Origin of the sequence: Micromonospora sp. NPDC005237 (assembly GCF_040607775.1) — a bacterium.
In the GTDB taxonomy this organism is placed as follows: domain Bacteria; phylum Actinomycetota; class Actinomycetes; order Mycobacteriales; family Micromonosporaceae; genus Micromonospora.
This window is the reverse complement of sequence record NZ_JBEXHJ010000003.1, coordinates 343,471-400,146: the sequence shown is the minus strand read 5'-3', so window position 1 is coordinate 400,146 and position 56,676 is coordinate 343,471. Positions and strand designations below refer to the sequence as shown.

The following is a 56,676-nucleotide window of genomic DNA, read 5'->3' as shown; positions in this document are numbered from 1 at the left end:
CCGCCCGGTTCAGCCGTACCACAGGTGTGTCGTGCACGGTGAGCAGCACGTCGTACCAGGAGATCACCGCGTCCCAGGGCGTCTGGTCGTAGGACGGGGCGAGGGCGTGGCAGGCGGCGATGGCGGCCTGGACGACGTACCGGTCGGGATTGTCCGGGGTGCGGCGCAGCGCCTGACCGACCAGCGCGACGCCGGTGGTGATCGCGGCCCGGTCCCAGTGCGCGCGGTCCTGCTCGGCCAGGAGCAGCGGCCGGCCGTCGTCGTCGACCCGGGCCAGCCGCCGGGAGTCCTGTAACAGGAGCAGGGCCAGCAGGCCGAGCACGGTCGGCTCGTCCGGCATCAGCTCGACTAGCAGCCGCGCCAACCGGAGACCCTCGTCCGCCAGCCCGACCCGGATCAGGTCGTCGCCGGCACCGGCCGTGTAACCCTCGTTGAAGATCAGGTAGACGGTGGCGGCGACGCCGGCAAGCCGGCCCGGCAGTTCCTCGGCCGTCGGGACACGGTAGGGGATGCCCGCCCGGGTGATCTTCTGTTTTGCCCGGGTGAGCCGCTTGGCCATGGTTGCCTCGGGCACCACCAGGGCGCGGGCCACCTCGGCGGTGGCCAGCCCGCCGAGGGTGCGCAGCGCCAGGGCCACCTGCGCGTCCAGGGACAGCGCCGGATGGCAGCAGGTGAAGATCAGCCGGAGCAGGTCGTCCCGGACGGCCTCGGGCGAGTCCGGTGCGGGATCGAGCAGCGCCACGGCCTCGGCCTCCTTCCCGGCGCGGCGGGCCTCCCGGCGGATCACGTCGACCGCCCGCCGCCGTGCCACGACCAACAGCCAGCCGCGTGGGTTGTCCGGTACACCGTCTCGCGCCCACACCCGCAGGGCGCGGACGATCGCGTCCTGCGTGGCGTCCTCGGCGAGGTCGACGCTGCCGGTGACGCGGATCAGCGTGGCGAGGATCCGGGAACGCTCGGCCCGGATCACTCGCGCGGCCGCGTCGCCGGCTGTCGCCGCGTCGCCGGTCAGGGTCACAGCGGGATGACGGGGCGTACCTCGACCGCGCCGTTCCAGGCCGCGGGCATCTTCGCGACCGTCGCCACGGCCTCGTCCAGGTCCGCGCATTCGAGCAGGTAGAAGCCGGTCAGGGCTTCCTTGGTCTCGGCGTACGGGCCATCGGTGGTGAGCACGTCGCCGCCCTTGCCGCCGGGGACCCGTACGGTGGTCGCGGTGGCCGTCGGGTAGAGCGCGCTGCCGCCGCGGATCACCGCGCGTGCGGCCTCGCCGAACTCCCGGTACTCGGCCATCTCGGCGGCCTGCTCGGGGCTGCTCCAGTCGACGTCCGCGGTGTAGGTCAGCGCGATGTAGGTGGGCATGTCCGCTCCTCGCGTCCGGGCCGGGCGGTGGACGCCGGCCTCAGGTGTCGAGTCGGCGCTGGTCGCCGACTCCACCATAGGGACGATCGGTCGGACCCTCCACGGGACACCCGGTGCGGAATTTCTGGTCGACGGTCGGCCGCCGGCCGGAAGTTCAGACCTCGACGAGGGTGCCGAGTCGGCGCTCGACCACCGGGAGCACGTCGGCGACGCTGATCGGGCGGCCCAGTTCGGCGGTGAGCGAGGTGACGCCGGCGTCGCGGATGCCGCACGGGACGATCCGGTCGAAGTACGTCAGGTCGCAGTCGCAGTTGATCGAGAAGCCGTGCAGGGTGACGCCCCGGGCCACCCGGATGCCGATGGCGGCCACCTTGCGGGCCGGCCCCCGGTCGTCCTCGGGCACCCAGACTCCGCTGCGCCCCTCGACCCGACCGGCGGCCAGGCCGAACTCGCCGCACACGTCGATGAGCAGCTCCTCGGTGCGGCGGACGTAGGCGACCACGTCCACCGGGTCGGGCAGCCGCAGGATCGGGTAGCCGACGAGCTGCCCCGGGCCGTGCCAGGTGATCTTGCCGCCCCGGTCCACGTCGACGACCGGGGTGCCGTCCATGGGGCGGTCCCAGGGCTCGGTGCGCTTGCCCGCGGTGTAGACGCTCGGGTGCTCCAGCAGCAGCACGGTGTCGCCGCGCTCGCCCGCCACCACCGACTCGTGCAGGCGCCGCTGCTCGTCCCAGGCGGCCTGGTAGTCGAGCAGGCCGGCGCGGACGGCCGTCAGGCCGGAGGTCGTCGTCGTCACGGCGTCCAGCCTAGTCCCGTTCTCGGCGATCATCCCTGGTGAGCCGCCTCACCGGCCGCCCAGCGGTGCCCCCGGCTCAGGTGCTCGGCACGGGGTCGGCCGGGCGTTCACGGCGCAGGCGGCGGACGAGGAGGGCGATGGCGGCCAGCGTCGGCACGGCCAGCGCGAGGTAGAGCCAGAGCGGGGCGGCGAACGGCGACGGCCGGGGCTCCGGGCCGCCGAACGCGGCCCGAGCCAGCAGCTCGCCCGGCACCGCCAGATCGGTCGACCCGGGCGGTGCGGTGACCAGCACGTCCCGGCCGCCGCCGGGCGACACCGCGGCGAGAACGGCCCGCCGGTCGTCGCCGTCCGCCACGATTGACTGCTTCACCACCGGGTCGACCCCGCGCCAGCCGACGATCTCCGTGGTCGACGCGGCGACCGGCAGCGGTTGGCCGACGGCGTGGCCGGTGGCGGCGTCCAGGAACTCGATCCGCCAGGTACGTGCCGCCACCTGTTCGGAGGTGCAGCGGAGGCCGGCGCAGCCGTCGAAGGCGAGCAGCGCGATCCGCCGGCCGTCCGGGTGCCAGGCGGCCGGACCGGCCAGCATCCGCCGATCGCCCAGCTCGACCTGCCAGCGAACGCTGCCGTTGGTCGGGTCGACGACCACCAGCCGTTGTCGTTCGGCGATCGACGCGGGCACGTCGGCCGGGCCGGCCACCGCCACCAGATCGCCGCCCGGTGACCAGGCCGCCGCGGTGTGCGCGGCGAAGGTGCCGGCCGCGACCACCCGCTCGGTGCCGCGGTACGGGTCGAGGACGAGGAGGTCGTCGGGCTTCTCCGGGTCGTTGAGCTGCTGGTTGTCCGGCCCGTAGCTGATCACCGCGTCGTCGTTGCTGCGGGTGCTCAGGACCCGATGCCCGTCCGGCGACCAGGCCAGCGGTTGCATCCCGGTGTGGATCGGGCGGTGCTGCTGCCCAGTGGTGAGGTCCAACAACTCGCCGGACGGCCGCAGGTAGTGCCGCCCGTCCGGGGAGAGCAGCCCGTGGTCCTCGCCGACGTGTAGGGGGATCAGCCGGTAACCGCCGTCCCGGCCGACCAGCACGCCGGTCGACTCCAGGAATCGGGTGCGGCTGGTGAAGAAGACCAACGCGGCCGGCCCGGCCGGGCGCTGCTCGACGGTGGCCTGCCACAGCCACGGCTGGTGCACCTTCGATGGCACCGTGCTGCCGGTGGCTGTGCTGCCGGTGGCTGTGGCTGCTGGCACGCTGAGCGCCACCAGCGCGAGCGCGACACCGACCGTGACCCCGCGCCGCAGTCGTCTGCCCGTCGTTCTCATCGCCCCATTAGAAGCCACGAAGACCGATGACGAAGCCCCGTCCGTCGTGCCGTTCCTATTGGTCGGCCCGTGGGATGCGCCAGATCCAGACGTCGTCGACCCGTTGCGGCTCGCCGAACAGGGCGGTGGCGGTACGCCGGACCGCCGCCTCGTCGACTCCGAACTTCGCGCCGTGCACCTCGTCGGCGAGGACCACCGTCTCGATCCGCCAGTGCCGCAGGTCGGAGCTGACCTCCCGTTTCGTGCCGTCGGTGATGATCGGCATCAGCCCGGTGCGGCCGGCCTCGTCCATGAGCGCGCTCAGCGTGCGCGGCACCGGCCCGATCCGGCCCCGCCCGTCCGGACCGCCGGGGCCGAGGAAGAAGCCGCCGGGGATCGCGAACTCGCCCTGCCGGTGCGACAGCGCGTACGCCTGCCAGCGCTGGCCGTCCGGGTAGACGTCGACGGCCAGCGGCACCGGAGTCAAGGTGTTGCCGTCGGAGACGTACTGCCGCCAGGCGCCGGACGTGATGAAGTGCGGGATGGGCTCCCGCTCCCGGGTCAACAGCGGGGTGGGCAGCAGCGGCAGCAGGGCCACCGCGAACCCCAGCGCCCAGGCCAGCTCCGTCGAACGGTGCCGGGGCGGCGCGGCCCGCAGCTGGTCGAGGGTGTACGCCAGCAGCACCCCGATCACCGGTGCCACCACCAGGGCCAGCCGGGCGGGCAGCGCGGCATTCACCACCGGCAGCTGCCCGAGCACGTCGAACGGCATCGGCAGGTCGGTGCGGCGTCCGTCGATCTTCGCCACCGGCCCGAAGGACAGCACCGTGAAGATCACCGCGACGACGCCCAGCGCCCAGAGGACGGCCCGGCGGCCGGGGTCGGCGCGTCGCCAGAGCGCGACGAAGCAGACCACGGTGAGCACGAGCAGCGGAATCCCGAAGAACGAGTTCTCCTCGGTAGGGTTCGGGGCCAGCGAGGTGCCCAGCCCGACCTCCCCGGCCAGTGAGCGGCGCGGGAAGGCGGCGAAGGCGGCGATGTCCTCGGAGTGGATCACCGGGTCGAAGCCGGTGCCGTGGAACCGCTGCGGCCCGGCGAAGTGCAGCCACAGCGGGTACGACAGCAGCACCCCGGCGACCACCGCGGTCACGCCGAGCCCGCGGACGAAGGTGGGCAGGGCGGCTCGGGCCTCGGCGCGGTGGGCCGGGTGCAGCGCCCAGACGGCGACGAACACGCCGAGCGCGAGGGCGGCGAAGAACAGGCCCTCGGCGGCGATCGAGAAGGCCACCGCGACCACGACGCCGAGGATCACCCCATCGCGCAGCCAGTGCCCGGGGCGGCGCAGCGCGAACAGCCGCCAGATCAGCAGCGGCACGAGCCAGCCGGCGGTCCAGTTCAGGTGGGCGTTGGCGTGCGAGACCATGCCGGGGGAGTAGGCGATGAACAGGCCGCCGACACCGGCGGCGAGGCGGCTGCGCACCACGTGGCGCGAGAGCAGCCAGTACCAGGCCAGCGCGGTGGCGAGCAGGTTCAGCGTGAGGATCACCAGGAACGTCGCCGGTGGCCCGATGAGGTACGTGAGCGGGGCGAAGACCACCGCGTACACCGTGATCGAGGTGTTGACCGCGAGGTTCACGCCGTCCGGGACGTTGATCAGGTACGTGAAGAAGGGGTTCTCCCCGTGGGTGACCGCATGCCCGCCGAAGGCCAGCAGCCACTCGAACAGCGCCTGGTCGCTGGAGTTGACGGTGATTGCGCGCACGTTCGGGTCCCGCCACAGGCCGCTGGTCACCCAGACGGCGAGCGCGAGCGCCACCAGCACGACGATCAGGTCGGCCCGGCGGTCCCGGAGGGCGCGCGGCGGCGACGCGGGTGCGGGCCCGGTGGCCAGCGACGGGGAGGACGGCACGCAGCGGACGTTACCAACCGGACCTGGACGAGCCGGTCAGACCGGCGGTTGTTGTCGGCTCCGCTGCCTCCGCGGTGACCGTGGCTCGTCGTACACAACGGTTGCCGTGAATGTGTGAGTGTGCCCCATGTCATAGCGCCGACACATCGTCGTAACGTCTCGGCAACTCGACCGTGACCCAGTTCACAGTCTGCCCCTCTCAGGAGGCCGCCGTGCGCCGCTCCTCGTCCACCCTCAACCGGCTGCTCGGTGCGGTCGCCGGGCTCGTCCTCGCCGCAGCGGGCGCGATCACCCTCGCCACGCCCGCCCAGGCCGCCACCCTCACCCAGGTCACCGGCTTTGGCTCCAACCCGGGCAACCTCGCCATGTACGCCTACCGGCCGGACAACCTGCCGGCCAACTCCCCGGCCGTGGTGCTGCTGCACGGGTGCACACAGAACGCCTCCGGCTACTTCGCCGGCTCGGGCTGGCAGAAGTACGCCGACCAGTGGAAGTTCACGCTGATCGTCGCCCAGCAGCCGTCCGGCAACAACGCCAACTCCTGCTTCAACTTCTTCGAGAGCGGCGACACGACCCGGGGTCAGGGCGAGGCGCTGTCGATCAAGCAGATGGTCGACCACGCCAAGGCGAACTTCGCGGTCGACGGTTCCCGCGTCTACGTCAGCGGCCTCTCCGCGGGCGGGGCGATGAGCGCCGTCATGCTGGCGACCTACCCGGACGTGTTCGCCGCCGGATCGATCATCGCCGGCATCCCGTACCGCTGCGCCACGAGCATGGTCAACGCGTTCAGCTGCATGAACCCGGGCACTGACAAGACCCCGGCCGCCTGGGGCGACCTGGTCCGTGGCGCCTACTCCGGCTACACCGGCCCGCGCCCCCGGGTGGCCATCTGGCACGGCACGTCGGACACCACTGTCACCCCGCTCAACGGCACCGAGTCCCGCGACCAGTGGACCAACGTGCGGGGGATCTCGCAGACGCCGACCAGCACGTCGTCGCTGCCCGGCAACACCAGCCTGGAGGTGTACGGCAACGACGAGGTACGCCTCTACCGGGTCTCCGGCATGGGCCACGGCACCCCGGTCGACCCGGGCTCCGCCGCGGACCAGTGCGGCACCGCTGGCGCGTACTTCCTGGACACCATCTGCTCGACGTACCGCGACGCGCTCTTCTTCGGCCTGAACGGCGGCGGCAGCACCCCCACCCCGACCCCCACGGCCACCACCACGCCGACCCCCACGGCCAGCCCGACGCCGACGCCGACCCCGACCACGCCGGCGACCTGCGTGACGGCGAGCAACTACGCGCACGTCACGGCCGGCCGGGCCTACCAGTCCGGCGGCTACGCCTACGCGAACGGCTCCAACCAGCGCATGGGCCTCTACAACACCTTCTACACGAGCACCCTCAAGCAGACCGCCCCCAACTACTGGGTAATCGGCTGCTGACCCACCCCACCCCACCCCACCCCGGTGATCAAGAGGTTTGCGTCAGAATCCGCCCCCCGGATGACGCAAACCTCTTGATCAACTGGGAGTGGTCAGGCGGTCAGGGCCGCCTGGAGGGCTTGCGGGAGGGTGGGGTGGTGGTACGGGTAAGCGGCCTTTGTCAGGACGGCGGGGTGGACTCTCGTGCTGGTCAGGGCCTCGTGGGCGAAGCCGCCGAGCGCCACCTTCAGGGCCAGGGCGGGGATCGGGATGATCGCCGGCCGGTGCAGCTGCCGGGCCAGCTCCCGGGTGAACTCGGCGTTGGTCACCGGATGCGGCCCCACCACGTTGACCGGGCCGGCGATCTCGTCGTGGGCCAGCAGGAAGAGTGTCGCGTCCAGCCAGTCGGCCATCGAGATCCACGGCAGCCACTGCCGGCCACTGCCCAGTCGCCCGGCGATGCCCAGCTTGAACGGCAGCAACTGCGGCTTGAGCAGCCCGCCGTCGCGGTGCAGGGGCAGGCCGGTGCGCAGTCGCACCACGCGTACGCCGGCGTCCTCGGCCGGACGGGTCGCGGCCTCCCACACCCGGCAGACGTCGGCCAGGAAACCCTCGCCGGCGGGCGCGTCCTCCTCGACGACCCGGTCGCCCGTGTTGCCGTACCAGCCGACGGCCGACGAGTTGAGCAGAGCTCGGGGACGGTCGGCGGCCGGCAGCCCGGCGATCGTCGTCGCGAGCGTGCTGCTGCTGTCCACCCGGCTGGTGCGGATGAGCCGCCGGTAGTCGTCGTTCCAGCGCTTGTCGCCGACGCCCGCGCCGGCCAGGTTGATGACGGCGTCCGCACCGGCGACCGCAGCCGGGTCGAGATGGCCGGCCGCCGGGTCCCACTGCCGCTCCCGCGGGTCGCGCGCCGGTCGGCGCACGAGCCGGGTGACGTCGTGCCCGTCGGCGGCGAGCCGGTCGCCCAGCCGGGTGCCGAGAAAGCCGGACGCGCCGGCCAGAAGGATCCGCATGCCCTTATCTTCGTCGAAAACGCCACCCCCGGATGCGCCCTGGCCCCACTCCTCGCCGATCTTGCACTTGGTGTCGTCGTTATGTCGGGCGAGGCCCGATTCGTCGCCACAGAAAGTGCAAGATCGACGAGCTTGGGGGAGCGGGTCAGCCGTGGCGGAGGTCTTTGAGGAGGCCTTCTACCTCGGCGTACGCCTCCGGGGGGAGCGGGCCCAGGGTCAGGGTTGCCAGGTTTTCGTCGGCCTGGGCCACCGTGCGGAGGCCGGGGATCGGCACCGTGCGCGGGCTGCGGGCCAGCAGCCAGCCGAGCGCGCCCTGCGCGAGGGTCCGCCCGTCCGCGGTGAGCGCCGCGCGGACCTGCTCGACCCGTGCCGCCCACCGTGGCGTGGGCCGGCCGTCGGTGAACCACTGCAACCACTCGGGCGCGCGACCGCGCACGTCGTCCGCGCCGAGCGCCCGGGTCGACCCCGTGAGCAGGCCCATCGCCAGCGGCCCCCGGTTGAGGCTGGCCAGGTCGTGGCGGTCACAGACGGCGAGGACCGCCGCGTTGTCGCTCAGCACCGACTCGTCGTGCTGAATGGCGACGCAGCGCGCCCCGGCCGCCGCGAACGCCTCCGCCGAGGCCGGGTTGTCGGTGCTCCAGCCGTACGCCCGGATCTTGCCCTGGTCGACCAGGTCCTCCAGGGTGCCGACCAGGTCGAGCGCGGCGGGCACCGGCAGTTCGTTGATGTGCAGTTGGTAGAGGTCCACGTGGTCGGTGCCGAGCCGCCGCAGCGAGTCCTCCAGGCTGCGCACGGCGAACGCCGGGCTGGCGTCGGTGCCGAGCGCCCGCCGGGTGGCCTCGTCGCTGACGTTGCCGAACTTGGTGGCGATCACCGCCTCGGCCCGGCGACCCGCCAGGGCCCGACCGAGGACGCGCTCGCTGTGCCCGGCGCCGTAGTTGCTGGCCGTGTCGAACAGGGTCACCCCGAGATCGAGAGCGCGGTGGATGGTACGGATCGACTCGTCGTCGTCCACCTCTCCCCAACCGAACGGCTGGCGGTCGTCACCCCAGAGCGGGCCGCCGATCGCCCAGCACCCCATCCCGATCGCGCTCACCTCGATGCCGCTGCGTCCCAGCGTTCGTGTCGTCGTCATGCGGACCAGCCTCCAACCTGGAGTGCGCTCCAGGTCAAGGGGTGGCTACCATGCCGGGACATGACCGGTTACGCCCCCGCGGAGGCCGCCCGGCGCAGCGGCTTCAGCCTGGACACGCTGCGGTACTACGAGAAGATCGGCCTGTTGGCCGACGTGGGTCGCACGGCGGGCGGCCGGCGCGTCTTCACCGACGACGACCTGAGCTGGCTGGTGCTGTTCCGCTGCCTGCGCGACACCGGGATGCCGATCGCCCAGATGTGCCGGTACGCGGCCCTGGCCCGCGAGGGTGAGCACACCGTCGACGAGCGGCGCGAGCTGCTGCAACGACACGCGGCGCAGGTCGAGGAGCAGATGCGCCTGCTCCAGCGCCAGTACGACCACCTCCGGGAAAAGATCCGCTTCTACGAGCGCCTGCCCGGCCCGGGCGCATCCGGCGAGGACCAGGCCGTCACGCGGCCGGCGGGGTCAGGCCGAGGAGGTCCTCGGTCGTCCCGGGCCGACCGGTGAGCGCGTTGAGCGCGGTGACGAGCCGTTTCTCCTCGTACCGGAAGTGCGACTCCAGCAGCGCGGCCAGCCCGTCCAGCTCGGCGCGTACCTGGGCGGTCGGCAGCGGCCGATCGTCGCCCAGCACCTGCTCGATCCGCCCGAGGATCCCCGCCACCACCTCGTGGTCGGCGATCAGGTTGGCCAGGACCGGGCGCAGCTCGGAAACCTCGTCGGCCAGGATCCGGAACGCCCCGGCGTCCTCCCCGGTGTGGTGGCGGCCGAGCGCGGCGCAGAAGGTCAGACAGTGGGCCCGCAGGTCCCGCGACGGGCGGGCGTCGCCGGTGGGGGAGTCGCCGAGGTCGGCCCGCAGGCGGGCCAGCTCCGCGCCGAGCCAGAGATGGATCTCGATCATCTGATTGCCGACGGCGGCGAGCCGGTCGGCGGGTGAACTGGTCGGGTGCACGTTCGTCCCATGCTGTCCCCGCGCCTCCATGCCCACGGCGGCCTTCGTGCCGGGTGCACCGCGACGCTGACCGCAGTCTAGCGTTCCGGTGTGCCCGGCTCGTCGGGCTCCGGGGGGTCGTGCCAGCGAGCCCGCCAGGCGGCCTCGTTGGCCTCGTGCGTCGTCCGTTCCTCGAACACGGCGGCCCGCAGCGCGTGCCGGGAGCCCGACATCACCAGCACTTCCACGGCCACCAGTCCGACGCAGATCACGGTGGCGAGAGCGAGCGCGCCCAGGGCCGGCAGGTGCTGGCCGACCGGCAGGGCGACCGTCAGCACCACGATCACGCCGACGCGGGTCCACGTGGCGGTGTGCAGGGTGCGGAGCTGGAACAGCATGTTGACGGCGAAATAGAAGATCAACCCACCGAAGAGCATGGGTACGGCGGGTCCCTCGATCCGTTGAGCGGGCCCGCCGGCCGGGTCGGTGACCTGGTGCAGGATCTCCTCGCTGCCGATGGAGAAGAGGATCACGGCGGCGATCATCGGTAGGTACAGGTACGCGTACGCGTCGCGGGCCATCGCCACGCGCGGGCCGCCCTCCGCCGCGTGCAGGGCGATCCGGGCGGCCGGCCCGACGAAGTCGAAGTGCGCCCACCACAGCGCGGCGGTGAGCACGATGCCGAGCGCGGCGGCCGCCACCGCAGGCCAGGTGACCGGTTGGCCGAGCAGGTTGCCGCCCACGCCCACGGAGATCACCGACTCGCCCAGCGCGATGATCAGGATGAGGTCGTAGCGTTCGGTCCAGTGTTCGGCGCTGGTCACCCCCCAGCCCCAGGTGCCGACGATGAAGCCGGTGGCGAACTGGACCACCACCACGGTGATCCACAGGCCGTCGCGGACCAGCGCGGCCCGGCTGGGGTCGCCGATCAGGGGCGGGAGGAGCGCGGCCGCCAGCAGCAGGACGATGCTCGCCGCCAACTCCGGCGCGAACCGGCGAAGCTGCCGGCGCTCCTGCGGGGTGTCGCGCACCACGTGCTGATACAGGATCCAGTGGATGCCGCGGACCACGACGTAGCTGATGGCCACCAGCATCGGGCCGGCGGCGCCCGCCTTCGGGTCGCTGAACGCCTGCGGCAGCGCGAGCGCGAACGAGAACAGGGCCGCCATCGCGATGACCATCAGCACCGGGACGTAGCCCTCGCCGAGGCGGACGCGGGTGGCGACCAGGCTGTGCACCACCCAGCACCACCAGAGCACGGCGAGCACCAGGCTGGCGTGCAGCAGCTGCCGGCCGGAGACGTTCGCGGCGGTGGCCCGGGTGATGATGAAGAACGAGAAGACGAAGACCAGGTCGAAGAAGACCTCGAACTTGTCCACCCGGGCGCCGGGGGCGATCGGGACGGCTGGTCCCAGTTGTCCACCCCGCCGGTAGCCGCCCACGGTCCCACTCTGGCAGCGTCCGGCCTGCTCGGAGGACGGAACGGGTCAGCCCGCGTCGCGGGACCGCAGACCGTCCATCAGCAGGTCGAGCAGCCGGTTACCTCCGGTCCGGGACGGGAAGACGCCTGGACCGCGGCCTGAGGCAGCCGTTCGCGGTTGCGCAGCGCGTCCGCCCGCACCGGGCGGGGGGCTGGTTACCGGCGGGCCGACCGGCCCGCCCCACCCGGGACAAGGATGGATCATGACGACGAGCAACCCGATCACCACGTCGTTCGCCCATGACTCCACGGCCATGGACGTGATCCGGGGCGTGAACCTCGTCGGCCGGCGGGCGGTCGTCACCGGCGGATCGTCCGGCATCGGCGTGGAGACCGCCCGTGCCCTGGCCAGCGCCGGCGCGGAGGTCACCCTGGCCGTCCGCAACCCCGACGCCGGCCAGAAGGCCGCCGACGACATCACCGGCGCCACCGGCAACGACCGCGTCCAGATCGCCCCGCTCGACCTCGCCGACCAGGATTCGATCGCCGACTTCGTGGCCAACTGGGACGGCCCGCTGCACATCCTGGTCAACAACGCCGGCATCATGGCCGCGCCCCTGAGCCGCACCCCGCAGGGCTGGGAGATGCAGTTCGCCACCAACCACCTCGGGCACTTCGCGCTCGCCACCGGGCTGCGCCCGGCGCTCGCCGCTGCCGACGGGGCCCGGATCGTCTCGGTCAGCTCCGCCGCCCACCTGCGCTCGCCGGTGGTCTTCGACGACATCCAGTACGACCGCCGCGAGTACGAGCCGTGGCAGGCGTACGGGCAGTCGAAGACGGCGAACGTGCTCTTCGCCGTGGAGGCGACCCGCCGCTGGGCCGACGACGGCATCTTCACCAACTCGCTGATGCCCGGCGCGATCCGCACCAACCTCCAGCGCTACGTCAGCGAGGAGGAGCTGAACCGGTTGCGCGCGGGCAACGCGGCGGCGTGGAAGACCGTCGAACAGGGTGCCGCCACGTCGGTGCTGGTCGCCGCGTCGCCACTGCTCGACGGCGTGGGTGGGCGCTACTTCGAGGACTGCCAGCAGGCAGCCCCCGCCCGGCCCGGCGGGCGCACGGGCGTCGCGGAGTACGCGCTGGACACGGAGGCCGCCGAGCGGCTCTGGCAGGTCTCGACCGCGCTGCTCAAGAGTTGAGCGACGCGAACGAAAGGGCGCCCCGGTCGACGACCGGGGCGCCCTTTCGGCGTTGGCGTGGGATCAGGCCAGGCCCAGCTCCGACTCGAAGTTGCCGGCCTCCAGCCGCTCCTTGACCGCGGTCAGGAAGCGCGCCGCGTCGGCGCCGTCGATCAGCCGGTGGTCGTAGGACATGGCCAGGTAGACCATCGACCGGACCGCGACGACCTCGCCCAGCTCCGGGTCGTTGACCACGACCGGCCGCTTGACCACGGCACCCGTGCCGAGCATCGCCGACTGCGGCGACGGCACGATCGGGGTGTCGAAGAGCGCGCCCCGGCTGCCCGTGTTGGTCAGCGTGAAGGTCGCCCCGGCCAGCTCGTCCGGGCTGACCTTGTTGGTCCGGGTCCGCTCGGCCAGGTCCGCGACCCGCTTGGCGATGCCGCCCAGGTTGAGGTCGCCGGCGTTGTGGATGACCGGCGTCAGCAGGCCCCGCTCGGTGTCCACCGCGATGCCGAGGTGCTCCGCCTCCGGGTAGGTGATCGTGCCAGCCTCAAGGTCCATCCGAGCGTTGACGATCGGGTACGTCTGGAGCGCCTCGACGGCGGCGAGGGCGAAGAACGGCAGGAAGGACAGCTTCACGCCGTGCCGCTGCACGAAGGAGTCCTTCGCCTGTGCCCGCAGCTTGGCGACCCGGGTGACGTCCACCTCGACCACCGTGGTGAGCTGCGCCATCTCGTGCAGCGACTCGTGCAGCCGCTTGGCGATGGCCTTGCGGATCCGGGGGAGCTTCTCCGTGGTGCCCCGCTTGCCGCTCGGCTGCGGCTTCGCGGCCGGCTTGGTCGCGGCCGGCGCGGTGGCGGCCGGCTGTGCCGCCGGAGCCGGCGCGGCCTTGGCGGCCTTCGCCTTCTCGGCCGCGTCGAGGACGTCCTGCTTGCGGATCCGGCCACCCACGCCGGTGCCGTTGAGCGAGCCCAGGTCGACGCCGTGCTCGCTGGCCAGCTTGCGGACCAGCGGGGTGACGTACCCGGCGGTCTCCTCGCCGCCACCCGGCGCCGGGGCGGACGGGCGCTGCGGCGCGGCGGTCGGCCCGGACGGCTGAGCCGCCTGCTCGGCCTGCGCCGGCTGCGCCGAGGTCTCCGCCTCGGCGGCCGGCTCGTTGTACGACATGCCCGGGGTGGGCTCCTCGACCTTCGGCTCCGGCTTCGGCTCGGCCTTCGGCGCCGGCGCGGCCTCCGCCTTCGGCTCGGGCTTCGGCTCGGGCTTGGCCTGAGCGGGGGCCCCACCGGCGACGCCGATGATCGCCAGGTCGGCGCCGACGTCGGCGGTCTCGTCCTCGGCGACCTTGATCTCCAGCACCGTGCCGGCGACCGGCGACGGGATCTCCGTGTCCACCTTGTCGGTGGAGACCTCCAGCAGCGGCTCGTCCACCTCGATGGTGTCGCCGACCTGCTTGAGCCAGCGGGTGACCGTACCCTCGGTGACGCTCTCACCCAGGGCCGGCATCTTCACCGCGGTGCCCTCGCCCGACGGCGCGGCGGCCGGAGCCGGCGTCTCGGCCGGGGTCTGGTCCTGCGTCACCTCGTCGGCGGTGCCCTCGGCGGCGGCCGTCGGCTCGGCGGCCGGCTCCGCCGACTCGGCCGGGGCCTGCTCCTGACCGGCGGCCTCGCCGCCACCGGTCGACTCGCCCTCACCGGCGATGACGGCCAGCTCGCTACCGACCTCGGCGGTCTCGTCCTCGCCGACCACGATCCGGCTCAGCACGCCCGCCGCGGGCGACGGGATCTCGGTGTCGACCTTGTCGGTCGAGACCTCGAGCAGGGGCTCGTCGACCTCGACCGTGTCGCCCTCCTGCTTGAGCCAGCGCGTGACGGTGCCCTCGGTGACGCTCTCGCCGAGCCGGGGCATGGTGACCGATACCGGCATGTTCTCCAGACTCCTTCATTCCCCTTGGGGGATCTTCGCCCGTCGCCGGACGCCGCGGTTTGGGTGATCAGGCGTGCGCGTGCAGCGGCTTGCCGGCGAGAGCCAGGTGCGCCTCGCCCAGGGCCTCGTTCTGGGTCGGGTGGGCGTGCACGAGCTGGGCGACCTCGGCCGGGTAGGCCTCCCAGTTGTAGATGAGCTGCGCCTCACCGATCAGCTCACCCACCCGCGCGCCGACCATGTGGACGCCGACGACCGGGCCGTCCTCGACCCGGACCAGCTTCACGAAGCCGGTGGTCTTGAGGATCTGGCTCTTGCCGTTGCCGCCGAGCGAGTAGTTGTACGCCTGGACCTTGTCGGCCCCGTACTGCTCCTTGGCCTTCGCCTCGGTCAGGCCCACCGACGCCAGCTCCGGGTCGCAGTAGGTGACCCGCGGGATGCCGACCTCGTCGATGACGGCCGGGGTCTGCCCGGCGATCTCCTCGGCGACGAAGATGCCCTGCTGGAAGCCCCGGTGCGCGAGCTGGAGGCCCGGCACGATGTCGCCGACGGCGTAGACGTTCGGGACGCTGGTGCGCAGCCGCTCGTCGGTCAGCACGTAGCCGCGGTCCATCGTGACGCCCTGCTCCTCGTACCCGAGGTTGGCGGTGTTCGGGCCGCGACCGACGGCGACCAGCAGCAGCTCCGCCTCGACGGTCTCGCCGCCGGAGATGGTCAGCTTGACGCCGTTCTCGGTCTTCTCGACCTTCTCGAACGGCTTGCCGACCTTGAAGTTGATCTTCCGCTTGCGAAACGCCCGCTCCAAAGCCTTGGACGACTCCTCGTCCTCGGCGGCCACCAGCCGAGGCAGCGCCTCGACGATCGTCACGTCCGCACCGAAGGACTTCCACACACTGGCGAACTCGACGCCGATCACACCGCCGCCGAGGACGATCACCGACGAGGGGACCCGGTCGAGGGTCAGCGCGTGGTCGCTCGTGATGATCCGCTCGCCGTCGACCTCCAGGCCGGGCAGGCTCTTGGCGTACGAGCCGGAGGCCAGGACGATGTTGCGGCCGGTGTAGCGCTTGCCGTCCACCTCGACCACGTTCTTGCCGACCAGCTTGCCGGCGCCGGCCACGAAGGTGATGTTCTTCGAGCCGCCCACCAGGCCCTGCAGACCCTTGTACAGCCGGGAGATCACGCCGTCCTTGTACGAGTTGACGCCGGCCATGTCGACGCCGACCAGCTCGGCCTTCACACCGAACTGCTCCGACTCGCGGGTCTGGTCGGCGATCTCCGCCGCGTGCAGCAGCGCCTTGGTCGGGATGCAGCCGTTGTGCAGGCAGGTCCCGCCGAGCTTGCCCTTCTCGATCAGCGCGACGGACAGGTCCAGCTGGGCGGCGCGCAGCGCCGCCGCGTAGCCGCCGCTGCCACCTCCGAGGATGACGATGTCGAAGGTCGCTTCGTTCGGCTCGCTCACGTCCAACTCCCAGGTCGCGTCACTGCATCGGGGGTCACGGAGGGGTAACACGGACACACCCCACCTCGGTCATCTTGTCACCACCGGGCACAGGGTGCGTAGTGAGGTGCCCAACGACACGTCATCGACACGTACCCTTGGCACCGTTGTCGATGACGTGACGTGGGGGAGCGGTTCGGTGGGGTTGTTCCGGCGCCGGAAGCAGGCGCGTGTGCTGAGCCACGACCGCGCGGCCGATCCCGGCGATCTGGACCATCTCGCGAACTTCATCCGCAGCCGGCGCGGCGTCGAGGCGTTCATCGAGCCCCGGACGACTGTCACCCAGACCACAGTCATCCTGATCGCCGACGACGGGGAGTGGACGCGCCGCCGCATCGACGGCCCGGACGGCGCGCGGCGCTTTGCGTACCGGATGGGCATCCCGGTGTACGACGTCCGGCTGATGGGCTACCCGCAGCGGATGCGCGACTTCAACGAGCGCCGCAAGCGCCGACCCGACCAGTACTGAAATGCCGAGGGGCCCCGCAAGGGGCCCCTCGGCATTACGTCCGTCAGCCGTTGGCGGCGACGTCCTCGACCAGCTGGACGAGCGTGCGGACCGGCACGCCGGTGCCGCCCTTGGTCCAGTAGCCGGTCGGCTCGCCCGAGTGGTAGCCCGGCCCGGCGATGTCGATGTGCGCCCACGCCACGTCGTCGGCCACGAACTCGCGCAGGAACACGCCGCCCTGCAGCATGTGCCCGGCCCGGTCCATCCCGGCGTTGACCTGCGAGATGTCCGCCACGTCGGAGTCCATGCCCTTGCGCACGTCGTCCGGCAGCGGCATCGGCCAGGCCGGCTCGCCGACCGCGTCGCCGACCGTCCGGACCCGCTCGCACAGCTCGGGGGTGCCCATCACGCCGGCCACCCGCTTGCCCAGCGCGATCACCTGACCGCCGGTCAGGGTGGAGGTCTCGAACAGGTAGTCGGTGCCGTCGGCGCACGCGCGGGCGATGGCGTCGGCCAGGACCATGCGGCCCTCGGCGTCGGTGTTGAGCACCTCCACCTTCTTGCCGCTGAACATGCTGATCACGTCGCCCGGCCGGTAGCTGGTGCCCGACGGCATGTTCTCGGCCATCGGCAGGTACGCGCTGACCGCCACCGCCGGCTTCAGCGCCGCGATCGCCAGCATGGCCGCGCCCACCGCGGCGGCGCCCGCCATGTCGGACTTCATCTCCCACATGCCCTGCGCCGGCTTGATCGAGATGCCACCGGTGTCGAAGGTGATCCCCTTGCCGACCAGCGCGACCCGCTTGCCGTTGCCGCCGTCCTGCGGGGTGTAGGTGAGCTTCACCAGTCGCGGCGGGGCCTCCGAGCCCTGCCCGACCGCGATGATGCCGCCGTACCCGCCCGCGGCCAGCGCCGCCTCGTCCAGCACCTCGACGCCGAGGCCCGCGTCGCGGGCAGCGGTGGCCACGGCGTCGGCGAACGACGGGGGCCGCAGCTCGTTCGGGGCGGTGTTCACCCAGTCCCGGCTGAGCCGGACCGCGCCGGCGACTGCCTGCGCCCGGGTGATCTCCGCCTGGGCGGCCGGCTCAGCGGCGTCCGGAACGGCGATCAGCACGTCGGCCACCGGCTCCCGCCGGGTCGGCTGCGGACGGGTCTTGTAGCCGGCGAACCGGTACCCGCCGAGCAGCGCGCCCTCGGCGACCGCGCGCAGCGCGGCCGGCGCGTCCGCGTCGTCGGGCAGCGGCATGCTCAGCGCCACCTTCGGCGCACCCGCCAGGGCCCGGACCGCCGCGCCGGCGGCGCGGCGCAGCGTCTCCGGTGCCGGGGCGGCGCCCGTCGGCTCCGGGCCGAGCCCGACCGCGACGACCAGCGGGGCGGTGACGGTGCCCAGCGTGGCCAGCTTGATGACCTCACCCGCCCCACCGGTCGCGCCGAGCAGCGCGAGGGTCTCGGTCAGCTTGCCGTCGAAGGCGACGGCGATGCTCTCCGCGCCGCTGGCGAGCAGCAGGTTGCCGGCGAGGCCGCTGGTGGCGCCCTGCTCTCCGGTCTGGCTGTGCACGCCGATCACGATCGCGTCGACGGCGAGCTCGGCCGGGTCGGTGTCGACCAGGCTCAGGTTGGTGGTGCGGGGTGATGTCACTGAAGCTACTCCGGGCGGGCCGGGCCGGTCGCGGCGTCGCGTACCAGCGGTGAAGGTCTCCGGCGGAACCTACCCGCCGGACGTCAGGGCTGTCCCGTCGATCACACCAACGGGGTCCCGCCGATGCTAACCAGCGGCGTTACCCCCGGTAAGTTGCCACCCATGACCGACGTGACCTCCGACGCCGCCGCGACCCGGCTGCGTCGTTCCCCGCTGCACGAGCGGCACACCGCCGCCGGCGCCAAGTTCGCCCCCTTCGGGGGCTGGGAGATGCCGCTGGAGTACGCCGGCGGCGGGGTGCTCAAGGAGCACGCCGCGGTGCGTACGGCGGTGGGGGTCTTCGACGTGTCGCACCTGGGCAAGGTTCGGGTGGCCGGCCCCGGCGCGGCCGACTTCGTCAACTCCTGCCTCAGCAACGACCTGCGCCGCATCGGGCCCGGCCGAGCGCAGTACACGCTGTGCTGCGACGACGCCACCGGCGGCGTGGTGGACGACATCATCGCCTACCTGTACGCCGAGGACCACGTCTTCCTCATCCCGAACGCCGCGAACACCGCCGAGGTGGTGCGCCGGCTGCGCGCCGCCGCCCCGGAGCGGATCACCATCACCGACGAGCACGAGGCGTACGCGGTGCTGGCCGTGCAGGGCCCCCGCTCGGGCGAACTGCTCGCCGCTCTCGACCTGCCCACCGAGCACGGCTACATGAGCTTCGACGCCGCCAGCTTCACCGACAGCCTCGCCGAGGTGGAACTGACCGTCTGCCGTACCGGCTACACCGGCGAGCTGGGCTACGAGCTGGTCGTGCCGGCGGAGCACGCGGTGACCGTGTGGGACGCGCTGTTCGCCGCCGGCAAGGCGTTCGAGCTGCGCGCCTGCGGGCTGGCCGCCCGGGACACGCTGCGCACCGAGATGGGCTACCCGCTGCACGGTCAGGACCTCTCGCTGGACATCACCCCGGTGCAGGCCCGCTCGGGCTGGGCGGTCGGGTGGGACAAGCCGGCCTTCTGGGGTCGCGACGCGCTGCTCGCCGAGAAGGCCGCCGGCCCCCGACGTACGCTCCGCGGCCTGGTGGCCGTCGACCGCGCCATCCCGCGCCCCGGCATGACCCTGCACGTGGGCGACAAGCAGGTCGGCACGGTGACCAGCGGCACCTTCAGCCCGACCCGCAAGCAGGGCATCGCCCTGGCCCTGCTGGACACGGACGCCAACCTGGCCGACGGCGACGAGGTGCAGGTCGACATCCGAGGCCGCCAAGCCCCCCTGCGCCTCCAAAAACCCCCCTTCGTAACCCCCTCAACCCACTAACCCCACCCCACCCCTCCCCACCCCGCCGCCCCCGGGCCCCGACCTGGTTGATCATGAAGTTATTGCCACGACACGCCGATGCCGGTGGCAATAACTTCATGATCAACGCGGATGGGGCGGGAGCCGGAGGGGGTGGGGGAGCCGGAGGGGGTGGGGTTAGGGGGTTGGGGTGGTGGGGGGTTCGCCGGAGTCCAGGACTGCCTGGGTCCAGCCGCCTTCGATGACTCCGGTCGCGTTCAGGACGGCCCAGTCGACGACGTCGGTCGCCTCCACCACCACGGGGGTGCCGATGCGCACGCTCTCGTCGGTGTTGGCGTCGCTGGCGCTGACGCCGACGATCCGCTCCGGGGTCTCCCACGAGGTGACGCCCGCCCAGACGTACTCCGGGCCGTCGTCGCCCGGCAGGCCGTACTTGACGACCAGCTGCGACTCCGCCGGTAGCTGGCCGGCGACGAAGCGGGCCCGCGCGTCGCCCAGGGCGGCCCGGGCGGTGGCGACCGCGCGGCTCATCGCGTCACCGGAACGCGCGTAGCGTACGTCCGGCTGGATGCCGGAGAACAACGTCGCGCAGGCGGCTGCGTAGTAGCGCCCGTCCGGGCCGGGATGCCCGGCCGGCGGACGCAGGCTCAGGAACGAGTCGGCCTCCGGGTCGGTCGCCGGGTCCAGCTCCAGGCGCAGCAGCACCGGGGCCGTCGCGCCATGCTGCTCCGGGTTGCCGTACGCCACCGCGATGTCGTGCCCGGTCACCGTGGCCAGCACCGGCAGCTGCACGAACGCGGGCACCTCCTCGCCGGTGAGCCCGTCGGTCCAGTCCCGCAGCAGCCGCCGGGCCGCCCCGGTCATCACCGCACCCCAGGCGCGGGTCAGATGGTCGGGCACCCCCTGGGTCTGCAACTCCAGCAGACCGAAGCGCCGCAGCCCCTTCGTGGTGAACCACAGCCCCTCGGTGTCCGAGGAGTACGGCACCAGCACCCAGTCGACCAGCCGGATCCGGCCCTGCTCGTCGGGGAGTGAGCGCAGCGCGGTCGCCGGGTCGAGGAACTGGAGGCCGAAGACGTCCACCACGTCGCCGTCGACGGACTCCGCCACCGCCGCCGCCACCGCCCGGGCCGCCCACTCGTGCGCGGGCGGCCAGCCCGGCCGGTACTCCGCCTGGACCACGACCAGGTGTGTCGCCGCGGCCAGCCGGGCCAACTGCGCCTCGGTGGCGCCGAACGCGGTGAGCAGATCCGGCGGGAGCGCGGGGAACTCGGCGATCGGCCGGGTGTCCACGCTCATCAGCGGGCTGTCCAGCATCTGGCGGGCGAGCCCGTGCACCGGCTCGGCCAGTCGGCCGGTCAACGCCGCCACCGCCGTCTTCGCGCTGACCTTCGGCAGCCCCGCCATCGGCACCAGGTAGGTCGCGCTGAGCGACTCCGGCACCGGTACGGGCAGGAAGTCGTCCGTGATGAGCATGTGGGTTCCCCCGGTGGCCGTGCCGGTGCTGTCGAGCCGAACGCTACCCGGCCGGCCGCGCCGGCTTCAGGCGGACAGCACCACACCGAGGTAGACCAGCGTGGTGACCACCTCGACGGTCGCGCCGAGCACGTCGCCGGTGATCCCGCCGAGCCGGCGTACCACGTGGGCCAGCAGCGCGACCGCGACGGCGAGCGCGGCGACGACGGCGAGCGGCCCCTGCCACGGGTGGCCCGGCACCGCGGGCACCGCCAGCAGCACGACGGCGACCGCGCCGACGGCCAGCGCCACCGGGCCGACGGTTCCCGCCACCAGGGCCCCCAGCCCGTCCGACCGGGCCGCGGGCACGCCCCGTCGGCACGCCACCGTCACACCCAGCCGCCCGGCCGCGGTGGCCGCCACCACCGCCGCGAGACACGCCGGCCAGGACCGGCCGGCCAGGTCGGCGAGCGCCGCGGCCTGCACCAGGAGTACGACCACCAGCGCGACCACGCCGAACGGTCCGACGTCCGGCTTCTTCATGATCTCCAGGGCGGCAGCCCCCCGCCGGTACGACCCGAGCGCGTCCACGGTGTCGGCCAGCCCGTCCAGGTGCAGCCCTCGGGTGAGCAGGGCGGCGGCGCCCACCGTCACGCCGGCGGCCACCAGCGGGGGAGCGAGCAGGCCGGTCAGCAGCAGGACGCCGCCCAGCAGCACGCCGAGCAGCGCGCCGACGGCCGGGGCGAGCGCCATCGCGGTGCCCGCCACCGGGCGGTCGATCCGGCCGGCGCGTACCGGCAACGTGCTGAAGGTGGTGACCGCCAGCCGGGCTCCCGCGACGAGCCGCGACTCAGCCGGCACGCCAGCCCGACGCCGGCTGCTCGTCCGCCCCCGTGCGGGTGGGCCCCGGCCCGGCCGGCTCCGGCTCGGCGAACTCCGGGTCGGTGTAGTCGGGCCCGGTGTACGCCGGCTCGGCGTCGTCGGGCTCGGCGTCGTCGGGCTCCGGGTCGGCCTGCGGCTCGTCGGCCCGGTCCGCGTCGGCGTCGCTCGCCAGCGACGGGTGCACCGGCAGCGCGGCGGCCAGTGCCAGCACCGAGCGCAGCAGCGGCAGCGCGACCAGGGCGTTGGCGCCCTCGCCGAGGTCCAGCCGCAGGTCGAGCAGGGGCGTGAGGCCGAGCACGTCGGCGGCCAGCCGCACCGCGGGGTGCTGGCCGTGGTCGGCCAGCAGGCACCAGTGCCGCGCCTGCCCGGCCAGGTCACGGCTGACCATCCCGGCGGCCAGCCCGACCGGCCCGTCCAGCAGCACCGGCACCCGGCGGGCGGTGGCGCCCAGCAGCACGCCGGTGGCCACCGCCACATCGCCGCCGCCCAGCTCGGACAGCACGTCCTTCGCGCCGCGTGGCGAGCGGCGGGTGCGGTGCAGCGCGTCGCGCACCGCCGCGCAGCGGACCATCCAGGCCGCGTCGTCGATCTCACCGGAATCGGTGATCACCCGGCCCAGCACCGCCGGTGGTTCCGCGCCGGCCGTGGCCGCCAGCACCGCCGCCGCGGCCGCCTCGGTGCCGGCGCCGCACGCCCCCAGGACCAGCAGTTGTACGCCCGCGTCGGCGGCCTGCTCGGCCAGCCGCCAGCCGTAGCGCAGCGCCGACTCGACCTGCTCGCCGGTGAGCGCCGGCTGGGTCTCCATCGGCGCGGAGGCGGGGGTGTCCACCACCTGCAGGCTCGCGCCGCTCTCGGCGGCCAGCCGGGCCAGCGCGCCCCGCCCGGCGCGGGCCTGTGCGGCCCGACGCGCCGACTCGCCCGCGACGGTGCCGGCCGACGCGCCACCGGCGTGGTCGCCGTTGAGCAGCAGCACCCGCACCGAACCCCAGGCGGCCGGCGTCGACGTGCCCTGGGTGGCGGCGGCGAAGCCGACCACCCGGTCCAGCACGCCCAGCCCGGCACCGGGTACGTCCAACGTGGCCAGCCGGTCCACCGCCTGCGGACCGGCGTAGTCGTCGGGCATCGGCAGCTCCATGCCCGGCTGGATGACCAGCCCGGTGGCCACCATCGGCAGCGCCATGGTCGGCGCGGCCCAGGGGTTGCCGGGCTCCTGGTTCGGGGCGACCGGCGGGGTGTGGGTCAGCACGTCGGGCAGCTGGACCTCGGGGGTGGGCTCGGCGTCGAGCAGGCTCGTGCCGGCCTGGAATGCGCCGGTCTGGCTCGTGCCGGTCTGGCTCGCGGCCGGCGGCACGGGGCTCGCCGACGCGCTCACGGTCGCGGTGGCGGCAGCGGCGGCGGCGGTGGTGGGTGCCGGCTTCAGCCAGGCCGGTTGGCCCGCGACCACCAGCACCACTGCGTCGCAGGCATCGGCGACCGCGCGGTTGGCCGCGCCGAGCGCGTCGGTGAACGCCCGGCCCAGCGGGGTGGTCGGCACCAGCGACAGCCCCACCTCGGGGCTCACCAGCACCACCCGCGCCGCGCAGGTGCGGATCGCCTCGGCCAGCTCGGCGATCGTCGCCACGTCGTCGGCGGGCTGGTACTCCGGGTCGAGCAGCACGGTCACCCAGCCGCCCAGGTCGTCCACGAGAAGCGTCTCGTTGGGCTCGGCGGATTCGAGCACGTCCGCCAGCCGACGCGGCTCTCCGGCGGTCTCCTCGGTGGTCCAGCTGCCCGGTCGGCGGGCGCGGTGCGTCGCCAGCCGGGTCGCCCACTCGGTGTCCTCCGGGTCGCCCTCCGGCGCGGTGGCGATGTAGCGAACCACCGGCGCGTCGGCGACCAGGGACTCGGCGAACTCGGACTTGCCGGACCGGATACCGCCGAGCACCAGGACCGTGTTCCACCCGTCAACGGACATGTCCGTACCTTAGTTCTCATGCCCCGGGTCTGGGCACGTCGCCCCAGCCCTGCCGACGATCGGAAGTCCGTTCCGCGTCCATTGCAGGCAAGCGTCCGCTTCCCTCCTGCGCCGTCCGCAGCGACCCGCCCCGAGCGCCGGCAATCTTGGACAGTTTCCGTCAGCTCGGAACGGAAAGTGTCCAAGATCTAGCCCGCCCCGGTGTCCGGGGGCGAGGAGCGTGGCGCAGCGTCGTGGGTGGTCAGCCGCAGTGTTCGAACCCGCTGCCGTAGCTGACCCCGCCGGTGGCGCCGCCCCACTTCACGCACGCGCCAGCGGCGGAGGCCCGCACCGGGCCCGCGTAGTAGTCGAACGAGCCGCTGTCGGTGCTGCGGGCCCGTCCCTGCACCTCCAGATACGCCGACGCCGCCGTCCTGGCCCCGACCGCGGTGTCCTTGAGGGTGACCACGCAGTTGTTGCCGTTGCCCGAGTGGTAAAGCAGGTAGACGCGACCCTGACGACGGCCGCCACCGTCGGTCAGCGTCGCCGAGTCGATCACCTGATAGCCGCTGCCGCACGCCTGCGCCGCCGTGTACGGGTTGGGCCGGTCCGCCGGGCTGCCACTGGACGTCGGTCTGCCGCTGGCCGCCCCGGTCGGCGTGGTCCCCGGCGCCGCGCTGCGGGTGACCGGGCTGCCGCTGGCGGGCGTACCCGATCGGTCGCCGCCGGTCGGTGTGGCGGTCGCGGTCCGGTCGGCGCTCGGCGTGCCACTGGCCCGGGGTCCCGGGGTGGTGGTGTCCGCGGTCGGCAGCGCGACGCCGGTGCCCGACGTCGACTCACCCGTCAGCGCCGCCGGACCGGTCGTCCTGCCCGGCCCGGCGTCCGGCCGCAGCGCCGCCACGGCACCGCCGACGAGCGCGATCAGAATGATCGCGCCCACCCCGACCAGCAGCGGCCCGCGTCGCCGGCTTGACGACGTCGGCAACGGATCCTCGCGGGTCGGCCCGGTCTCGGTTGGCCGGATCTGGACCATCCCGGCCCGGAAGGCCGGTGGCAGGGCCGGGTCCGTGGTCGGGACCGGCGGCGGCGTCGGCGCGGGGGTCGGCACGGGCGGCGTGGCACTCGAAACGGGCGCGGCCGGCGGCGCGAGGGCCGGTGGGGTGGTGGCGCCCACCACGGGCGGGGCGGGTGCGGCCACCGCCCACGGAGGGCGGGCGGAGGGCGGGATGCTGGCCAGGGTCGCGTCGCGGGCATCAGCGGCGGCAGCGGCCAGCTCAGCGGCGCTGGCGTACCGGTCCGCGGGCCGCTTGGCCATCGCCCGCGCGACCACCGCCGCCACCGCGGGCGGCGTGTCCGGCGGCAGCGGGGCCGGCTCGTCCTGGGCGTGCCGCAACGCCACCGCGAGCGGGTTGTCGCCGTCGAACGGTGGCTGCCCGGCCAGGCAGAAGTACGCCACCGCCCCGAGGGCGTAGAGGTCCGTGGCGGTGACGACCGGCTGGCCGGTGGCCTGCTCGGGAGACATGTACGCGGCGGTGCCGAGCACCATGTTCGCGGCGGTCAGCCCGGCCATGCTGCGGGACCGGGCGATGCCGAAGTCGACGAGCACCACCCGACCGTCCGCCTTGACCAGCAGGTTGCCGGGCTTCACGTCCCGGTGCACGATGCCGGCGAGGTGGGCGGTGTGCAGGGCGTCGGCGGCCTGCGCCAGCACCGACATGGTGGTGGCCGCGTCCAGTCGACCCGCCGTGCGTACCCGGGCCGACAACGGCTCGCCCTCGACGTACTCCATCACCAGGTAGTCGACCCGGCTGCCGTCGGCGAGCGCGGCCTGCCCGACGTCGTGCACCGCGACCACGCCGGGGTGCCGCAACGCCGCGAGCATCCGCGCCTCGGCGCGGAAGCGGGCGGTGAACTCCGGATCGGCGACCAGCGACGGCAGCAGTACCTTCACCGCCACCTCGCGCTCCAACAGCACGTCGGTGCCGCGCCAGACCGCGCCCATCCCGCCCGTCGCCACCCGCTCGCCCAGCCGGTACCGGTCGCCGAGCAGCACTCCCCGTGTCAGCACCGAGCCACCGTACCGGCCCGCACCGACGGGGGTTGATCAACCCGTGGGTTGCCGCGGGGGGCGAGCGAGCGGCCGTTGCGCGCCGGGCCGACTACGCTGGCGGGGGTTCGTCCCACGGGGACTTCAGCGGCGAGGGGAGACGCGGCATGGCGTGGAGCTGGCGGTACGAGGGCACGGACGGTCAGACGGTGGAGGGCCCGGCGGAGTCGTTCGGCAGCCAGGCCGACGCCGAATCCTGGATCGGTCAGACCTGGCGTGAGCTCGCGGCGTCCGGCGTCACCTCGGTCGCGCTCGTCGAGGACGACCGGGTGGAGTACCGGATGAGCCTGCTGCCCACGGCCGAGTGATGGCCTACGACCGGCCGGGCGCCGACGGGCTGGTGCTCGGCGTGCCCAAGGCGGCGTTCCGGCCCAGCCCGGTCTTCCTCGGCCTGGTCGCGCTCTTCGCGGTCAGCGGGGTGCTGGCCTGGAACGGCTACGGCAGCGTCCGCTTCGACGTGTTCGTGTTCGTGGTGTCCGGCTGGCTGGTGTCGCTCTGCCTGCACGAGTACGCCCACGCCGTGGTGGCCTACCGCGCGGGCGACCGGGACATCGCCCACCGCGGTTACCTGACGCTCAACCCGTTCAAGTACACCCACCCCCTGCTGTCGATCGTGCTGCCGGTGGTGGTGGTGCTGCTCGGCGGCATCGGCCTGCCCGGCGGCGCGGTGTGGGTGGACCGGCACGCCATCGGGGGGCGACTGCGGCACACCCTGGTCAGCCTCGCCGGCCCGGCGACCAACGTGCTGTTCACGTTGCTGCTCGTGCTGGCGGTGCGACTCGGCACGTCCTCGGGTGGCCCGGTGGAGTTCTGGGCCGGGGTGGCGCTGCTGGCGTTCCTCCAGCTCACCGCGAGCGTGCTCAACCTGCTGCCGGTGCCCGGCCTGGACGGCGGCAACATGATCCAGCCGTGGCTCAATCCGCAGTGGCGCAGGATGTACGACCTGTTCGCCCCGTACGGCTTTCTTCTGCTCTTCGCGCTGCTGTGGAACCCGCGAATCGGCGGCTGGTTCTTCGACGCGGTCTTCGCCGTGGGTGACCTGCTCGGCCTGCCGTCGTGGCTGTACGCCGCCGGCCTGGACCTGATCCGGTTCTGGCGGAGCTGAGTCGAGCTGAGTTGTCCGGTCCGGCCGGCGCGGGTGCGCCGACCGGACCGGACCCGCGTCAGGGCCGCTCGGCGGGAGACTCGGTCTTCGCCGGGTCCCGCTCGGTGACCGGCTCGACGATCTCGTCGATGGCCTTGAGCAGCTCGGCGTCGAGCTTCACCCCGGCCGCCTTCACGTTGTCGTGCACCTGCTCGGGGCGGGACGCGCCGATGATCGCCGACGAGACGTTCGGGTTCTGCAGGACCCACGCCACGGCCAGCTGGGCCATGCTCAGCCCGGCCTGCTCGGCGAGCGGCTTGAGCTGCTGCACCCGGGTCAGGACGTCGTCGTTCATGAACCGGGAGATGAAGTTCGCGCCCGACTTCTCGTCGGTGGCACGGGAACCGGCCGGCGGCGGCTGCCCCGGCAGGTACTTGCCGGAGAGCACGCCCTGGGCCATCGGCGACCAGACGATCTGGCCGATGCCCAGCTCCTCGCTGGCCGGCACGACCTCGGTCTCGATGACCCGCCACAGCATCGAGTACTGGGGTTGGTTGGAGACCAGCGGGACGTGCAGCTCCCGGGCGAGCGGGTGGGCGGCCCGCAGCTGCTCGGCGGTCCACTCGGAGACGCCGATGTAGTGCGCCTTGCCGGAGTGCACGACGTCGGCGAACGCCTCCATCGTCTCCTCCAGCGGCGTGCTGTGGTCGTACCGGTGGGCCTGGTAGAGGTCCACGTAGTCGGTGCGCAGCCGCCGCAGGGAGCCGTTGATCGACTCCATGATGTGCTTGCGGGACAGGCCGCGGTCGTTGCGACCCGGCCCGGTCGGCCAGTAGACCTTGGTGAAGATCTCCAGGCCCTCGCGACGCTCGTTCTGCAGCGCCCGGCCGAGCACGTCCTCGGCCCGGGTGCCGGCGTACACGTCGGCGGTGTCGAAGGTGGTGATCCCCGCGTCGAGGGCGGCCCGGACGCAGGCGTTCGCCGCGTCCTCCTCGACCTGTGAACCGTGGGTGATCCAGTTGCCGTACGAGATCTCGCTGACCATCAGGCCAGAACGGCCCAGGTGTCGGAATTCCATGCCCCGACCATAACTCCGGTGGATCACGATCGCCGAGCGACGACTCAGAGCACCGGGTTCGCGTCGGTCAACAGCCGGTCGATCTCCTCCAGCACCGCCGCGCGATCGGGGTGCACCAGGTCGATCAGCGGCCCACCCCGCCGGTCCAGCGCGCCCCACCGACCGCTGCCGCTGACCACCAGGAACGCCACCGGGTGGATGACCACCATCGGGTACGACGGCTGGACCAGCACCGCGCCGGTCCGGTCCACCACACCGCGCCGACCGGCCACGTCGACGACCACGAGACCCTCGTCGGTGAAGCCGTCGACCGGACCCGCGTCGGTCAGCTCGGTGACGAAGCCGTGGTATCGGGTCGGCACCACGATCCGGCCGGTCCGGTCGACCGCACCCCACCCCTCGCGCTTCACTGCGGCCAGCCCTCGGCGGAACGGCCGTACGTCGGCGAAGTTGGGCGGAACCTGCACCGCGCCGGTCGGGTCGATCGCCGTCCACCCGCCGTCGGTGAACACCCAGGCCAGGCCGTCGCTGAACGGGCGCACCGCCCGGTACGAGGGCGGGATCACCGTCGTACCCAGCAGGTTGATCAGGGACCACCGGTCGGTGTCCGGCCGCCGGACCCAGGCCAGCCCGTCGTGGAAGGGCTGCGCCTCGGCGTACCGGGCGGGAATGACAACGTCGCCGGCGTGGTCGGTGTAGCCCCACAGCGGTCCGTCCCGGTCCGGCTGCGGGGGCCGGTCACGGTCGAGCACCTCTTCCCGACTCCGGGGGTACGGCCCGAAGCCGTCGGCCGAAGCCCGCGCGGTGACCGCGTCGAGGGCCACCCGGATCCGGTCCAGCAGCTCGGCGTCGCCGGCCCCGCGCAGGTCGAGCGCCCGCTCGAAGTGGTGGCAGGCCTCCATCAGCCGGCCCTGGTCATAGCAGCACCGCCCGGCGTGCTCGTGCAGGGCGGCGCGCAGCCGGTCGGGCAGTTCGATCGAGTTGGCCTCGGCGAAGAGCTGGTCGGCCTCGGCGTAGTCGCCCCTCCATCGCAGCACGTGGGCCAGCCGGGCCTGGGCCAGCGCGGTCCGGCGCAGCTCGCCGGTGGCTTCGGCGTAGGTGAGGGCGAGCCGGCCGTCGGCCAACGCGTCGTCGAGGTCGCCGAGGATCCGCGAGGCGACCGCGCGCAGACTCAGCAGCCGCGCACGGGCCTTGTTGTCGACGGCCGAGCCCAGCTTCTCGGTCAAGCGCCGCCGGATGGCCCGCATGGCGTCCGGCTCCGTCAGCTCCTCGCGCAGGGTCACCGGGTCCAGCCGCCAGCGGTACGCGGCCAGGACCTGCTCCGGGTCGCCCTGATCGGCCAGCGAACGACGGGGCGGCTCCGGCGCCGTGGCGGGCGGCGCCGACACCGGCGCGTCCTGGTCGGACGACCCGCTGCGCGGCCCGGGAATGCCAGCGAGCGGTACGGCGGAGACGGGCGCGGCGGGTGGCGCGGACACGGGCGTCGCCTGTGGCGCGGAGACGGGTGCCTGCGCGGCCGGCGGTGCGGAGACGGGCGGTGCGGAGACGGGCGGTGCGGAGACGGGTGCCTGCGCGGCCGGCGGTGCGGAGACCGGCGGTGCGAGTGCCGCCGGGGGCACGGGCTCCGGTGCGGGCGGTGCGGACACGGGCGCCGCCGCAGTGGGCCGTTCCGCTGCCGGCTCGGGCGGCGGCGTGCGCGTCGCCTCGGTCGCCGGACCGGACCCGGCCGGGTCGGCATCCGGGTCCGGGCTGGCGGTCGATGGGTACGCGTTGCTCGACGCGGGCGGCGCCGATGCCGGCCGGTCCCACGGTCCGGCGTCGGCGAGGCGGTCCCGCGACGCGTCGGTGGATGCGTCGGCGGTCGGCGCGCTCGTCGGGCCAGTGACCTGGCGGATGTCGTCGGGGGCGAGGTCGCTGTGGTGCCCCGACGCCTCTGTGTACGGCTCACCGCCGAGCGGACGGTGGATGTCGCCCGACACCGGCTCGGCGGCCGCCGCTGCGTCGTCGGCATCGTCGACCAGGTCGTCCGACCAGGCGCGTGGAGCACCGGAGACCGGGTGTGCCGGCGGTCCGGAGATCGGCTCCCGTCCGTCGGTCGGGGTCGGTTCGGTGGAGGGCTCCACGTGGGTGGCGAGGTCGTCGACCCGAGGGCGACGCTCAGCGTCGGCCACCTCCATCGGGGTGGCCGAGGCCGGCGGTGCCGAGACAGGCCAGGCCGAGTCCGGCGGCGCGAGGGCTGGCGGGGCCGAGACGGGCCAGGCCGAGTCCGGCGGCGCGGAGACAGGCGGTGCCGAGACGGGCTCTGCCGAGTCGGGTGGGGCGGGGCGTGCGGCGATCGGATCGGCTGGTGGTGCGGACACCGGCCGGCTCGGTGGTGGGGAGACCGGGTCGGCGAGCGGTCCGGAGATCGGTGTCGCAGCGGTCTCGACGGCCGAGTCGGGTCGCCGGTCGGCTGCGGGGTCGCTGACCAGCGGTTGGGCGGACGCCGCCGACGGGACGTGCGCGTCCTCGGCGTGTGGCGAGCCGGCCGACCCGTCGCCGGGCTTCCAGTCCTCGGTCGTCTCGCCGACGGTGGTGGTCTCGGGTTCCTCGGTCGGCCGCTGGTCCGCTGGTGTCTCGTCCTGGTCGGACACGACCGGCTGGGCGCCGGGGCTGAACCAGGCTGCCGGCCCCCGGGCCGACGCCTCCGCTGGCTCCGCAGCGGTCGGCACGGGCGCTTCCGAGGGCGCCGGGGGCACGTAGCGACGCGGTACGCCCGGGGCGATCGGAAGCGCCGGCTCGGCATCCGGCGCGGGCGCCGAGGACGTCGGCGTCACGGGGGTGGGGGGCTGCTCCGGCCGCTGCCAGGACGGTGGGGGAGCGACCGGCGGGCGGTCATCCGCAGGCGGCGAGGGCCGCTGCCCAGGTGTGGGTTGTGGGGGCTGGTCCTGCGGGGCGGGACGGGCGGGCGGCGCCGGGTGCGAGCGGTTGTCCGGGCCGGGATAGCGCGGTGGCGCGGTGGCGCGAGGGTCGGCAGTCGAAGCCGGTTCGGTGGGTGTGCGGTGCTCGGGCCGCTGCGGCGACTCCGGCCGCTCGTCCGAGGACGGAGGATCCACCGGGGCGGGCAGGAACTCCAGCCGCAGCCGGGCGGCCGGTGGACCGGAGACGGGGACGTCCGCCGGGGAGACCGGTGCGGCGGACACCGGCCGGTCGCGCTCCGGACGACCGGACGACGTGGATGGTTGCCACGCGTGGTCCGCCGAGGCGGGGGAGACGGGTGCCGCGGACACCGGCCGGTCCGGGCCGGGCGCGGCGGGCGAGACGGGTGCCGGCGACACCGGTCGCTCCGGCGAGGCCGGACGAACCGGAGTCGCCCGGCCGGTGCCCGGTGCGGCGGGGGAGACGGGTGTGGGCGGGACCGGGGTGGCCCGGCCGGAGGTGGGCGGCGCCGTCGCGGCGGGACGCGCGGGCCGTTCGTCGTACCGGGGCGGCTCCGCCGGTGGCCGTGCGGGTCGCGTCGCCGGCCGCGGCGGGACCTCCGGCTCAGCGCCGCGGTGCGGCTCGGGCCGGTAGCCCGGCTCCCGTCTGCGGTCCGGGTGCACCGGACCGGGCGGCGGCCAGGGCAGGCCGCCACCCGACCGGGGGCCGGGCTGCGACCGCGGCTCCTCGCGGTAGGTCTCCTCGCGGTACGGCTCCTCGCCGTACCGCTCCGGCCGGGCGTTCTCGCGCGCGCGACGGTCCGGGTACGCCTCGGTGCGGGCTGCCGCCTCGCGGGGTTGCTGCCGGTGCGGCTCGACATCGGGACGGCGGCGCTCGTCGTCGCGGCGGGGCTGTTCCGGTGCCTCCGGTTCGGGGCGGCGCCGCCGTCCGCCCTCGGACGTCTGTGGCGTCCCGAATGCCTCGTCCGGCCGGCGCTGCCGGTCGGTGGACGCACCGGGGCCAGCGTCCACGCGGGACCGGCCGTCGGCAACGCCCCGCTCCGGGCGGCGGGCGTCGTCGGGTAGGCGTTCTGAGCGGCGGGCGTCGTCGGGCAGGCGGTCGGGGTGGCCCTCGGCCCGGTAGCGGGAGCGGCTGTCCACGGGTGCCCACTGGCCGGCCCCCTCGGCGGCCCAGCCGTCGGTCGGGCGGCCGTCGTGGCCCCTGGCCGGTCGGGTGCCGTACCCGTCGCCGGGGTGCCGGTCGTGACTCGCGGCCGGCCGCTCCGACGTGCCGCGCCGGCGCGGCGCCTCGTCCGGCTCGGGCACCCAGCCGGAGTCACTGCGCGGTGCGGGGGAGTAGGGCCCGGGGGAGACGGGTGGCGCGGTCGGGTACGCCCGGTCCCGGTCGGCCGGCTCGTGTCGGGGCGGGCGGCCGTCGTACCGCTCGGAAGTGGGCTGCTCGCGGTGCCAGGCGGCCTCCCGAGCCGGTCCCCGGTCGTCGTTGGGACGCCGGTCGGACCAGGCGGTCCGCCGGTCCGACTCGGGGGAGCGGCGCTCCTCCCGTCGGGGCGGCTCGGGGAGCGGCCGGCGGTACGGCTCATGGTCGTACTGCGGGGTCTCGGGTCGTCCGTGGTGCGTCGTGTCGACCGGGCGCTCGTCGCTGCGTGACCAGCCGTAGGAGGGTGTCCCGCCCGGCTCGTCGTCCGCCCCCCACCGGCCGTTGGGGGCAGACTCGCCCGGAGGCTCGTCGGCCCAGGAGCGGCCGAGGTAGGTGCCGTCCGGTCGGGTGGGCGCGAGCGGCGGCACCTCGGTACGACCGACAACTGTCGCCCGTCCGCGCGGCGGTGCCGGCTGGTGGGTGACGCCGATGTCGCCGGGGTAGCGCTGGCCGGGGAACTGGGGGTGCCACTCGGTGGTCGGCTCGACCACCCAGGACGGTTCGTTCGGGTCCCGCCACCGGTCGGTGTAGCGGCCGTTCATCCGTTGAGCCCGTCGCCACACCCGGCCGCGTGGCCGCTCCCCGTCGACGGTGAGGTGGCCGCGGTGGTGCCTCGCTGGCCCATGGGCGTCCGGTCGCCGCCTGCCACGCCCCGGTGGCCGGCTCGCGTCCGCTCGCTCACGGCGTTGTCACCTCGTTGCACATTGTCGCGCTGGGGCCTCGCGTGCCGGTCGGGTCGCCCATTCCGGCAGGGCGTGGCTGCGGATGGAGGGTAACGGCGTGGGCTCGTTCACCGCCACTGTGGCACCGCCCACGAGCGCAAACGTTATCCGATGGTTCCGGACATTTGGGTCGATAACCCAATCTGACCTTTGACGATACCCCACCCGCCGGCCGGGTGGACCGGAGCATCGGGTCAGGGATGCTCCATGACGAGGACGGCGAAGGTGCCGGGGACCAGCGCCTCGTACCGGTGCGGTGTGTCGCCGGGGAACGTCGCGTAGTCACCCGGACCGAGGTCCACGGTGCCCGCCTCGGGGCCGACGCGCAGCCGTCCGGCGGCCACCACCACGTGCTCGACGCTGCGGGGGGTGTGCCCGTCCGCCTCCCGGACCGCGCCCGGCTCCAACTCGATCAGGTAGACGTCCCGGCGCAGGTGCGCCGTGCCGGCGCTGAGCAGCGTCCCGGCGAAGTCGGCCTGTTCGGAACGGACCCGGGGCCCCTCCCCGGCGCGGATCACCCGGATGTCGACGTCCGCCGGCTCCACGAGCCGGCTGAACGGTACGCCCAGCGCCACGCCGAGCGCCCAGAGCGTCTCGACGCTCGGGTTGCCGGTCCCCGACTCCAGGTGGGAGATCGTCGACTCGGTCACCCCCGCCCGATGGGCCAGCTCGGCCAGCGAGATCCCGAGGCGCTCCCGTTCGCGGCGCAGGGCGGCAGCGATGGTGGCCAACGGGGCAGCCGGTTCTCCAGGCATGCGTGTTCGCTCCATTGGATCAACGTGCGAGGTGACGAACAACTGGCGACCTGTTCACCGTGATGAACTACGCGCACGCTACAACGAACGGCCACTGCCCGGATGCTTCCCGCTGCGCTTTGCCCCCAACGCGGCCGGAGCCGCCACTGGGGCGACGCGGGCTCGGGAAGCCGGGATCAGACCTTGTCGCCGAGCTTGACCTGAGGAGCCGGAGCGCGCATCCGCCGGAAGGTGATCGACCGCATCACGGCGTAGAGGTAGAGCGAGCCCATCCGCTGGTCGGTCTTCGGGAAGCGCTCCCGGACCAGCTTGCCGATCTTGCGGCAGATCAGCAGCGAGTCGACGACCACACCCAGGGCCAGTGCGCCCCAGAGCACGTTGGAGATCAACCGCACCGGCGCCGGCATCGCCGCGTTCGAGCCGATCAGCACGATCAACGCGCCGCCGAAGAACCAGGTGCCGACGGTACGCCGGGAGTCGACCACGTTGCGTGCCAGCAGCCGCTCCGGGCCCCGGTCGCGGGGGCCACCCTCGCGGCGGAACTCGGCCGCGGCCTCGGTACGCAGCTGGCGGCGCCGCTCCCGCTCCTCCTCCTTGGTGAGGGGGCGGGTGGGGCCGGCCGGGCGACGGCCGACGGTCGGCCGCTTCGGCGTCTCCCGACCCTTGGCCGGGGTGTAACCCCGGGGACGGTCGGCGGTCTCCTCGGGGGTCACCGAGGTGACGGCCTCGTCGACGAGGTCGGTGGACTTGCGGCGAAAGAGCGACGGCACGCGGCAAGGGTAGCCAACGGTTCGCGCCCGGTGCACATCGCGGTGCACCGGGCGCGGAAGGTCTGACGAGGTTACGGGCGCTCGGCGTGCGCGCCGAGGTCGGCGAGCTTCGCCTCGAAGTCCTCGTAGCCCCGGTTGATCAGGTCGACGCCGTACACCCGGGAGGTGCCCTCGGCCGCGAGCGCCGCGATCAGGTGGCTGAAACCGGCCCGCAGGTCGGGGATGACCAGGTCGGCGGCGTGCAGCTTGCTCGGCCCGGCGATCACCGCCGAGTGCTTGAAGTTGCGCCGGCCGAAGCGGCACGGGGTGCCGCCGAGGCAGTCCCGGTAGACCTGGATGTTGGCGCCCATCGAGTTCAGCGCCTCGGTGTAGCCCAGCCGCTGCTCGTAGACCGTCTCGTGCACGATCGACAGGCCGCGGGCCTGGGTCAGCGCCACGACCAGCGGCTGCTGCCAGTCGGTCATGAAGCCGGGGTGGACGTCGGTCTCCAGCGCCACCGCGTTCAGCTCGCCGCCGGGGTGCCAGAAGCGGATGCCGCCCTCCTGGCCCGGGTCGCCCAGCTTCGGCGGCCGGGTGTCGGTGACCTCGTACTCGCCGCCGACGGACCGGAAGATGTTCAGGAAGGTCATCATGTCGGCCTGCTGCGCGCCGAGCACCTCGACGTGGCCACGGGTGGCCAGCGCGGCCGCGGCCCAGCTGGCGGCCTCGATCCGGTCGGGGATCGGCCGGTGGGTGTACCCGTGCAGCTTCGGCACGCCCTGGATCTCGATCACCCGGTCGGTGTGGACCTTGATGATCGCGCCCATCTTCTGCAGGATGCAGATCAGGTCGATGATCTCCGGCTCCACCGCGGCGTTGCGCAGCTCGGTGACGCCCTCGGCCATAACCGCGGTCAGCAGCACCTGCTCGGTGGCGCCGACGCTCGGGTACGGCAGGGCGAACTTGGTGCCGTGCAGGCCGTTCGGCGCGGACAGGTGCAGCCCCTCGGGCCGCTTGTCGACAGTCGCGCCGAACTCCCGCAGCGCCTGCAGGTGGAAGTCGATCGGGCGCGGGCCGATGTGGCAGCCGCCCAGATCCGGGATGAACGCGTGCCCGAGCCGGTGCAGCAGCGGCCCGCAGAACAGGATCGGGATCCGGCTCGAACCGGCGTGCACGTTGATCTGGTCGGTGCTGGCGCTCTCCACGTTCGCCGGGTCGAAGACGAGCTCGCCGTCCTCGGCGCCGTCGGTCACCTTGACGCCGTGCAGACCGAGCAGACCCCGGACCACCTCGACGTCGCGGATCTTCGGCACGTCGAACAGCCGGCTCGGGCTGTCGCCCAGCAGTGCGGCGACCATCGCCTTCGAAACCAGGTTCTTCGCGCCGCGCACGCGGATCCGCCCTTCGAGCGGAGTGCCTCCATGCACGATCAGGACGTCGTCGGTCAACGCAACCTCCAGCGCTTCGGTGCTGCTGTGTTGATGGTGGGGAGCCGGAACTCTGTCGCTACCCCGGATGCGGCCATATCGAAACGGCCCGCTTGCGTCCTCGCCCCGGCAGCATAGCCCTCGGTGACGAAAAAGGACTCGGTCACACCGGCGTGTGTGGCATTAATCGGTGATCCGGCACTTTTGCGTACCAAGGGCGTCACGGATCGTGATCACGCACCCGGCAGGGCGAGCATCTGGTCCAGCGCCACCCGGGCGTGGTGCGCGGTGTCGGCGTCGACAGTGATCTGGTTGACGACCCGGCCCGCGACCAGCTCCTCCAGGGCCCAGACCAGGTGCGGCAGATCGATCCGGTTCATGGTCGAGCAGTAGCAGACCGCCTTGTCCAGGAACATGATCTGCTTGTCCGGGTGGGCCAGCGCCAACCGGCGGACCAGGTTCAGCTCGGTGCCCAGCGCCCACGCCGAGCCGGCCGGCGCCGCCTCGATGGTCTTGATGATGTACTCGGTCGAACCGACGTGGTCGGCGGCCGTGACCACCTCGTGCCGGCACTCCGGGTGGACCAGCACGTTGACCCCGGGAACCCGCGCCCGCACGTCGTCGACGCTCTCCAGGGTGAACCGGCCGTGCACCGAGCAGTGCCCTCGCCACAGGATCATCTTGGCGTCCCGCAGCTGCTCCGGCGTGAGCCCGCCACCGGGCTTGTGCGGGTCGTAGAGCACGCAGTCGTCCAGCGACAGGCCCATCTCCAGCACCGCCGTGTTGCGGCCCAGGTGCTGGTCCGGCAGGAAGAGCACCTTCGAGCCCTGCTCGAACGCCCAGTCCAGGGCGCGCTTGGCGTTGGACGAGGTGCAGACCACGCCGCCGTTGCGGCCGACGAAACCCTTGATGTCGGCCGAGGAGTTCATGTACGTCACCGGCACGGTCTCGCCGGCGATGCCCAGCTCGGCGAGCGTGTCCCAGGCGGCCTCGACCTGACCCAGCACGGCCATGTCCGCCATCGAACAGCCGGCCGCCAGGTCGGGCAGGATCACCCGCTGGGCGTCCGTGGTGAGGATGTCGGCGCTCTCGGCCATGAAGTGCACGCCGCAGAAGACGATGTACTCGGCGTCCGGCCGGGCGGCGGCCTCCCGGGCCAGCTTGAACGAGTCGCCGGTCACGTCCGCGAACTGGATCACCTCGTCGCGCTGGTAGTGGTGCCCCAGCACGAAGACCTTGCTGCCCAGCTCCGCCTTCGCCGCCGTGGCACGGGCCACCAGATCCGGGTCGCTGGGCGCCGGCAGGTCGCCCGGACACTCGACGCCGCGCTCGGTGTCGGGGTCGCTGCCCCGGCCGAGCAGCAGCAGAGCCGTCGCCGTGTTGGAGGGTTCCACCCAGGTCGAAGTCACGTAGCCCATGGTCCCACAGCGCGAGCGCGCCGCAGCTCCGCTCGGTGTGGGCTGCCACACTGCTCGACATGCGCGTGCTGCTCTGCCCGGACAAGTTCGCCGGCACCCTGCCCGCACCGGAGGTCGCCGCCGCGGTGGCGGACGGCTGGCGCAGCGTCGCCGACGGTGACGACCTGCTGATCCGGCCGCTCGCCGACGGCGGGCCGGGCTTCGTGGAGGTGCTCGCCGAGGCGCTCGGCGGCCGGCGGGTGACGGTGTCGACCGTCGACCCGCTGGGCCGGCCGGCGGCCGGTGAGATCCTGCTCACCGCCGACGGCACGACGGCCTACCTGGAGAGCGCGCAGGCGTGCGGCCTGCACCTGCTCTCCGCAGCCGAGCGCGACCCGAAGACCACCACGTCGTACGGGCTGGGTCTGCTGGTGACCGCCGCCGTGGAGAGCGGGGTCCGGACGGTGGTGATCGGGCTGGGCGGCTCCGCCACCAACGACGCCGGCGCCGGCATGCTCACCGCGCTGGGCGCGACCCCGCTCGACGCCACGGGTGCGGCGCTGCCGTACGGCGGGGCTGCGTTGGCCCTGGTCGACGCCCTCGACGGCGCTCCCCGGCTGCGCGGCGCCCGGCTCGTCGCCGCCACCGACGTGGACAACCCGCTGCTCGGCCTGCACGGCGCGAGCAACGTGTTCGGCCCGCAGAAGGGCGCCGACCGCGCCGACGTCCTGCTGCTCGACGCGGCCCTGGAGCGTTTCGCTGCGGTGCTGGAGCGGGACCTTCCCGGCTGCCCGCCGGGGCTCGGCGCGCTGCCCGGCGGTGGGGCCGCGGGCGGCCTCGGCGCGGCCATCCTCGCGCTCGGCGGCGCCTGCGAGTCGGGTATCGGCCTGGTCACCCGGGCCACCCGGCTGGACGCCGCGCTCGACACCGCCGACCTGGTGATCACCGGGGAGGGGTCCTTCGACCACCAGTCGCTGCGCGGCAAGGTCGTCGCCGGGGTGGCCGGGGCCGCCCGGGACCGTGGGGTGCCCTGCGTGGTGGTGGCCGGCCAGGTCAGCACCGGCCGACGGGAGGCCGCCTCGGCGGGGGTGACCGACGCGTACAGCCTGGTCGAGCACTTCGGTGGGGAGCAGGCCGGCGGGCTCGACGCCGCCATGAGCCGTCCCGCCGACGGGCTGCGCGAGCTGGGCGCCCGACTGGCCCGGCAGTGGAGCCGCTGAGCGCTCGGCCCACCCGGTCCAGGCCGTTTCGTCCGGGCCGACCTGGGGCGCTGGTCCCGCCACGCGGGTACGTCCGGCCGGGGCGGCGTACGATCGGAACTGGACCACAACCGGGAATCACTGGACGGCGCGCGGCGTTGGCCAGTGCGTCCGGACCCAAAACCGCGCAGGGAGACTTCCACGTGACCACGCCAGCGCAGACCGAGTCGACCGAGGCCCAGGCCCCTACTTCCGTCGTCCTCACCGACGTCGCGGCGCAGAAGGTCAAGGCCCTGATCGAGCAGGAGGGCCGCGACGACCTGCGGCTCCGCGTCGCGGTGCAGCCGGGTGGCTGCTCCGGCCTGCGGTACCAGCTCTTCTTCGACGAGCGTTCGCTCGACGGTGACGTCGTCAGCGACTTCGGTGGCGTCGAGGTCGTCGTCGACCGGATGAGCGCCCCCTACCTGTCCGGCGCGACGATCGACTTCGCCGACCGGATCGACGCCCAGGGCTTCACCATCGACAACCCCAACGCGGGCAACTCCTGCGCCTGCGGCGACTCGTTCAACTAGGTCGCGCACCACGCACCACCGACGACGGGGCCGTCCTGCGGGACGGCCCCGTCGTCGTGTCGGGGTGACGGTGGGAGCGGTCCCGGGTGACCCCGGCGGACGGGTGGACGGGCGGTTGCCGTTGCCCGACCGACCGGACACGTCGGGGTTGCCGGGCCGGTAGGCTGACCGCGCCCTGCTCCCGACCCTGAGGGTTGACATGAAGATCGCCGTGACCGGCTCGATCGCCACCGATCACCTGATGAGCTTCCCGGGTCGCTTCGCCGACCAGCTCATCGCCGATCAGCTGCACAAGGTTTCCCTCTCCTTCCTGGTGGACGACCTGGTTCTCCGCCGTGGCGGGGTCGCGGCGAACATCTCCTTCGGCATGGGGCAGCTCGGGATGCGCCCGGTGCTGCTCGGGGCGGTGGGCGCGGACTTCGCCGACTACCGCTCCTGGCTGGAGCGGCACGGCGTGGACTGTGACTCCGTGCACATCAGTGAGGTGGCGCACACGGCGCGGTTCGTCTGCACCACCGACACCGACATGTGCCAGATCGCGTCGTTCTACGCGGGTGCGATGAGCGAGGCGCGCAACATCGAACTGGCCCCCGTCGCCGACCGGCTCGGCGGGCTGGACCTGGTGCTGGTCAGCGCTAACGACCCGGAGGCGATGCTGCGGCATTCGGCCGAGTGCCGCAGCCGTGGGTACGCCTTCGCGGCCGACCCCTCCCAGCAGCTCGCCCGGATGCCCGGCGAGGACGTGGTGGCGCTGATCGAGGGCGCCGAGTACCTGATGACCAACGACTACGAGAAGTCGCTGCTGCAGAGCAAGGCGCAGCTGACCGACGACCAGCTGCTGAACCTGGTCAAGGTGCGGGTCACCACGCTGGGCAAGGACGGCGTGGAGATCGCCGGCCGCGGCATCGACCCGATCCACGTGCCCATCGCCCGGGAGATCCGGGCGGTCGACCCGACCGGGGTGGGCGACGGCTTCCGGGCCGGCTTCTTCACCGCGCTCTCCTGGGGCCTCGGCCTTGAGCGGGCCGCCCAGGTCGGCTCGCTGCTGGCCACGCTGGTCCTGGAGACGGTGGGCACCCAGGAGTACGACGTCCGCCGCGACCTGTTCGTCAAGCGCCTCGCCGAGTCCTACGGCGACACCGCCGCCGACGAGATCCGCCCCCACCTCCTCCCGTAACCCGACCCACCCCGCCTCACCCCGGCGATCTTGCACTTTCTGTCGCTGTTTCGCGGCTTCTGCGCGGTCTTGTCCGCGCAGCAACTGCAAGATCGCGGGGGTGAGGGATGGGTCAGTGGGTGCGGCGGATGTCGTAGGCGGGGCCGTCCGCGCCGGTCACCGCGCCGAGGAACTCCTGGCCGCGCATCCGACACCAGGCGGGGATGTCCACCGCCGCGGCCGGGTCGTCGGCGAGCACCCGGACCACCGTGCCGACCGGCACCTGCGGCATCCGGCGGGCCGCCGCGATCACCGGCAGCGGGCAGCGTTGACCCCGGCAGTCGATCACCTCGTCCGGCATCGTCACAGTCCCACCACCCCGGCGTCGGCGCGCAGCCCGGCGACGATCCCGGGCAGCTCGGCGAGGAACCGCTCGACGTCGGACTCGGTCGTGTCCCGGTGCAGGCTGACCCGGACGTTGCCGTGCGAGAGCACCCCCATCGCCTCCAACACGTGCGACGGCCGCAGCGTGGACGACGTGCAGGACGAGCCGGACGACACCGCGAACCCCCGCCGGTCCAGCGCGTGCAGCAGCGTCTCGCCGTCGACGTACAGGCAGGAGAAGGTCACCAGGTGAGGCAGGCGCAGCACCGGGTCGCCGACCACCTCGACGTCGGGCACCTCCGCCGACACCCGCGCCCGGATCCGGTCCACCAGCGGCGCCAGCCGGGCCCGCTCGGCCGCGGCGTCGGCCGCCGCCGCGCGCAGGCTCGCCGCCGCCGCCACCACCGCGGGCAGGTTCACCGACCCGGGGGTACGCCCACCCTCCCGCTCGTCGGCCGGCCAGGGCGACTCCCAGCGGGTGCCCTTGCGGACCGCCAGCAGCCCCACCCCGGGCGGCCCGCCCCACTTGTGGGCGCTGGCGCTGAGCATCGACCAGCCGGCCGGCAGGGGCACCCGCCCGACCGACTGCGCCGCGTCGACGTAGAGCGGCACCCCGACGTCGGCGCAGACGGCCGCCGCCTCGGCGACCGGCTGCACGGTGCCCACCTCGTGACTCGCGGTGATCAGCGCGGCCAGCGCGACCCCGGGCGCCTGGACGGCCGTCGACCAGGCGGCCAGATCCAGCCGGCCCACCCGGTCGACCGGCACCGCATGGGCGACGCCGCCGGCCGCGACGTGCCGCTCGGCGGCGTGCAGGACGGCGGAATGCTCGATCGCGGAGTGCACCAACGTCGCCCCGGCCCGGTGCCGTCCCGCCAGGCCGCCGAGCACCGCGCCGTGGGCTGCCGTCGTACCGCTGCTGGTGAAGGACAGCTCGTCGGCGCGGACGCCGAGCGTCTGCGCGGACGCCTCGCGGGCGGCGTCGAGCAGTTGCCGCGCGCGGCGTGCCTGGCTGTAGAGCTTTCCCGGGTCGGCCCAGCCGTCTTCCAAAGCGGCCAGCAGCGCCTGCCGGGCGACCGGATGCAGCGGCGCGGCGGTCGCCGCGTCCAGGTATACCGAAGAGGCGCTCACGGATCAGTACGCTATCGCGACGGTATGCCCAGGATCCCCCCGATGGGGGCGGACAGTGACCCCACCACGGCCGAGTCCGTCATGGTCGAGTAATCTGCGACCGTCGGTGACGCCTTTGCCGCCGGTGCTGAGGAAAGACGCACCGCGGCGCGCTAGGGAGGCAGGACCAGGTGGTCGCAAGGAGTTCGGAGGTACGGCCGTCGGCCGTACGGCACGGTGCTGCCCCAGGGGTCGGTGGACGCCGGGGACGCGGTGCTGGTCGGCTGGCCGGGCTCGGTCTCGGGGGCGTGGCTCTGCTGGTTCTGCTCACGGGCTGTGACGTGGGTCAGACGTTCGGCGGCTTCGGTTGGCCGCAGGGCGGCATCTCGGCCGAGTCGCACCGGATGTACGACCTGTGGATCGCCTCCTGCGTCGCCGCGCTCGCGGTCGGCGTCTTCGTGTGGGGCCTGATCTTCTGGTGTGTCGTGCGCTACCGCAAGCGCGGCAACGCGCTGCCGGTGCAGACCCGTTACAACCTGCCGATGGAGTTCCTCTACACCATCGCGCCGATCCTGATCGTCTCCGTGCTCTTCTACTACACGGCGATCGTGCAGACCGACGTCGACAAGCTGTCGAAGAACCCGGACGTCACGGTCGAGGTCGTCGCCTTCAAGTGGAACTGGCAGTTCAACTACCGCGACGGTCAGGGCACGGAGGCCCGCACCACCGCGTCGACGCTCGGCACCAGTGAGGTCATCCCGGTGCTCGTGCTGCCGACCAACCGGTCCATCCGGTTCGAGGAGACCAGCCGCGACGTCATCCACTCCTTCTGGGTGCCGGAGCTGCTGTTCAAGCGGGACGTCATGCCGGGCAAGATCCGCAACGTCTTCGAGGTCTCCAGCCTGGATGCCGAGGGCGCGTACGTCGGCCGTTGCGCCGAGCTGTGCGGCAGCTACCACGCGTTCATGAACTTCGAGCTGCGGGTGGTCTCGCCGGAGAAGTACGACCAGTTCCTCGCGGCCAAGCAGAGTGGCAAGTCGACTCAGGACGCGCTGGCCGCGATCGGTGAGCAGCCGTACGCGGAGACCACGCAGCCGTTCGACACCCGACGGACGCAGAGCAACTTCAACCCGGACGACGCTCCGGCCGGCACGGGAAGCTGAGGCAGCCGCATGAAGACCGAGTGGCGTATCTTCCTGATCATCGCCCTGTTCCTCTTCGGCGCAACCGTCCTCTACGGCGCCTGGACGCACGGTGAGTCCGGCAACATCGAGTGGGTGGGCACCGTCGCCCTGCTGCTGTCGTTCCTGCTCTGCTCGATGTGCGGCGGCTTCTTCTGGTTCGTCTCCCGCCGTATCGATCTGCGCCCGGAGGACCGGCCGGACGCCGAGATCTCCGACGGCGCCGGCGAGGTCGGCTTCTTCAGCCCGGGCAGCTACTGGCCGTTCGGTCTGGCGCTGGCCGCCGCGACCGCCGCGCTGGGCATGGTGTTCTGGCAGTTCTGGCTGATCGGCGCCGGCCTGTTGGCGGTCGTCTTCGCCGCCTGCGGCCTGCTGTTCGAGTACTACACCGGCACCCGGCGCACCGCCGAGCACTGATCCACCCGGTCGCCGCGGCGCGACCGACCCCGTACCACCGCGAAGGCCCGCACCCCGTCGGGGGAGCGGGCCTTCGTCGTGGCGCACCGGGATGCCGTCACGTCGGCGTTGTGGAGCCGATCGGGGCGGTGCGGGTCAGGCGGCGTGGCGGCGGGTGGGCTGGCGACGTCGGCGATCGGCCAGCCGGGTGACGGGGGCGGCGAACGTGGCGATCACCACGGCCGCGCCGCAACCGGTGCAGATCAGCTCGGGACAATCGCTGCCGTGGCCGTCGACGCAGGGCGGCGCCTCGAACGGTGCCACGCCCTCGCAGACATCGCAGTAGAGATCGCGGTGCGACACGGGCGTCTCCTCTCACTCCAGGCGAACCGCCCCCGAAATGCGACAGCGACGCACAAGGGAAGCGGAGAACTACTCGCCTGTAGTTTCCCACGCGGGTCCGACAAATCTCCGCGCCCTCCGGTCACGCGCCGTCCCGCAGGCCCCGACGCCACCGGACGTGATCCACCCGACATCAGTGAAGTCGGGGTATCCGGGCCGGCCGAACACCCCGGATTCCAGGAACCCGGGTCGATCACGCAGCACGCGCCTCCCGGGCCGGGGATCAGGCGGTGGTGGCGGTCTCGATCCAGCGGTCCAGAGTGGCCGCCGCAGCGCCCGAGTCGATGGAGTCGGCGGCGCGGTCCAGGCCGGCGCGCAGCGCCTCGGTCAGGTCGCCGTCCAGCGGACCCTGGGTCGCGAGCGCCGCCGCCGCGTTGACCAGCACCGCGTCGCGGACCGGGCCGGTCTCACCGGCCAGCAGGCGACGAGCCACGCCGGCGTTGTACGCGGCGTCACCGCCGCGCAGGTCGCCGAGGGTGGACCGGGGGACACCCAGGTCGGTCGCGTCCAGCACAGCCTCGCGTACGGTGCCGCCCTGCGCCGCCCACACCCGGGTCGGCGCGGCGGTGGTGAACTCGTCCAGCCCGTCCTCGCCGCGCATCACCAGCACCGAGTCGCCCCGGGCGGCGAACACGCCGGCCATCACCGACGCCATCCGTGCGTCGAAGCAGCCGACGGCGCCGGCGCGGGGGCGGGCCGGGTTGGTCAGCGGGCCGAGGAAGTTGAACACGGTGGGCACGCCCAGCTCCCGGCGGACCGGCCCGGTGTGCCGCATCCCCGGGTGGAACCGGGCGGCGAAGCAGAACCCGATGCCGGCCTCGGTGACGCAGCGCACGATGGCGTCCGGGTCGAGGTCGAGTGGGACACCGAGGAACTCCAGCAGGTCGGCGGTGCCGCAGGAGGACGACGCGGCCCGGTTGCCGTGCTTGACCACCCGGACGCCGGCACCCGCCACGACCAGCGCGGCCATGGTGGAGATGTTGACCGTGTGGGCGAGGTCACCGCCGGTGCCCACCACGTCCAGCGCCGTCGAGCGCAGGTCGTCGGGAAGGTCGACCGGGACGGCCCGGCTCAGCATGGTCTCCACCAGGCCGGCCAACTCGGCCGAGGTTTCACCCTTGGCCCGTAGCGCCACGGCGAAGCCGGCGACCTGCGCGGCGCCCGCCGAGCCGGCCATGATCTCGCCCATGGCCCAGGCGGTGTCGGCGGTGGACAGCTCCTCGCCGCGCAGCAGCGAGTTGAGCAGGTGCGGCCAGGTCCGATCGCCCATGGCGGGCCTCCCGAGCGTACGAAGTGCGGGTGGGCTGGAATCGGCGCCGGCTGGTCCGGCGCCGTGTCGGTGCCGGAGAGCGGGGGACGTCAGGCGGGTGCGTGCGTCCGCAGCAGCTCGGCCACCGTGCTGCCGGTGGTCACCGGGTCGAGCGGGTGCACAAGCGTCGCGTCGACCTCGGCGTACGCGGCGAGCCATCGGTCCGCGGCGCGGGCGATCACCAGGCAGGTGGGCGGGGCGGCGTCGTCCCGATCGTCCTTGATCTGGCGGGCGATGCCGATGCCGCCGCCGGGGCTCGCCTCACCGTCGAGCACCAGCAGGTCGATCTCGTAGTCGTCGACCAGCCGGATGGTCTCGGCGTACGTCGACGCGTCGACGAACTCGATCTGCAGCCCGGGCGCGGGCCGGGTGCCGACAGCGAGCCGCATCCGGTCACGGACCTGCGGGTCGTCGCTGTAGAGCAGGACGGTGCACAGACGATCGCTCATGGCTGACAGGCTCCCACCTCGTAGCTGCCCGCCGATCGTACCGGTCGACGTGACGTAGCCGACATCCCGCCCGACGCTCGGCCGCTGGCGTACCGTCTGCGCAGCTCAGGTCGTCGCGGCGTCGGCGGCGCGCTCGCGGGCCTCCTGGCGGTCCAGCTCGCGGTCCACCCGGCGGGCCTCCCGCTCGGACTGCTTCACCCACTGCACGACCAGCACCGCGAGCATGGTCACACTGACGAACTCACCGCCGGCCCAGAGGATGCCGCCGGCGACCACCTGGTCGGCCTTGGGGTCGGACCAGCTCAGGTTGAGCGACGGGTACCAGTCGCCGCCGAACAGGGTGGTGCTCTGCATGATGGTGAGCCCGAGCACGGTGTGGAACGGCACGGAGAGCAGCATCAGCAGGGCCCGCGCCGGGTACGGCCAGCGGCCCGGGAGCGGGTCGAGGCCGAGCAGCGGCCAGAAGAACACGCAGCCGGTCATGATGAAGTGCGCGTGCACCAGCTCGTGTGCCCAGGCGTGTTCCAGGGTGAAGCGGTACAGGTCGCTGAAGTACAGCGCGAACGGGTTGACCACGAAGATGGCGAACGCCACCAGCGGGAAGCTGTAGACCCGGGCGACGCGGCTGTGCACGATCGCCAGGAGGCGCTTGCGCGGCCCGACGGGCAGGGTCCGCAGGGCCAGCGTCATCGGTGCGCCCAGCGCCAGGAAGATCGGCGACACCATGGAGAGCACCATGTGCTGGACCATGTGCACCGACAGCAGCGCGGTGTCGTAGGCGTGCAGCCCGCTGACCGTGACCAGCGCGATACCGCCGAGGCCGGGGCCGAGGAAGAACACCGTACGGGCGATCGGCCAGCGGTCCCCGCGGACGCGCAGCCGGTGCACCCCGTAGAGGTAGAGGCCGGCGGCGAGCACCAGGCCGAGGGCCAGCCAGCTGTCCAACCGGGTCTCGGTCAGCACCGCGCCTACGGTGAACGGTGGCGGGGTCGCCTCGGCCCCGGCGGCGAGCACCGACGGGCCAGCCGGAGTGGCCGCGAGCACATCGGCCGGGACGGCCGAGGTGGCGGCGAGGATCGGATCGACGTGCAGCACGCTTTTCAGGCTAGGCCAGGCGAACCGGACCCTGACGCCCGGGCCACGGAAGGCGCAGGTTTGCCACCCCGCTGATCGCCGGCCCCGGTCAGGGGCAATAATGACGGCGTGACTGCGGCCCCAGCCATTGACAAGAGCCGGATCCACTCTTTGACGCGACCCAACATGGTCAGCGTCGGGACGATCGTGTGGCTCTCCAGCGAACTCATGTTCTTCGCGGCGCTCTTCGCGATGTACTTCTCGATCCGCGCGGCTGCGCCGGAGCAGTGGGAGAAGCACACCGAGTCGCTGAACATCCCGTACGCGACCACCTTCACGGTGATCCTCGTGCTGTCCTCGGTGACCTGCCAGCTCGGCGTCTTCGCGGCGGAGAAGGGTGACGTGCACGCGCTGCGCCGCTGGTTCACCGTCACCTTCGTGATGGGCCTGATCTTCGTGCTCGGCCAGGTGAACGAGTACCGCCACCTGGTGGCGGACGGCGTCAAGATCAACGTTGACGGCTACGGCTCGATGTTCTACCTGACGACCGGCTTCCACGGCCTGCACGTGACCGGCGGTCTGATCGCCTTCATCATCTTCATGGTCCGCACGACCATGGGCCGGTTCACCCCGGCGCAGGCGACCTCGGCGATCGTCGTGTCGTACTACTGGCACTTCGTCGACGTCGTGTGGATCGGCCTGTACGCCATGATCTACTGGCTTCAGTGATCTTGGCGCGTCACGAACCGCGCCGCTGCTCCGTCCCCTGAGACAAGGTCCAACCGGTTAAGGACACAGCTCATGACTTCTGACAACGACCGCCGACGCGGCCTGCTCGCGCGGTTGCGCGGGCGGCCCGCCGCGCGCAGCAGGGGCCGCCGCCGGCTGGGCGCCGCGGTCCGGCTGTTCGCCGCGCTGATGCTCGCCGGCGGCGCCTACACCGTCTTCGCCCCCGGTGCCCAGGCGCAGGACAATCCGCCGCTGACCGGCGCCGCGGCCGAGGGCAAGGCGCTGTTCGACGTTAGCTGTGTGACCTGCCACGGACGCAACGCCCAGGGCGTCGAGGGCCGCGGGCCGAGCCTGATCGGCGTCGGCGCGGCCTCGGTCGAGTTCCAGGTCAGCTCGGGCCGTATGCCGCTGGCCCGCCAGGAGGCCCAGGCGCACCGCAAGCCGCCGGTCTTCACCGACGAGCAGACCCGTCAGCTCGGCCAGTACATCCAGGAGCTGGGTGGCGGCCCGATCGTGCCGGAGGGTGACGACCTCCGCGAGAACGGCAACGTCGCGGCCGGCGGCGAGCTGTTCCGGATCAACTGCTCGCAGTGCCACGCCTTCGGCGGTGGCGGTGGCGCGCTCTCGTCGGGCAAGTTCGCCCCGAGCCTGCACCCGGCGACCGACCGGCAGATCTACGCGGCGATGCTGAGCGGCCCGCAGAACATGCCGGTGTTCGGTGACAACCAGATCACGCCGGAGCAGAAGGCCGACATCATCGCCTACATCCAGGAGACGCTGAAGACCGACCAGGACCCGGGCGGGTTCAACCTCGGTCGGTACGGGCCGTCCACCGAGGGCCTGGCGATCTTCCTGGTTGGCATTGTGGCGCTCGTGTTCGCTAGCCTGTGGATTGCGGGTAAGTCGTGACCGAGCGGATCTTCAGATTCAGTGCCGTGGTGCCGCTCGGCGCCACCCGTAGCGAGGTGACGGCATGAGCGCGCACACCGAGCACCAGGCCCCGCAGGGCCAGGAGCCGCTCGACGTGAACGACCCCCGGCTGACCCGGTTCGACATCGTCCGTGAGGGCGCGCGTCGGGACGACATCGAGATCGTGCACTACGAGCCGCAGGTGCTGCCCGGCACCAAGGCCGAGCGTCGGCTGACCCGGGTGGTGGCCGGCTTCTTCCTGATCACCGGCCTGGCGGCGACCGCGTTCCTGGCCATCTACATCTGGTGGCCGTGGCAGTACGCGCCGGGCCGCGGCGGCGACAAGTTCTACACCCCGCTGCTGGGCGCCACCCTCGGCATCGCGCTGCTCGCCGTCGGCTTCGGCATCCTGACCTGGGGCAAGAAGTTGCTGCCCAAGGAGGTCTCGATCCAGGACCGGCACGAGGGCGCGGTGGACGCCGACGGTCGCACCATCACCGGCCAGACCATGCTCTACATGGCCGACGAGCTGGGTGTGAAGCGTCGTCCCCTGCTCGGCATCTCGCTGCTGGCCGGTCTCGCGCCGGTCGCCGCGGTCGCGGCGGCGCCGCTGGTCGGCGGTCTGATCTCGCAGCCGCACAAGAACAACCAGATGTTCACCACCGGGTTCGCCACCGCCGAGGGCGGCGAGCGGATCCGCCTCGTCCGCGAGGACGGCCGCCCGGTTCGCCCGGCGGACATCAGCACCGGTGGTCAGCTGACGGTCTTCCCGGGCATCGAGCACGGTGTGAGCAACCGGCACGCCGACTCGCCGACGCTGCTGATCCACCTGCGTGACTCGGACGCGCAGGAGTCGCGCCGGGCCAACGAGCGGGTCGGCCACGGCGACTACATGTGGGGCAACTACGCGGCGTTCTCCAAGATCTGCACGCACGCCGGCTGCCCCGCGAGTCTGTTCGAGCAGCAGACCAACCGGCTGCTCTGCCCGTGCCACCAGTCCCAGTTCCTGATCACCGACAACGCCCGGCCCGTCTTCGGCCCCGCCAGCCGGCGGCTGCCGCAGCTGCCGATCGAGGTGGACTCCGAGGGCTTCTTCGTGGCGAAGTCCGACTACACCGAGACCGTCGGGCCTGATTTCTGGGAGCGGCCATGAAGCGTCGAAAGTTTGACCTGGCAGCCACGCCGGGCAAGGCCGCGGTGGGGGTGGACGACCGCTTCCAGGTGGCCACCCCGCTCCGTCGGCTGCTGAACAAGGTCTTCCCGGACCACTGGTCGTTCCTGCTGGGCGAGATCGCGCTGTTCTCGTTCGTCGTGCTGCTCCTGACCGGTGTGTTCCTCACCTTCTTCTACGAGCCGGCGATGACCGAGGTGGTCTACGACGGCAGTTACGCGCCGTTGCAGGGCACGCCGATGTCCGCCGCGTACGCCTCCAGCCTGGACCTGTCGTTCGACGTCCGCGGCGGCCTGGTGATGCGGCAGATGCACCACTGGGCGGCGCTGCTGTTCATGGCCGCGATCGTCGTGCACATGCTGCGGGTGTTCTTCACCGGCGCATTCCGCAAGCCGCGCGAGACCAACTGGATCATCGGCTCGCTGCTGTTCTGGGTCGGCTTCCTGGCCGGCTTCACCGGCTACTCGCTGCCGGACGACGGCCTGTCCGGCACCGGCCTGCGGATCGCCTCGGCGATCATGCTGTCCATCCCGGTGATCGGCTCCTGGCTCACGTCGTCGATCTTCGGTGGCGAGTTCCCCGGCACGATCATCATCAGCCGGTTCTTCATCGCCCACGTCCTGCTGATCCCGGGTCTGCTGCTCGCGCTGATCAGCGCCCACCTGGGCCTGGTCTTCAAGCAGAAGCACACCCAGTGGCCCGGCCCCGGCCGGACCAACGGCAACGTGGTCGGCGAGCGGATGTTCCCCCGCTACGCGCTGAAGCAGGGCGGCTTCTTCATGGTCGTCTTCGGCGTCATCGCGCTGCTGGGCGGTCTGTTCCAGATCAACCCGATCTGGCTGTTCGGCCCGTACGAGGCCTGGGTGGTCTCGGCCGCCAGCCAGCCCGACTGGTACGTCATGTTCCTCGACGGCTCGACCCGACTCATGCCGGCCTGGGAAATCAACATCCCGATCGGCGACCACTACGTCATCCCGCCGTTGTTCTGGCCGACGGTCGTGCTGCCCGGCATCCTGGTCGGCCTGTCGACGATGTACCCGTTCCTGGAGGCCCGGCACCTCAAGGACCGCAAGAGCCACAACCTGCTCCAGCGGCCCCGCGACGTTCCGGCCCGTACGGCCGTCGGCGCCATGGCCGTCTCCTTCTACGTCGTCTTGACGCTCTCGGGCGCCAACGACGTGATCGCCGACAAGTTCCAGATCAGCCTGAACGCGATGACCTGGGCGGGCCGGGTCGGCCTGCTGGTGGTCCCGCCGCTGGCGTACTACGTCACCTACCGGCTCTGCCTGGGTCTGCAGCAGCACGACCGGGAGGTGCTCGCGCACGGCGTGGAGACCGGCATCATCCGGCGCCTGCCGGACGGCCGGTTCGTCGAGGTGCACCAGCCGCTCAGCGCGGCGAACGGGCACGCGGACGGCCACGGTGAGCTGGACTACGTCGGCTGGGTGGTGCCGAAGAAGATGAACCGGCTCGGGGCCCTCGGCCCGGCGGTCCGGGGCTTCTTCTACCCGATCGAGAAGCCGGTCGAGGCGCCGGTCTCGCCTGGTCACCCGCCGGTCGAGTCCCGGCCCGAGCGCGCGGAGATCGGCAGCGGCGAGAGCCGCCACTGACCTCTCGACAGCACCGTCACGTGGCGCCCGCCGGACTTCCGGCGGGCGCCACGTCGTTGTCGGTGTCCCGTCGCCCATCCGAGCAGGAGTCGGACGGCCACGGCGGGACCGGTCGACCCCGCGCGTCGGGCGATCGCAGGAATAACCCCCGTGAGCCGGGTATCCGTGCGGTCCAACGTCTCAAGGGGGGGAAGCATGTTGGGTCTCAAACGCCTCGGCCTGTTGGCCGCGCTGGTGCTGGTAGGCGTCGCGCCGGCTGCGGCCGCGCAGGCCGCGGCACAGCCGTCGACGCAGGACACCCAGTATCTGCAGGCGCTGCACCAGGTGAACCTGTTCGAGATCACCGCCGGTGACCTGGCTCAGCAGAAGGGCCAGAACCAGGGGGTCAAGGACCTGGGCGCGATGTTCAAGACCGACCACACCCAGCTGGACCAGACGGTGCAGCAGACCGCGTCCCAGCTCAAGGTCGAACTGCCGAACGAGCCCACGACCGACCAGCAGGCGGTCATCGACAAGCTGAACAACGTCAGCGGCGCGGAGTTCGACCGGCTCTGGGTGACCAGTGAGCTGGCCGGTCACGTCCAGGCCATCCAGGCCACCCAGACGGAGATCTCGCAGGGCTCCGAGCAGTCGGTGGTCCAGTTGGCTCAGACCGCCCTGCCGACGCTGCAGACGCACTACGACGAGCTGGTCCAGCTCGCCAACCAGTTGGGCATCCCGGTCCCGCAGGCCAGCGCCAGCGGTACGCCCAGCCCGGGTACCTCGTCGCAGGCTCCGGGTGGCACCACCGAGTCGCCCGCTCCGGGTGGCATCACCGAGTCCCCGGAACCGGGCCTCGGCACCACCGAGCGGCCCGCTCCCAGCGAAAGCTGACGTAGCGGCAGCAGACGGCCGGTCCACCCGCACGGGTGGACCGGCCGCGCCGCGTCCGGCGCCGGCCGTCCACGCGGCCCGGCGGGTCAGTCGGCGTCGGCGAGGCCGATCGCGAACGTCTCCTCAAGGTCGAGCTGGGAGTACGCCCGGAACGCGATGTGCGACTCCGTGTTCAGCACACCCGGCACCTTGGAGATGCTGCCCGCGATGACCTGTGCGATCTGGTCGAACTCGCGGACCCGGACGATGGCGATGAGGTCGACGTGCCCGGCCACCGAGTAGACCTCGCTGACGCCGGTGACATTGGCGAGGGCCTCCGCCACCTCGGGGATCGCGTCGGTGGCGCAGTCGATCAGCACGATCGCGGTGATCACGGGGCAATTCTCCGTTCGTTGGCGTCGTTGCCCATGCTAGATGTTCCCGACGGGACCGGGGTCGGGTGCACCCGGCACCCGTCCTCGCGAGGCCGTCCTCCCGCGCCCGTCCTCCCGCGCCCGTCGCCGTTGCTCGGTGTCGGGTGCCCGGCGCTGTCGCCATCAGCCGTCGCTTCAGGTATGCCCACAGCTTGGGCAGGCGTGTCGCCAACGAGCGGTATACCTGTGAGTCATATTTATGACCCACAGGTATACCGCTAACACGAATCATCCCGCCGACGCGCCGACGCGGGTCAGCCGTGCTGGGCGGCTTGGACCGTGCCGGCGTCCCCGAACCGGATCGCGTCGTGCAGCCGTTCGCCGCTGCGCACGAGGGCGCCGGGCCAGACCACGGTGCGGCGCACGTCGCCGTCGACCCGTGCGCCCGCGCCGACCACCGACTCCACGCAGCGCCCGGTCACCGTGGCGGCCGGGTCGACCAGTACGTCGCCGCTGGCGGCGTGCAGGTTGGCCGCCAGGTAGTCGGCGGGGGTGCCGGTGTCGTAGAAGGTGCCCGGGTAGGGCACCACCTCCAGCGCGCCGGCCGCCTCGGCCGGCCGCCACACCGCGCGTACCAGGTCGGAGAAGACCACCGGCAGGTCGCGGACCAGCCGCCACGGCAGCAGCGAGAACCCCGTGAAGCAGTGCCCGGCGAAGGTGCCGGGCGCCCTCGGGTCGGTGGCGGGCTGCCCGAGCAGGCGTACGGACTTCCCGTCCCAGCCGTCCAACAGCGCGGCCACGTCGGGGCCCGGGGGAGTGGCCGGGTCGGCCAGGTACGCGTCGGCGTTGCCGACCAGCACCGGCCGGCCGCCGATCCAGTCCCGCAGGTTGGCCACCCCACCGGCGGTGCCGAGCGGGTCACCGGGCTCTACCGACAGGTGGGCGCGATCGCCGACGTGCGCGACCACCTGGTCGGCGAGGTAGCAGGCGTTCACCGCGACGCGTGCGGGGCCGCTCAGGCCGAGGCCGGCCAGGCGGGCCAGCGCCCGGTCCAGCAGTGCCACGTTGCCGACCGGGCAGAGCGCCTTGGGCACCCGTGCGGTGAGCGGGCGCAGCCGGGTGCCCTCACCCGCGGCGAGCACGACCGCGCAGAGGTCCGCCGGCCCGCCCGCTTCGCTCACGGCGCGGTGTCGGGCACCGGAGGCGGGAACTGCCCGGCCAGCGGCCCGATGTCGTAGTAGGCGAGCAGCCGGGCCGTCGGCCAGGTCAGCTTGGGCAGGTCGTCCAGCGGATGCCAGGCGGCCTCGAAAACCTCGGCGCCGTCGACCGCCAGTTCGGTGCTGGACGCCGGCACCTCCGTCTCGAACACCATGTCCACCCAGCCCTTGGCGTGCACGATCGCGTTCGGCACCGCCGGGCGCAGCCGGGACGGTGGCAGCCGGATGCCGGACTCCTCGAACAGTTCGCGGACCGCGCCCACGACCGGAGGCTCGGCCCGGTTGAGCAGGCCGGCGGGCAGCGACCAGCCCTTGCCGGGGGGCTGGCGCAGCATCAGCAGTCGGCCCGCGCCCGTCGCCTCGGAGTCACGGACCAGGGTGACCGCCCCGACGATGTACTTGGGCACGGCCAGCTTGACCAGGCGACGGCGCACCGGCAGCGGCAATCGGTAGAAGGCCTGGTAGAAGATGGCCCGACCGGTGGCGCGGGAACGGGGGATCATGACCCCAGGCTAGTGGTCACGAATGTCCTTCGGACGCGCTGGGGCCGGGCGGGTCACTGTCGATGGTCGACCAGGTCGATGAGCTGGCGTACCACGGTGTCCGGTTCGATCACCCGGTCGAAGACCGCGACCAGCAGGGTCTCCAGGTCGGGATAGCCCAGCTCCTCGGAGAGCCGCAGCAGCGGCAGGTCACTGGCGAGGCCGCGGTTGTGCTGGCGCAGGGCGAGCCCGATGGTGGCCCGACCGAGGCGGACCTTGTCGCTGATCGTGATGCCCGGCTCGGTGTGCTCGGCGAACCACCTGTTGATCTGCATCTGCGCGTGCGGCGACTTGACGAAGCCCAGCCACTCCTTGCGCGGGCCGCGTGGTGCCACGCCGGCCTCGAAGCCGTTGTCGCCGTCGTTCTCGGTGAAGATCTCCACCACGTCGCCCTCGTCCAGCTCCGAGCTCAGCGGCGCGAGCCGGCCGTTGATCCGGGCGGCAAGGCAGTGGTCGCCCCGCTGGCTGCCCAGCTCGTACGCCAGGTCGACAGGTGTGGCGCCGGCCGGCAGCACCACCTGACGCCCGTCGGCGAAGACCTGGATCTGGCCCTCGGCGAGGTCGCAGCGCAGCGACTCGTAGAACTGTGCCGGGTCGGCGGCGTCCGGTTCCCAGTCGAGCACGCGGCGCAGCCAGTCTAACTGCTCGGCCCGGGCCGCCGCGCTGCTGCTGCCCGAGCGCGGGAAGCGGAAGTCGGCGGCGATGCCGTACTCGGCCGAGCGGTGCATCTCCTCGGTGCGGATCAGCACCTCCACCGTGCGGTCCTGCGGGCCGCAGACGCTTGTGTGCAGCGAGCGGTAGAGGTTGTTCTTCGGTGAGGCGATGAAGTCCTTGAAACGGCCCGGGATCGGCCGCCACGTCCCGTGGATCGCGCCCAGCGCGGCGTAACAGTCGGTGGCCGGGCCGTCGACCACCACCGAGATGCGGGGCAGGTCGTACGGGGCGGTGTGGCCGCCGGCGATGGTGTCCTTCCAGATCGAGTAGAGGTGCCGGGGGCGCGGGCTCACCTCGGCGTCGACCCGGCTGCGGCGCAGCGCCACCCGGGCCCGTGTGACCACCGCGTCGAGGTAGGAGTCCCAGCCGGGCCGATCGTGCACGTGCCGGGCCAGCCGGGCGTGCTCCTCGGGCTCCAGGTGCAGCAGCACCACGTCGTCCAGCTCGCGCTTGAGGGTCTGGATGCCCAGCCGGTCGCAGAGCGGGACCAGCACCTCCTGGGTCTTGCGGGCGATCCGTTCCCGGGACGCCGCGGAGCGCACTCCGAGCGTGCGCATGTTGTGCAGCCGGTCGGCCAGCTTGATGATCAGCACCCGGACGTCCTTGGCGGCCGCGACGATCATCTTGCGGATCGTCTCCGCCTCGGCGGCCTTGCCGTAGAACGCCTTGTCGAACTTCGTCACCCCGTCGACCAGGTGGGCCACCTCGCCGCCGAAGTCCTCCGACAGCGCCTGGAGCGTGTAGCGGGTGTCCTCGACCGTGTCGTGCAGCAGCGCCGCCACCAGGGTCGTGGTGTCCATGCCCAGCTCGGCGCAGATCTGCGCCACCGCGAGGGGGTGGGTGATGTACGGTTCCCCGCTCTTGCGGAACTGGCCGCGGTGCATGTTCTCCGCGATCGTGTACGCCCGGCGCAGCACGGCGGGGTCGGTGCCCGCGTGGATGCCCCGATGGGTGCGGACCAGGTGCGTGACCGGGTCGGAGTCGGTGGTCGGCCAGGTCAGCAACGACCGCAGTCGGCGGGTCAGGGGCAGCTCACCAGACCGGGTCGGCAGGGCGCCCCCCAGGGCGGCGCCGTGTCCGGCGTCGACGTCCACGAGGGACACCTCCTCACCCCGGCTCCGCGACCGCCGGACCGGGCGATCGGGAGCAGGCCCACGAAACGGGCAGGACTGCACTTCTCTAACAGCCTAAGGGAGTCGACGTAGTCCGATCGGTCAGTTGGTCATGAGCGTTCGGTCGAGAGTTGGTGCGACGCCCCGCTCTCGGCCTTCGCCAGCAGGTCACGGAAGCGGCCCGCCCCGCCCGCCGGCGAGGCCCAACCGGACGACATCTCGACCAGCCGGGTCTCCGGCCGCTCCAACCAGGACAGGATGCGCTCGGACTCCTCCGCTGTGGCCGACGGCACCGGGCCGTGCCCGCCCGACACCGTCTCGGCTATGGCGCGGATGGCGTTCAGCGTGGGTCGCGGGTGGACGCCGGGCGGGGACACCCCGGCCCCGGCCAGGCGACCGTGCCGGACCAGGGCCAGCTCCCAGCCGCCCCGGGCGGCCGGTCGGGCGGCGGCCAGCTCCACGATCCCGGTCAGCGCCGCCAGCCGCTGCATCCGCACGGTGGCGCGCAGCACGGCGGCCAGCCGGGACCGCACCACGGCGGCCTCCTCGTAGCGCTGGTCGGCCGCGAGCACGTCGATCCGGGCCAGCAGCGCGTCCACCACCGGCTGCGGGTCGCTGGCGGTCGCGGTGCGGAACGGCCCGGCTGCTCTGTCGTCGTACTCCTCTGGAGTGATCTTGTGTTCGCAGGGCGCCGGGCAGCGACCCAGCTCGGCCAGCGCGCAGGCCGGCGTGACGGTGCGCAGCGAGAGCCGGTGCGTGCACTGGCGCAGCGGCACCGCGTCGTGGAAGCCGGCGGCGGCCAGCTCGGCGGCCCGCCGGGAGGTGAAGGGCCCGAGGTAGGCGGTGTCCGTGGGGGACAGATCCCGGACGATCGACAACCGGGGGTACGGCCCGTCGGTCAGCTTGAGCCAGACCATCCGCTCCGGGTATTTCGACCGCCTGTTGTACGGCGGAGCGTGCGCGGCGATCAACCGCAGCTCGCGGACCTCCGCCTCCAGCGAGTGGGCGCACTCCACCGCCTCGACCCGCTCGG

The 56,676-nt window shown here is 72.9% G+C and carries 50 protein-coding genes (2 of these 50 cut by a window edge); 17 read left to right on the top strand and 33 right to left on the bottom strand.

Features of this window, described 5'->3' with window-relative positions:
* From ABZT87_RS10675 to ABZT87_RS10655, 5 genes are all read right to left on the bottom strand, one after another.
* Positions 1 to 1,018, bottom strand: partial view of a sigma-70 family RNA polymerase sigma factor gene (locus ABZT87_RS10675; RefSeq protein ID WP_355134997.1) — the 5' portion only. It extends 218 nt beyond the left edge of the window; the window shows 1,018 of its 1,236 coding nt (coding positions 1-1,018); its start codon is at positions 1,016 to 1,018; its stop codon lies beyond the left edge, outside the window.
* Complete coding sequence (locus ABZT87_RS10670) at positions 1,015 to 1,359, bottom strand: YciI family protein (RefSeq protein ID WP_355069027.1); 345 nt, start codon at positions 1,357 to 1,359, stop codon at positions 1,015 to 1,017. Before ABZT87_RS10670 ends, ABZT87_RS10675 begins: the two co-directional genes overlap by 4 nt.
* Positions 1,360 to 1,513: 154 nt before the next feature.
* Complete coding sequence (lipB, locus tag ABZT87_RS10665) at positions 1,514 to 2,155, bottom strand: lipoyl(octanoyl) transferase LipB (protein ID WP_355134995.1); 642 nt, start codon at positions 2,153 to 2,155, stop codon at positions 1,514 to 1,516.
* A 76-nt stretch (positions 2,156 to 2,231) separates the two neighbouring features.
* A complete protein-coding gene (locus ABZT87_RS10660) occupies positions 2,232 to 3,473 on the bottom strand; it encodes a hypothetical protein (protein ID WP_355134993.1) in 1,242 nt (413 codons plus the stop codon).
* Positions 3,474 to 3,528: 55 nt separating this feature from the next.
* Positions 3,529 to 5,361 carry a DUF2079 domain-containing protein gene (locus ABZT87_RS10655; RefSeq protein WP_355134991.1) on the bottom strand — a complete coding sequence of 611 codons (1,833 nt, stop codon included), beginning with the start codon at positions 5,359 to 5,361 and terminating at the stop codon, positions 3,529 to 3,531.
* Between the two features lie 212 nt (positions 5,362 to 5,573).
* On the opposite strand from ABZT87_RS10655, the gene ABZT87_RS10650 reads away from it, so the two are divergent.
* Positions 5,574 to 6,809: a PHB depolymerase family esterase gene (locus ABZT87_RS10650; RefSeq protein ID WP_355069032.1), complete on the top strand. Its 1,236-nt coding sequence runs from the start codon at positions 5,574 to 5,576 to the stop codon at positions 6,807 to 6,809.
* A gap of 92 nt (positions 6,810 to 6,901) precedes the next feature.
* Here ABZT87_RS10650 and ABZT87_RS10645 read toward each other — a convergent pair whose 3' ends face one another.
* Both ABZT87_RS10645 and ABZT87_RS10640 read right to left on the bottom strand, forming a co-directional pair.
* A complete protein-coding gene (locus ABZT87_RS10645) occupies positions 6,902 to 7,801 on the bottom strand; it encodes a TIGR01777 family oxidoreductase (protein ID WP_355134989.1) in 900 nt (299 codons plus the stop codon).
* A 145-nt stretch (positions 7,802 to 7,946) separates the two neighbouring features.
* On the bottom strand, positions 7,947 to 8,936 hold the full coding sequence (locus ABZT87_RS10640) for an aldo/keto reductase (RefSeq protein WP_355134987.1): 990 nt from the start codon (positions 8,934 to 8,936) through the stop codon (positions 7,947 to 7,949).
* A gap of 60 nt (positions 8,937 to 8,996) precedes the next feature.
* Between ABZT87_RS10640 and ABZT87_RS10635 the strand changes: the two genes are divergently transcribed.
* Positions 8,997 to 9,443 carry a MerR family transcriptional regulator gene (locus ABZT87_RS10635; protein ID WP_355134985.1) on the top strand — a complete coding sequence of 149 codons (447 nt, stop codon included), beginning with the start codon at positions 8,997 to 8,999 and terminating at the stop codon, positions 9,441 to 9,443.
* Here ABZT87_RS10635 and ABZT87_RS10630 read toward each other — a convergent pair.
* Both ABZT87_RS10630 and ABZT87_RS10625 read right to left on the bottom strand, forming a co-directional pair.
* The gene (locus ABZT87_RS10630; protein ID WP_355134983.1) at positions 9,385 to 9,885 is read right to left on the bottom strand and encodes a hemerythrin domain-containing protein; all 501 of its coding nucleotides are present in this window, start codon (positions 9,883 to 9,885) and stop codon (positions 9,385 to 9,387) included. The two genes, ABZT87_RS10635 and ABZT87_RS10630, sit on opposite strands and share 59 nt — an antisense overlap.
* A 77-nt stretch (positions 9,886 to 9,962) precedes the next feature.
* The gene (locus tag ABZT87_RS10625; RefSeq protein ID WP_354859731.1) at positions 9,963 to 11,306 is read right to left on the bottom strand and encodes a low temperature requirement protein A; all 1,344 of its coding nucleotides are present in this window, start codon (positions 11,304 to 11,306) and stop codon (positions 9,963 to 9,965) included.
* Between the two features lie 241 nt (positions 11,307 to 11,547).
* On the opposite strand from ABZT87_RS10625, the gene ABZT87_RS10620 reads away from it, so the two are divergent.
* Positions 11,548 to 12,483 (top strand): SDR family NAD(P)-dependent oxidoreductase, encoded by a 936-nt coding sequence (locus tag ABZT87_RS10620; RefSeq protein ID WP_355134981.1) that lies wholly within the window; start codon positions 11,548 to 11,550, stop codon positions 12,481 to 12,483.
* Between the two features lie 63 nt (positions 12,484 to 12,546).
* Here the strand turns inward: ABZT87_RS10620 and sucB are convergent, their stop codons facing one another.
* Both sucB and lpdA read right to left on the bottom strand, forming a co-directional pair.
* Positions 12,547 to 14,388, bottom strand: coding sequence for a 2-oxoglutarate dehydrogenase, E2 component, dihydrolipoamide succinyltransferase (gene sucB / locus ABZT87_RS10615; RefSeq protein WP_355134979.1), 1,842 nt, complete (start codon positions 14,386 to 14,388; stop codon positions 12,547 to 12,549).
* Positions 14,389 to 14,455: 67 nt separating this feature from the next.
* Complete coding sequence (gene lpdA, locus ABZT87_RS10610; protein ID WP_355134977.1) at positions 14,456 to 15,847, bottom strand: dihydrolipoyl dehydrogenase; 1,392 nt, start codon at positions 15,845 to 15,847, stop codon at positions 14,456 to 14,458.
* A gap of 178 nt (positions 15,848 to 16,025) precedes the next feature.
* On the opposite strand from lpdA, the gene ABZT87_RS10605 reads away from it, so the two are divergent.
* A complete protein-coding gene (locus ABZT87_RS10605; RefSeq protein ID WP_354859740.1) occupies positions 16,026 to 16,355 on the top strand; it encodes a hypothetical protein in 330 nt (109 codons plus the stop codon).
* A gap of 43 nt (positions 16,356 to 16,398) precedes the next feature.
* Here the strand turns inward: ABZT87_RS10605 and ABZT87_RS10600 are convergent, their stop codons facing one another.
* Complete coding sequence (locus tag ABZT87_RS10600; protein ID WP_355134975.1) at positions 16,399 to 17,973, bottom strand: leucyl aminopeptidase; 1,575 nt, start codon at positions 17,971 to 17,973, stop codon at positions 16,399 to 16,401.
* Positions 17,974 to 18,135: 162 nt separating this feature from the next.
* On the opposite strand from ABZT87_RS10600, the gene gcvT reads away from it, so the two are divergent.
* A complete protein-coding gene (gcvT, locus tag ABZT87_RS10595; protein ID WP_354859746.1) occupies positions 18,136 to 19,278 on the top strand; it encodes a glycine cleavage system aminomethyltransferase GcvT in 1,143 nt (380 codons plus the stop codon).
* Positions 19,279 to 19,434: 156 nt separating this feature from the next.
* On the opposite strand, the gene ABZT87_RS10590 is transcribed toward gcvT, so the two are convergent.
* From ABZT87_RS10590 to ABZT87_RS10575, 4 genes are all read right to left on the bottom strand, one after another.
* Complete coding sequence (locus tag ABZT87_RS10590; RefSeq protein ID WP_355134973.1) at positions 19,435 to 20,733, bottom strand: DUF2314 domain-containing protein; 1,299 nt, start codon at positions 20,731 to 20,733, stop codon at positions 19,435 to 19,437.
* Positions 20,734 to 20,799: 66 nt separating this feature from the next.
* A complete protein-coding gene (locus tag ABZT87_RS10585) occupies positions 20,800 to 21,573 on the bottom strand; it encodes an adenosylcobinamide-GDP ribazoletransferase (RefSeq protein WP_355134971.1) in 774 nt (257 codons plus the stop codon).
* Entirely contained in the window at positions 21,563 to 23,548 is a 1,986-nt protein-coding gene (locus ABZT87_RS10580; protein ID WP_355134969.1) for a bifunctional adenosylcobinamide kinase/adenosylcobinamide-phosphate guanylyltransferase, read from the bottom strand. The genes ABZT87_RS10585 and ABZT87_RS10580 overlap by 11 nt, the downstream gene beginning before the upstream one ends.
* A gap of 241 nt (positions 23,549 to 23,789) precedes the next feature.
* Positions 23,790 to 25,595, bottom strand: a complete 1,806-nt coding sequence (locus ABZT87_RS10575) for a protein kinase (RefSeq protein ID WP_355134967.1) — start codon at positions 25,593 to 25,595, stop codon at positions 23,790 to 23,792.
* Between the two features lie 146 nt (positions 25,596 to 25,741).
* Between ABZT87_RS10575 and ABZT87_RS10570 the strand changes: the two genes are divergently transcribed.
* Together ABZT87_RS10570 and ABZT87_RS10565 are read left to right on the top strand one after the other, a co-directional pair.
* Positions 25,742 to 25,942: a hypothetical protein gene (locus ABZT87_RS10570; protein ID WP_030337978.1), complete on the top strand. Its 201-nt coding sequence runs from the start codon at positions 25,742 to 25,744 to the stop codon at positions 25,940 to 25,942.
* Entirely contained in the window at positions 25,942 to 26,739 is a 798-nt protein-coding gene (locus tag ABZT87_RS10565) for a site-2 protease family protein (protein WP_354859758.1), read from the top strand. The genes ABZT87_RS10570 and ABZT87_RS10565 overlap by 1 nt, the downstream gene beginning before the upstream one ends.
* Before the next feature lie 58 nt (positions 26,740 to 26,797).
* Here ABZT87_RS10565 and ABZT87_RS10560 read toward each other — a convergent pair whose 3' ends face one another.
* The 6 genes from ABZT87_RS10560 to nadA all read right to left on the bottom strand — a co-directional run bounded on the left by ABZT87_RS10560 (position 26,798) and on the right by nadA (position 37,193).
* On the bottom strand, positions 26,798 to 27,796 hold the full coding sequence (locus ABZT87_RS10560) for an aldo/keto reductase family protein (protein WP_354859759.1): 999 nt from the start codon (positions 27,794 to 27,796) through the stop codon (positions 26,798 to 26,800).
* A gap of 44 nt (positions 27,797 to 27,840) precedes the next feature.
* A complete protein-coding gene (locus tag ABZT87_RS10555) occupies positions 27,841 to 32,673 on the bottom strand; it encodes a WG repeat-containing protein (protein WP_355134965.1) in 4,833 nt (1,610 codons plus the stop codon).
* Between the two features lie 374 nt (positions 32,674 to 33,047).
* Positions 33,048 to 33,608 carry an XRE family transcriptional regulator gene (locus ABZT87_RS10550; protein WP_355134963.1) on the bottom strand — a complete coding sequence of 187 codons (561 nt, stop codon included), beginning with the start codon at positions 33,606 to 33,608 and terminating at the stop codon, positions 33,048 to 33,050.
* A 176-nt stretch (positions 33,609 to 33,784) separates the two neighbouring features.
* The gene (locus ABZT87_RS10545; RefSeq protein ID WP_354859767.1) at positions 33,785 to 34,378 is read right to left on the bottom strand and encodes a DUF3043 domain-containing protein; all 594 of its coding nucleotides are present in this window, start codon (positions 34,376 to 34,378) and stop codon (positions 33,785 to 33,787) included.
* A 71-nt stretch (positions 34,379 to 34,449) separates the two neighbouring features.
* Complete coding sequence (gene murA, locus ABZT87_RS10540) at positions 34,450 to 35,805, bottom strand: UDP-N-acetylglucosamine 1-carboxyvinyltransferase (protein ID WP_308195384.1); 1,356 nt, start codon at positions 35,803 to 35,805, stop codon at positions 34,450 to 34,452.
* 212 nt (positions 35,806 to 36,017) lie between these two features.
* The gene (gene nadA, locus ABZT87_RS10535; protein ID WP_355134961.1) at positions 36,018 to 37,193 is read right to left on the bottom strand and encodes a quinolinate synthase NadA; all 1,176 of its coding nucleotides are present in this window, start codon (positions 37,191 to 37,193) and stop codon (positions 36,018 to 36,020) included.
* Between the two features lie 68 nt (positions 37,194 to 37,261).
* Between nadA and ABZT87_RS10530 the strand changes: the two genes are divergently transcribed.
* The 3 genes from ABZT87_RS10530 (at position 37,262) to ABZT87_RS10520 (ending at position 40,129) form a co-directional block, all read left to right on the top strand.
* Positions 37,262 to 38,401, top strand: coding sequence for a glycerate kinase (locus ABZT87_RS10530; RefSeq protein ID WP_355134959.1), 1,140 nt, complete (start codon positions 37,262 to 37,264; stop codon positions 38,399 to 38,401).
* 182 nt (positions 38,402 to 38,583) lie between these two features.
* Positions 38,584 to 38,952: an iron-sulfur cluster insertion protein ErpA gene (gene erpA, locus ABZT87_RS10525; protein WP_234587006.1), complete on the top strand. Its 369-nt coding sequence runs from the start codon at positions 38,584 to 38,586 to the stop codon at positions 38,950 to 38,952.
* A gap of 199 nt (positions 38,953 to 39,151) precedes the next feature.
* Positions 39,152 to 40,129, top strand: coding sequence for a carbohydrate kinase family protein (locus ABZT87_RS10520; protein WP_355134957.1), 978 nt, complete (start codon positions 39,152 to 39,154; stop codon positions 40,127 to 40,129).
* A gap of 112 nt (positions 40,130 to 40,241) precedes the next feature.
* Here the strand turns inward: ABZT87_RS10520 and ABZT87_RS10515 are convergent, their stop codons facing one another.
* Both ABZT87_RS10515 and ABZT87_RS10510 read right to left on the bottom strand, forming a co-directional pair.
* On the bottom strand, positions 40,242 to 40,475 hold the full coding sequence (locus ABZT87_RS10515) for a sulfurtransferase TusA family protein (protein ID WP_354861572.1): 234 nt from the start codon (positions 40,473 to 40,475) through the stop codon (positions 40,242 to 40,244).
* Positions 40,472 to 41,623: an aminotransferase class V-fold PLP-dependent enzyme gene (locus tag ABZT87_RS10510; protein ID WP_355134955.1), complete on the bottom strand. Its 1,152-nt coding sequence runs from the start codon at positions 41,621 to 41,623 to the stop codon at positions 40,472 to 40,474. Before ABZT87_RS10510 ends, ABZT87_RS10515 begins: the two co-directional genes overlap by 4 nt.
* A 170-nt stretch (positions 41,624 to 41,793) precedes the next feature.
* On the opposite strand from ABZT87_RS10510, the gene coxB reads away from it, so the two are divergent.
* The gene (coxB, locus tag ABZT87_RS10505; protein ID WP_354861569.1) at positions 41,794 to 42,765 is read left to right on the top strand and encodes a cytochrome c oxidase subunit II; all 972 of its coding nucleotides are present in this window, start codon (positions 41,794 to 41,796) and stop codon (positions 42,763 to 42,765) included.
* A 9-nt stretch (positions 42,766 to 42,774) separates the two neighbouring features.
* Positions 42,775 to 43,200, top strand: coding sequence for a cytochrome c oxidase subunit 4 (locus tag ABZT87_RS10500; protein WP_355134953.1), 426 nt, complete (start codon positions 42,775 to 42,777; stop codon positions 43,198 to 43,200).
* A 135-nt stretch (positions 43,201 to 43,335) separates the two neighbouring features.
* Here ABZT87_RS10500 and ABZT87_RS10495 read toward each other — a convergent pair whose 3' ends face one another.
* The 4 genes from ABZT87_RS10495 to ABZT87_RS10480 form a co-directional block, all read right to left on the bottom strand.
* A complete protein-coding gene (locus ABZT87_RS10495; RefSeq protein WP_354861566.1) occupies positions 43,336 to 43,542 on the bottom strand; it encodes a hypothetical protein in 207 nt (68 codons plus the stop codon).
* A 262-nt stretch (positions 43,543 to 43,804) separates the two neighbouring features.
* The gene (trpD, locus tag ABZT87_RS10490) at positions 43,805 to 44,851 is read right to left on the bottom strand and encodes an anthranilate phosphoribosyltransferase (RefSeq protein ID WP_354861565.1); all 1,047 of its coding nucleotides are present in this window, start codon (positions 44,849 to 44,851) and stop codon (positions 43,805 to 43,807) included.
* Between the two features lie 89 nt (positions 44,852 to 44,940).
* The gene (locus ABZT87_RS10485; protein WP_354861563.1) at positions 44,941 to 45,339 is read right to left on the bottom strand and encodes a hypothetical protein; all 399 of its coding nucleotides are present in this window, start codon (positions 45,337 to 45,339) and stop codon (positions 44,941 to 44,943) included.
* 105 nt (positions 45,340 to 45,444) lie between these two features.
* A complete protein-coding gene (locus tag ABZT87_RS10480; RefSeq protein ID WP_354861561.1) occupies positions 45,445 to 46,434 on the bottom strand; it encodes a cytochrome c oxidase assembly protein in 990 nt (329 codons plus the stop codon).
* 108 nt (positions 46,435 to 46,542) lie between these two features.
* Between ABZT87_RS10480 and ABZT87_RS10475 the strand changes: the two genes are divergently transcribed.
* The 5 genes from ABZT87_RS10475 to ABZT87_RS10455 all read left to right on the top strand — a co-directional run bounded on the left by ABZT87_RS10475 (position 46,543) and on the right by ABZT87_RS10455 (position 51,705).
* The gene (locus ABZT87_RS10475; protein ID WP_354861560.1) at positions 46,543 to 47,142 is read left to right on the top strand and encodes a heme-copper oxidase subunit III; all 600 of its coding nucleotides are present in this window, start codon (positions 46,543 to 46,545) and stop codon (positions 47,140 to 47,142) included.
* 72 nt (positions 47,143 to 47,214) lie between these two features.
* Positions 47,215 to 48,051, top strand: coding sequence for a cytochrome c (locus ABZT87_RS10470; protein ID WP_354861559.1), 837 nt, complete (start codon positions 47,215 to 47,217; stop codon positions 48,049 to 48,051).
* A 64-nt stretch (positions 48,052 to 48,115) separates the two neighbouring features.
* Entirely contained in the window at positions 48,116 to 49,204 is a 1,089-nt protein-coding gene (locus tag ABZT87_RS10465) for a Rieske 2Fe-2S domain-containing protein (protein WP_355134951.1), read from the top strand.
* A complete protein-coding gene (locus tag ABZT87_RS10460) occupies positions 49,201 to 50,832 on the top strand; it encodes a cytochrome b N-terminal domain-containing protein (RefSeq protein WP_355134949.1) in 1,632 nt (543 codons plus the stop codon). The genes ABZT87_RS10465 and ABZT87_RS10460 overlap by 4 nt, the downstream gene beginning before the upstream one ends.
* Before the next feature lie 195 nt (positions 50,833 to 51,027).
* Complete coding sequence (locus ABZT87_RS10455; protein WP_354861553.1) at positions 51,028 to 51,705, top strand: DUF4142 domain-containing protein; 678 nt, start codon at positions 51,028 to 51,030, stop codon at positions 51,703 to 51,705.
* A gap of 86 nt (positions 51,706 to 51,791) precedes the next feature.
* On the opposite strand, the gene ABZT87_RS10450 is transcribed toward ABZT87_RS10455, so the two are convergent.
* The 5 genes from ABZT87_RS10450 to ABZT87_RS10430 form a co-directional block, all read right to left on the bottom strand.
* Positions 51,792 to 52,079: an Lrp/AsnC ligand binding domain-containing protein gene (locus tag ABZT87_RS10450; protein WP_354861552.1), complete on the bottom strand. Its 288-nt coding sequence runs from the start codon at positions 52,077 to 52,079 to the stop codon at positions 51,792 to 51,794.
* Between the two features lie 293 nt (positions 52,080 to 52,372).
* Complete coding sequence (locus tag ABZT87_RS10445) at positions 52,373 to 53,239, bottom strand: sugar phosphate nucleotidyltransferase (RefSeq protein WP_354861550.1); 867 nt, start codon at positions 53,237 to 53,239, stop codon at positions 52,373 to 52,375.
* Complete coding sequence (locus ABZT87_RS10440) at positions 53,236 to 53,778, bottom strand: NUDIX domain-containing protein (protein ID WP_354861549.1); 543 nt, start codon at positions 53,776 to 53,778, stop codon at positions 53,236 to 53,238. The genes ABZT87_RS10445 and ABZT87_RS10440 overlap by 4 nt, the downstream gene beginning before the upstream one ends.
* Positions 53,779 to 53,831: 53 nt before the next feature.
* Positions 53,832 to 55,625: an HD domain-containing protein gene (locus ABZT87_RS10435; RefSeq protein WP_355135392.1), complete on the bottom strand. Its 1,794-nt coding sequence runs from the start codon at positions 55,623 to 55,625 to the stop codon at positions 53,832 to 53,834.
* A gap of 128 nt (positions 55,626 to 55,753) precedes the next feature.
* Positions 55,754 to 56,676, bottom strand: partial view of a DEDD exonuclease domain-containing protein gene (locus ABZT87_RS10430; RefSeq protein WP_355134947.1) — the 3' portion only. It continues 832 nt past the right edge of the window; 923 of the gene's 1,755 nt are visible here — the last part of the coding sequence; its start codon lies beyond the right edge, outside the window — the gene reads right to left on this strand; it ends in the stop codon at positions 55,754 to 55,756.

Excerpts from the sequence above, each read along its gene's own strand:
- ABZT87_RS10670 (WP_355069027.1), bottom strand. The coding sequence starts at position 1,359 with ATGCCCACCTACATCGCGCTGACCTACACCGCGGACGTCGACTGGAGC.
- ABZT87_RS10660 (WP_355134993.1), bottom strand. The coding sequence starts at position 3,473 with ATGAGAACGACGGGCAGACGACTGCGGCGCGGGGTCACGGTCGGTGTC.
- ABZT87_RS10645 (WP_355134989.1), bottom strand. The coding sequence starts at position 7,801 with ATGCGGATCCTTCTGGCCGGCGCGTCCGGCTTTCTCGGCACCCGGCTG.
- ABZT87_RS10640 (WP_355134987.1), bottom strand. The coding sequence starts at position 8,936 with ATGACGACGACACGAACGCTGGGACGCAGCGGCATCGAGGTGAGCGCG.
- ABZT87_RS10635 (WP_355134985.1), top strand. The coding sequence starts at position 8,997 with ATGACCGGTTACGCCCCCGCGGAGGCCGCCCGGCGCAGCGGCTTCAGC.
- ABZT87_RS10620 (WP_355134981.1), top strand. The coding sequence starts at position 11,548 with ATGACGACGAGCAACCCGATCACCACGTCGTTCGCCCATGACTCCACG.
- sucB (WP_355134979.1), bottom strand. The coding sequence starts at position 14,388 with ATGCCGGTATCGGTCACCATGCCCCGGCTCGGCGAGAGCGTCACCGAG.
- gcvT (WP_354859746.1), top strand. The coding sequence starts at position 18,136 with ATGACCGACGTGACCTCCGACGCCGCCGCGACCCGGCTGCGTCGTTCC.
- ABZT87_RS10590 (WP_355134973.1), bottom strand. The coding sequence starts at position 20,733 with ATGCTCATCACGGACGACTTCCTGCCCGTACCGGTGCCGGAGTCGCTC.
- ABZT87_RS10580 (WP_355134969.1), bottom strand. The coding sequence starts at position 23,548 with ATGTCCGTTGACGGGTGGAACACGGTCCTGGTGCTCGGCGGTATCCGG.
- ABZT87_RS10570 (WP_030337978.1), top strand. The coding sequence starts at position 25,742 with ATGGCGTGGAGCTGGCGGTACGAGGGCACGGACGGTCAGACGGTGGAG.
- ABZT87_RS10565 (WP_354859758.1), top strand. The coding sequence starts at position 25,942 with ATGGCCTACGACCGGCCGGGCGCCGACGGGCTGGTGCTCGGCGTGCCC.
- ABZT87_RS10560 (WP_354859759.1), bottom strand. The coding sequence starts at position 27,796 with ATGGAATTCCGACACCTGGGCCGTTCTGGCCTGATGGTCAGCGAGATC.
- ABZT87_RS10555 (WP_355134965.1), bottom strand. The coding sequence starts at position 32,673 with ATGAACGGCCGCTACACCGACCGGTGGCGGGACCCGAACGAACCGTCC.
- ABZT87_RS10550 (WP_355134963.1), bottom strand. The coding sequence starts at position 33,608 with ATGCCTGGAGAACCGGCTGCCCCGTTGGCCACCATCGCTGCCGCCCTG.
- ABZT87_RS10530 (WP_355134959.1), top strand. The coding sequence starts at position 37,262 with ATGCGCGTGCTGCTCTGCCCGGACAAGTTCGCCGGCACCCTGCCCGCA.
- ABZT87_RS10520 (WP_355134957.1), top strand. The coding sequence starts at position 39,152 with ATGAAGATCGCCGTGACCGGCTCGATCGCCACCGATCACCTGATGAGC.
- ABZT87_RS10500 (WP_355134953.1), top strand. The coding sequence starts at position 42,775 with ATGAAGACCGAGTGGCGTATCTTCCTGATCATCGCCCTGTTCCTCTTC.
- trpD (WP_354861565.1), bottom strand. The coding sequence starts at position 44,851 with ATGGGCGATCGGACCTGGCCGCACCTGCTCAACTCGCTGCTGCGCGGC.
- ABZT87_RS10485 (WP_354861563.1), bottom strand. The coding sequence starts at position 45,339 with ATGAGCGATCGTCTGTGCACCGTCCTGCTCTACAGCGACGACCCGCAG.
- ABZT87_RS10470 (WP_354861559.1), top strand. The coding sequence starts at position 47,215 with ATGACTTCTGACAACGACCGCCGACGCGGCCTGCTCGCGCGGTTGCGC.
- ABZT87_RS10465 (WP_355134951.1), top strand. The coding sequence starts at position 48,116 with ATGAGCGCGCACACCGAGCACCAGGCCCCGCAGGGCCAGGAGCCGCTC.
- ABZT87_RS10460 (WP_355134949.1), top strand. The coding sequence starts at position 49,201 with ATGAAGCGTCGAAAGTTTGACCTGGCAGCCACGCCGGGCAAGGCCGCG.
- ABZT87_RS10455 (WP_354861553.1), top strand. The coding sequence starts at position 51,028 with ATGTTGGGTCTCAAACGCCTCGGCCTGTTGGCCGCGCTGGTGCTGGTA.
- ABZT87_RS10440 (WP_354861549.1), bottom strand. The coding sequence starts at position 53,778 with ATGATCCCCCGTTCCCGCGCCACCGGTCGGGCCATCTTCTACCAGGCC.